The following is a 57671-nucleotide window of genomic DNA, read 5'->3' as shown; positions in this document are numbered from 1 at the left end:
ATATTTGCTCAAAAATATGCCACAAAACATATACATCCGCATATGCTTAGACATTCTTTTGCCAGCCATGTTTTAGATTCATCTAAGGACTTACTTGCTGTAAAAGATTTACTAGGCCACGCTGATATATCCAGCACACAAATATACACACACCTAAACTTCCAACAATTAGCAGATGTTTTTGATAATACTCACCCTCGAGCAAAGAAAAAATGATGATAATAAGCACCCTCGATGAACTAACAAAAAATCATATCAATAAACTCACCGATAACAAGTTTGAGTATACTAAATTGCAAGCTAATAAATTTCTTTGCTATGATAATAGCATACTAAAACTTTCAGATAAAAATCAAGAATTATTCATAGATTTTAATAGTAATGATATTCTCAATAGAATAAACCCAAAATCAAAAAAATGTAGTGTTGTTCAAGCTATAGAGGGTCGCTCTAAAGAGAAGCTAAAGATATTAGATACAACAACTGGATTAGGTAGAGATACTTTCACATTAGCATCTAGAGGACATCAAATTACATCTATAGAAAAAGATGTCTACATATATTTACTCCTTTGTGATGCACTATATAGAGCATCACAAATTGAGTCAATATCTCATATAGCCACAAATATTACATTAATCAACTTAGATAGTAATCAATATATACTAACTACTGAGCAATTATTTGACTGTATATATGTTGACCCGATGTTTCCTCCTCGCAGAAAAAGTGCAAAAGTCAAACAAGATATGCAGATACTGCACAAGATCGCATTTAATGACGAGAATCATAACACACTACTTCTAAAAAACATCCTAAAAACGCAAAAAGCTAAAAAGGTTATTGTCAAAAGACCTATTTATGCGGAATTTCTTTATAATAAAAAACCTTCTTCACAACTTAAAGGAAAAATTAATAGATTTGATATTTATAGTCTATAATCTCTCACTTCGCTTTACATCAGTATAAGAGGCAACAAGCAAAAGACCTGCAATGAATAAACAAATAGCTGAAGCCCAATAATAAGCAGAAAAAGCTTGAATATATTCTGGTGCTGATTTGATAATAACTGCTGAATTGCCATAGCTTACTGCATAGCTAATAAACACTACTGCGATAAACAACAAACCTATAGACATTCTAAGCGCTATCAAAATAGAACCTATAACGAATAACATATAACATAAATAACCAAAACCAAATAATATATCGTAATTAAGTATTGCTGGATTTATATACTTATACATAACTCCGACCCATACAATTAAAACAACTAAAGATGTTGTTATAGCTATTAATTTCTTTTGTTTTGTTGCTTGTACATATATAGGCTCTCTAAGCCAAACAACTCCTGCTAGCACAGTCACAAGTATCTGAGCAGATAAGTAAATAAAAGAGCTTGATAAACCATACTTACCATAAATAAAAACTTTTATTACTAAGCTAGCTAATACTAGAATCCATGCAAACTTAATATTCTTAAGAACCAAAAATGCAAATATAAGCAAGCAGACATTTGCTATACAATCATAAATCACATAATTTAGGGTAATCATAACTCTCCAATATTATTTAAAAATCTACCTAATAGATTTTAATATAAAAACATATATAATCATAAATATAAAGTTTTTTTAGAATAAAGAGATCTATGAATTATTTGAAAGCTATTCCCGCATTGATACTAGTTAATTTATTGATTATCAGCACCAGCTACGCAGATGGCACTATATATACTTGGAAAGCAAAAGATGGTAGTACTGTATTTTTACAGACGGCTCCTATTTTTGAGCAAGAATATGAGGAAGTTGGAGTACACTTTAAAAATGAAGTTCATGAGAAATATCCCGCAGAGAAGCAACTAGCCTCACTTAAGCAGAGTAACCTATATATTCAAGAACAAATAGATACTGCTTCTACTAACCATAACAAGTCAACAAATGGTGCTTTAAATGTAAAAATAATCTCTCCAGCAAATGGAGAGAATAGGTTTATAGCTTTCAATAGTACTAGAACCAACTCTTACAGCCGAAGATTTTAAATGGAATACCTTATCCTGCTCACTTTGAAAATGGTGTATGGAAAGTTAATAGACCTAACCCAGGCCCAGTTAGTATAGCGGTTAGAGGTAGTACAAAAGATCACCAAACTATAACCTCATCACAAGATACTAACTTTAATAGAAAACAAGTCTTCGGTAGATAAATTTCACTTACAAATACTTTTGATTATTAATAATTTTATATATACTTAAATATAGTTATTACAATGAGAATTTGATAAATATCAAAATTTAACAAAACCATCTTAAGTTTGATATTTGCGATGTACTGTACTTCAGTTTTTGCGGAAAATGGAATATCTCAAGTCTATTCTTGGCGCTCAGAAACTGGAAATGTAGTTTTCTCAGAAACAAAGCCAAGTGATGATGTAGATTATAAAGTTATAGAAGTTGGTAAGCCTACAATCATAAATCCTAGAGGTAAACAAGGTATCTCCAATGCTACTACAAAAACAGTAAATATTAACCAATCCGATGTGCAAAGACTTTCAAATTCAGCTCTAGCTGAAAAAAACATGCAGACCTTGGGTAATGACAATCAAAACAGTGATTTAGAAGTCAAAATAATATCTCCTAAACAAGATGCTAATATCTTTAACAAGGAAGAACATATTCCGGTAGTTACAGTCCCTGAAATTCCACAGGACGATAAGCCTATATTTGTAGTAAATGGCTCAACAATACCAGCAAAATACGAAAGTGGTCAATGGCAAATACCACGACCAACTCCTGGACAAGTTAAATTAAGTATAGCAGGACAAACTTCAAGTGGAATGAATATTCGTTCAGTAAATGAGACTACATTTTTTATTAAAAATGGTTGGTATGCGCAATCAGTAAACACTGGCATAATAAAATCAAAATCTAATTAATGCTTAATCTTTTTCCCACTCTACATGTATAAACTTCTCTGGACTTTTTTCTTTTAAGTGGCTTAGATTAGGGCAGTTAGAAGTATGTATCACAACGCCTTTCGAAACACTCATATACCCTTGTATTTGATCAGGGTATACAGGTTGGCAACATTTAGCCAACTCATACTTCATATCATCAAATCCTGAGACTAGGACTTTTAGTATTTTTGGCTTGCCAGCTATAATCCTAGGCTGTTTCTTAATAAATTTTTCTCCTGCTGAATAGGTATCAATAATATGATTAACTATACTATTTATTCTTACCGTACCATTCTCAACAGCAGCAAATAAACTATCACTACTTTTCATATTAAACTTAGATGCAACCTCTATAAAATCAATCTCTTTGAGATCATAGCCCCTAAGCTCTTTAGTAAGTCTATCTTTGCCAAGAGCTATATTATCCTCTTTATTTTGTTCATTAAACCATTTAATGACTCTAGATCTATTACGAGCTGAAGACAAGTAGCCTAGCCCTTCCGATGCCCAATCTTTACTTGGATTTGGCTCTTTTTGAGTTAAGATTTCGGCTTTATCTCCTGTGCTTAGCTTAGTTGTTAATGGTACTATCTTACCATTTAACTTAGCTCCTTTAGTACGATGACCAACCATTGTATGAACAGAGTAAGCAAAATCTAAAACTGTAGATCCTTCTGCCAGATCAATTAACTCATTAGCTGGAGTAAATATATAGAGTCTTTTATTAAGCTCTTTAGTGAGGTCACTATCATCATCGTTAATCTCTCTTTCCCACTCTAGTAGAGATCTTAACCATGCGACTCTTGCTTCATATGAGGCATCAAACTTAACACCTTCTTTATAACGCCAGTGGGCAGCAAATCCTAATTCTGACTCTTCATGCATTTTATGGGTTCTAATTTGCACTTCAATATTTTGATTCTGATAGTGTACAACGGTATGTATCGACTTATAACCATTTGGCTTTGGATTTACAATATAATCACTAAACTCTTCTGGGATTGGAGAGTAAAGATTATTAACCTCTGCTAAAACCTTATAGCACTCATCAATACTATCTGTTACAACCCTTACCGCTGTAATATCATATAAATCATCAAGATTTTTATAGTTTTTATTTTTTAACTTTTTATATATGCTGTATATATGCTTAACTCTTCCTTGTATTGCATCATCTAAACCATATTTTCTTAATGCTAACTTTAATTGTCCTATTACATCATTTAAAAAACTTTCTCTTTGCTTACGAGTCACCCCTAATTCTTTAGCAATTTCTTTATATTGATTTTGTTGTAAAAAGAAAAAAGCTCTATCTTCAAGCTCCCACTTTATAGCGCCCAGTCCGAGCCTGTTTGCTAAAGGTGCATAGATATCTAAGGTCTCACGAGCAATAACACATTGAGTTTTATTATTTAAAGATCCTAGATGACGAATTGTACATAACTTATCAACAATTTTAACTAGCACAATCCTAACATCTTCTATTATCGTTAATAACATTTTTCTAAATGTATCAATTTGTTCAAAAGAAATGTTATCTGAACGGTACATTCTAATAGCCGACATCTTACGAGCACCTTGTAAAATTTTAACGACGGTAACGTTAGTTGCCTGCTCTACCTCTTCGTCTGTGATATCTCCAAAATTATACAATTCATAGAGTATACCTGCCGAAACAGATTCCTCATCAGCTTTAATTTTAAATAATACATATGCCATTTCAATAGCATATAAAAAAGAATTAATTCCAGTAGGGTGTCGTATTGATTCAGCACTCTTAATTTTCAAAAGTTCTAGTGCCGCAGCTATAATTTCAAACTTATCATCAATGTAAAAGCTTTTAAGCTCAGAGACCAAGAGGCCATCTTTTATTTGACCATCGCTGTCTAAAAGTTTAGAGTCAATAACTTGCATAAATACCCACTTTTTTATAAAAAATACAAAGTCAATCTATAAGCCGGGTTCTGTAATAAACAGTCATTTATCTAGATCTACTGTCACCAGTAAACTCAAGCGACCTACCCTGTCACTGCGCGAGCAACGCATTAGTAACGCTATTTGGTCTTGCTTTAGATGGGGTTTACAATGCCACTGAATGTTACCACCAGTGCGGTGTGCTCTTACCACACCTTTTCACCCTTACCTTAAAAACTAAGGCGGTATATTTTCTGTTGCACTTTCCGTAGACTCACGCCTCCCAGATGTTATCTGGCATCTTGCTCTATAAAGCCCGGACTTTCCTCACTTAAAAAGCGCGACTGTCCGATTAACTTTGTATTTATTAGTTTTCTCTAACTTTTGTTAGTTCAATAACACTATTAGATTTTACCGAATTATACTCCTCCTGCAAAGACGATATTTTAGAATTATAATGTTTTTTTATTTTTATAACCTCAGACTCTAAATTCATTCTATCATTATTTAATTTTAGACGATATTGGTTATATTCTTCTTGTAGGTTTACTCTATCATGTTTAACAGCTTGAATAAGCTTAAATAACTCAATTAACTCATCAGAAAACTGATTAATTTTTTCAACACTAAAGCTCTCTATACTAGGAGTTTTATTATATCTATAGTTTGTAGACTTATTCGCTATTTTAGATTTCTTTTTAATATCAAAGTTAGGTTTCTTCATAAGAAAATAATTAAAAGATTTAAAAGTTAATGAAATTATATATGTGGTAATCTATCAAAGGCTACTAATAATTGCAATCCTATAATACTTACTCCACTAAATAATATTACCATAAGGTATATTTTGCTTATAAAATTATTTCTTAATTGCTTTGTTCTGACGACCCAAACCATGATAGCTGGTTGCACTATTAGTAAAACTGCAACAAATATACTTGCATAGCCTAATGCTGCTATAAAACTATTCACAAAATATATTGCAAATATTAAAGGTGGTACCAACGTTATAACAAGAACCAGAAGCTTTTTTATTTTTTTCTCAGTATCAATACTATAAAGATCCCTATTGAAGGAAAATAATGCTAGAGCAACACCTAAGAATGATGTAATAATCGCAAAGTTTTCAAATAGTTTTATAAAAATTAGTGAGCTATTTTGACCTAGTTTATCATAAGCTGCAGCTAATGTTTTTCCTGTTTCACTAAGCTCAACAAACCCTCCTTGACCATACAAGCTTATAGTACCCAAAGTAGCTACAACCCATACCAAATAAATAAGTAATGGCGTAAATGCACCTATTGCAATAGTTCTTTTAAAAACTTTGTCATTTTCAAAATAATTTCTAATTGCAGGAATAACAATATGAAAACCAAATGAAGTAACAAGAATCGGTATTGCAAACAAAACATATCCGCCACCTAATGAACCTCCCTCTAAAAGAGAAGCCTGTATACTAGGAGCAACAAAGGATATAAATAATAAAAATGCTAGAATCTTCAAACTTAAGAATATTTCATTAACTCTAAAAACAACTCGAATACCTTTATATATAAAAAAACCAAACACTAGGCAAAATAAAACTTTTGCTATATTAATATTTTCTAATTCAACCCAACTAAATACATATGTTTTAAAAAGTTGACCACCCATAAAAATATAAGCAGTAAGCAAAGAATATAGTAGTAATAAATAAAAAACTAAATTTAATACTCTACCTGGTTTACCCAATATATTACTAACAATAGAATCCATATCTGTACCTAAAGGCTGAGATATATTTGCCTCAATAATTAGTAAAGCTGTTGCATACATAATTATCCAAACTAGAAACAAAGCCATCACTGCATAATTAAAGCCTACTGCCGCTACAGCAAAAGGGATACCTAACATCCCTGCTCCTACTGCAGTACCAGCTATTATAGCTACTGCTCCTATCTGTTTTACAATTGAAACTTTCTTCACGACAGTTCTCTTTAAAGATAAAATTTATAAAATACTAAAATTATAACAATAACAAATATTTAAAGTCATTAAATTTATAATCTAAATTTAACCTTATATTTTATAATAGTTTAATTTGTTTCTCATTGCACTTAAAACAAATCTAACTAATCCTAATCATAAAATCAATAATAAACTAGATATCTTATTAACAATAAACAAGTCATGTTAAATTTTAAACATATGAAAAGCTTAATAAGAGTTTATTATATATAGTTCTAAAGAAATATTTTTAATTTTTTAGATTTGTAGAAAATAAACCAAATTAGGATATAAATAATGAGAAATAAATTAAACTAACACCCCTTTTAATGTGCTCACTAATAGGTCTAGGATCTTTTTCTGTAGCAAATGCAGCTGATGCGTGTATACTACCCCAATAAATTAAACAATATTTTCAATTATTTAGTTCCCATCTAAGCCGCCCGTTTTTCCAATAAGTTATCGTAATAAAATTCCATAGGTTTTTTATAATTGATAGACTCATGAAATCTTCTATTATTATAAAAATCGATATAATCATCCACATCGTTTCTTAGTTCAACAATGCCAGGATATTGATTTAAATAAAATCTCTCACATTTAGCACTTCTCCAAAATCTTTAGATGCAAATGTTATCAGTTGCTCTACCTTTACCATCCATAGATATAGTAATTTTTTTATCTAATAATGTTTGGATATGAATGTTAGATGTGTACTGGCTACCTTGATCAGTGTTAAAGATATCAGGTTTACCATATTTAAATAACGCTTCTTTTAACACACTAGTTGTTAGATGTGTATCCATAGTATTAGAAATCTTCCAAGCTAGTATTTTCTTGCTATGCCAATCTATTATGGCTGCTAAATATGCATACCCACATTCTAGTCTAATATACGTGATATCAGCACTCCATACCTTATTAGCTTTATCTATAACAACCTGATTCGTCTCATTTTTAAATACATTAAGTAAGTATGGATATTTATTGTGTTGCTTATTAATGACAGTTGTCTTTTTTTTAGGATACAATGCCTTAATACCCATTAATTCCATAGCACTTTTGATTAGCTTCCTTCCAACTAGAAATCCTAATCTATTTAGCAACTTTACTAGACTTCTCGTACCATAATATGGATGTTTAGTATGTATCAAATCTATTGCATTTAATAGTTTAATATCATCATTACTACTAAATTTTGATATTGGTGTATAATAGTACACACTCTTAGATACAGATAATAGTTTAAGCTGATTATTTAAAGGTAATTCTAGCTTAGTATCTACAGAGTTTACTCTATCATTTGATGATACCAAGCTTTTTAGCTTTCCCATTAAAAAATCCCTCTCTACTATTACCTCGACTAGTTCTTTACTTGTTGCATCTTTATCTTTTCTAAGCTCATCTATTTCCTGCTTATACTCCTTAACAACAGAGCTTTTATCAAATGCTAAGCAAGCATTAGATAAAAATTGCTGCTTCCAATTGTGCACGTTTTTAGGAAGTAAATCATACTTACTTGCTATCTCATTAACTGTCATATCGCCTTCTAGCAATTCTATAATTACTTTAGCTTTAAAATCAGCTGTATACGTTACTCTTTTTTTACTCATTTATCTATTTCCTAATTTATCTAGTTAACTTTAACATCTAGGAATAAAAATCTTTCTAAAATCAGTAGCTTTTTATGGGGACATTATAACTTTCTTGGAACTACAATTATGGACTATTTGGAGACTACTATAATAGCCATATTGCTAATGGTAATACAGTTGATCTGGTTGCTAATCCAGAGCTAGTTCTTAAAGATCATAAAATTGGTTGGACATCTGCATTATGGTTTTGGATGACACACCAGGCACCTAAACCATCAGCACATGATGCTATAACTGGCATATGGCAACCTAGTAGCGATGATAAAGCTAAAGGACGTTATGTAGGTTTTGGTATCTATGAATATTATTAACGGTGGCTTAGAGTGTTCTAAACCAACCCCTGCTAAAGTTGACGGCAGAGTTGCATTTTTCAAACGTTATGCTCAAATGCTAAATACAACTACAGGAGATAATCTATACTGCAATAATATGCAACATTACTAAAAATAATTTTAGTTTATAAATTTCTTTCTTGATCTTAGCAGATAATCTCTGCAAACTTATCTGCATATTTCTCAAACTCTTCTATTTATGAGCATTCAAAGAAAAGCTATCTTAGCTCTTTTTGTAGTTACTATATTGTGGGGAGCTACTTTCCCTCTGATAAAAATTTCTCTAGCTTATATCTCACCAGGATTATTTGTGGCATTTAGACTGGGTCTTTCATGCCTACTCTTTATACCAGTCATTATAAAATCGAACTTTAAGCATAAAAAATATCTGCTAAAAGTTGGTGCTATTTTCGGATCATTAGAGGGTTTAAGCTTTTACTTTCAGACTCATGGCCTATATACAATATCATCAAGCGAATCTGCTTTTCTTACTGCGCTAAGTGTTATTATGATTCCTTTTATTGCTAGCATTTTCAAACTTGATCGTTTAACTATCTATAGCGTAATTGCATCACTTGTATCATTGTTAGGAATATATGCGCTTTCTGGAGCAAGTTTCAGTAACTTCACCATAGGGTATCTCTGGTCAGTATTATGTGCACTAGCTTATGCTTTATCTGTAGTCTATCTAAGCTATGAAACAAGAAAAAATCACAATACAGAAGTTTTCAAAGATTTACGCCTACTCATAATACTTCAAATTATTTTTGGTATACCTATTCCTCTTATTTCAGATATTCCATCAATGTATTTACAATTAAACTATATCCTATTAATTTCTCTGGCTTTTTGTTCAGTTACAACCATTATTTGCTACTACCTACAGAATACATACCAAAAATATTTAAGTATGGCTGAAGTAGCTGTAATATTCTCATTTGAACCTATCTTTGCCACTATTTTTGGTAGAATAATAAATAACGAAAAAATATATTTATCAACTATTGCTGGTGGAGTGCTTATACTTGCAAGTTATTTTATAATTGAGATAGGAAATAAAAAAAGCAAAAGGCAAAGTAATTAAGCCCTTGGATCAAAACTCATTTTCTCTTGCATCTGTTTATAAAATTCTTTTTTATCATCTGTATCTGCAAGAGGTAATTTAACATCATAAACTATATAGAAGTCACCTCCTCCAAGACCTTTACTTTTTATGCGCATTTTACGACCTGACTGACTCCCTTCTGGAACTTTCATTTTTTTCTTACCATAAGGAGTCTCTATTTCTAAGGTTGTTCCTAAAGCTGCCTCCCATGGCGCGATATTTATATGCTCATAAACATCATTTTTATCAACTTTATAATTTTTGTGATCCACCACTTCTATCTTTATATATAGATCACCTGCTGGAGCATTTGCCCCAACACCTACACCACCTTTACCTTTGACACGTAATTTTTTACCATTTCCAATAGCAGCTGGTATATTAACATCAACATTTTTGTGTTGCATCGTAGGCACACCATTAGCTCCATCTTCTTGGTAACTGTAAGAGACTGAACGCTTACCACCTTTTATGGCATCTTCTGCATTCAACCGCAACGATATATCAATATCTTCACCTTTTCTAGCTCTTGGTTGGGCACCACTAAAGCCTCTAGCTCCACCTCCAAAAAGATCGCCAAAAACATCACCTAGATCTTCAAAGTTAAAGCTTTGAGATCCACCTCCCTGAGAGAAACCACCAAAGCCTCCGTCAGGACTGCCACCAAAACCACCTTGCTGAACTTTGTCCCAATTCTCACCATATGTATCATAGAGCTTTCTTTTTTCTTTGTCTCCTAAAACATCATATGCTGTTTGGATTTCCTTAAATTTATCTTCCGCCCCTTTTTCTTTATTAACATCAGGATGATATTTCTTCGCTAACCTTCTATATGCTTTTTTCAAATCAGCATCTGAAGCATCTTTACCCACTCCAAGTAAAGAATAATAATCTGCCATATTTTAAACTCCTAAAACTTTACAAAATACATCTATAAAACCATACAGACATACTAAATTAATCTTTCTAAAATTCACCTATTAATAGATATAGGGTTTATTTAAAGAAAAACAAGGAATATTAGAAAAAACTATTAGTCTATGGTCTTTGAATCTTTATAGTACATTCCGATACTTTGAGGTGCTGTTGATTTAAAACCAAACTTTTCATATAAGTATTTGGCTTCACCATCTGCTATTAAATTTAAATAAGATGTCTTAGGCGCATTTGTAGTATAGTATTCTATTAAATCTGCCATAATTACTTTACCTAGCCCCTTACCTTGATATTCAGATAACACAGCTATATCGACTACCTGAAAGTGACAGCCTCCATCACCAATAATTTTTCCCATCCCTATGGTTTTTTTATTTTTATCTTTGAGATGCATCCCATACCATGAATTCTGTCTTGCAATTTCTGCAGCATTAACTGATTTAGGGCTAAGACCGGTCTTTAAACGCAGCATGCAATAGTCTTCAACAGATGGACTAAGCTTAACAACTTCATATTCAAACATTACTACCTTTTACCTATGTAGATAATAGCTATAAACTACTTACTAATAGCAACCGTCTTATATATTAAACCTGCTAATATTGCCCATAAATAGTTAAACACTATGTTCATAATAAAAACTTCCACACCAGCGTTTGATGCAAAAATACCCTTACCAGATAATGGCATAAGAACTAAAAAATTAAAGAAAATAACCGCTAAACCTATAATTGAACTTTTAATAAAAATATTCTTTGATAAAGGTAAAGCAAATAGTATCGCCCATACTCCTCCCCATATCATTAGTCTATAAAGCGTATACTTAAACTGATCATTAAGTTCAACACCTTGTTGTCGGATAAAAGTAAAAATAAAATACAATACCATCGCACTAATTAAACCCGCCATGAACCCCACAAATGAGTTATTTAGAAAATTTTTCAATTTATTTCTACTTTACATTTATAAACCAACTTATAAAAATATAAATGTTCCTAACGATTCAATCAAGCTAAATCATCTTAATAAACTAGATAATCTTCATAAAATTAATTACTATCTTCATATAAAGCTTTTTTAAAATTATAAAATGTTAGAAAATACACAGCGAGATTACTTAACTGAAATAAATAAAAATAATTATAAAAAAATCCTTTTTTTACAGGAGATAAATACTCCAATAGGAATTATAATAGCAATAGCAGATAATGAATATCTGTATACTTGCTGCCATCTAAAAGACTCAAAACTCCAATCAATTGAAAAAATTCTCAAAATATATTCTGCAAAAGTAACTTTTAAAAAAATAAAACTCTAGAAAAAACTGAGCTTGAGTTAGATAAGTACTTTAATAAGAACTTGAAAAATTTTTCTATTCCACTTAAGTTAACAGGTACAGAGTTTCAAAAACAAGTTTGGCAAGAATTGTTAAATATCCCATACGGAGAAACTATTAGTTATCAACAGGAAGCTATAAATATTGGCAAGCCTACTGCATTTAGAGCTGTTGCAAATGCTAATGGTAAAAATCTCCTACCCATAATTATACCTTGTCATAGGGTAATCAATGCTAATGGCAAACTCGGAGGCTATACTGGCGGATTAGAAAAGAAAAAACTTCTACTAAAACTTGAAGGGCGTAAGTAATTTAGTATCATCTAAATTCTAGCTAATTGATGTTTTTAAAATATCATCTACCCCATTAGAAAAATTTTTAAATAATTCATCAAACACCTCTTTGTTAATACAGTAATAATTTTTCTTTCCTTCTACTTTCATACATAAAATATCTATTTTATTTAACTCTTTTAGATGTTGAGATATAGTTGCTTGTGCAAGAGGTAAGCGTTTGACTAAATCGCCTACACATTCTTCTTCTTGCAAAAGTGTTTCTAAAATCATGACCCTCGCAGGATGAGATAAAGCCTTACTCAATAGAGTAATATCATTATATTTTTTATCAAATAGTTCTTCTTTCATTTTGCATTTATTCTTATTTATTTCCGATCAAAATCAGATATGAACACGCTAAGCCTATACATGTTAATACCAATCCAGTACATAGTAAATATATTAAGGAAAAAGATATAATATGAAACATAATTAAAATAGGAATAATAACTCTGGATAAATTTAATACTAAAGAATAAAAACCATTATAAAATGAGAAATTATGCTCAAATATATCAGAAATAAGCAAAGGCTTACTAATAGTTGAAATACCTAAACCCATGCCAAATACAATAGAAAAAATAGGAAGGATATAGATATTTAAATAAATAGATATGAAATATAAGAGACTACCAATAAAGATAAGTACATTAGCAATAAGATTGATATAATGACTACTCAAATAATTATATCTACTGATAACAACCCTTCCTATAACTTGAGATGCTCCTATTATTGCGTAGCTAGTAAGCACAAAAGAAGTATTATAGCTTTTTGACTGAAGAAAAATAAAAGCTTCAAAAAATATAATAGTCTGCGTAGCACCTTGAGATAACATTATTGTTGTAATAGCTAAGGATTTTTTTGTGATCTACCCCGTCAATTTGGGACAGTTTACTACTTCATTTTCCATTATATATTCAAATTGATATGGAGTCATATAATTTATTGTAGAATGTCTCCTTTTTGTATTATAGTAAGCTTCAATATATTCAAATATTGATAGTTTAGCTTCTTCTCTAGTTTTATATCTTTCATCATGTACTAACTCTACTTTTAAAGTTCCAAAGAAACTTTCACAAGCAGCATTATCGTAACAGCATCCTTTAGAGCTCATACTTGATAGTAGCCAGGTTCTTTAATAATGTCTTGATATTGTTTGCTACAGTACTGTGACCATTTATCAGAGTGTATAATCACACCACTAGGAAAATTTCTTCTAAAGAATGCCATATTTAAAGCATTACAAACTAAATCCGCTTTCATCCTAGAATCCATTGCCCAACCAATAACTGATCTTGAGAATAAATCTATAATCACACAAAGATACAGCCACCCCTCTTGTGTAGGTACATAAGTTATATCTGTAACCCACCTATGATTTACAGATAAAGCAGTGAAGTTTTGTTCTAATAAATTATCAGAAACATGTTTGTTGTGGTTAGAATCTGTAGTTTTCTTATGCTTACGAGCCGCTTTAGCATGTAAACCAAGTAATTTCATACGTTTAGATACTCTAGGTTGAGTAACTTTCCAACCCATATCTTTAAGCTCTTTGTATATCCTAACACTTCCATATCTAGATTTATGTTCATTAAAATAGCATCATCTAGTTCAGCATCATTATATTGCCTTTTACCTATAGGTTTATGAATCCATCTGTAATATGAAGATGTGCTCACATTCAAAGATTTACATAGTGTTGTTACTGGCATAACTTTATAATGCTCCTTAATAAAGGCGTACCTTACAGATTTTGCTTTGCAAAGTACGCTGTGCCTTTTTTAGTATTTTACGCTCTGTTTCTGCCTGTTTGAGTTTTTTCTTCAAATCAGTATTTTCAAAAGATAGTTGCTGGTACTGCGTTTTATAATCTATCTTTATTTCTTTCTGAGGGTTTGACATGGCTTTGGATATCCAACTGCAAATGGTTTTATATTTAACCCCTAAATTATCTGCTATTTCTCGTCTATTTGCATCTGGTTGTAAACATAATTTAACAGCTTCATCTTTAAACTCTTTTGTATATCTCATCTTGTCTCCTTTTCTTAACACCTAAGTGTCCCAAATAGGAGGGTATGATCAGCTATCTTAAAGTCTACATAAATAAATATAGGAGAAACAAAAAAATAAGTAAAAGTACTAGCGAATCCACTAAAAAAAGTTAGCTGGATTACATACCTCCTAAAGACACTATATTATCTGTATTTTGTTCAAAATAAGTTATAACACCATCTAACATTAAGAATGATAAGCTTAACCCCATTAAGAAAGCACTTATGACAAATATAAAATAATTAACCTCTAGTGATAATAGTATAAATGCAAAAATAGCACTCTTGGAGATTTTTTCTTTAAGTTATTTTCATTAAATTTCTTTTCTACCTTTTTTACTGAATAATTAAGGTACATACATAAACCTTGAATTTCATCTAATCGTAATATTACGATAATACATGGCAATAAAATTAATATCAATATAAATCGTATTTTTACGATAATTATTGATTTTTACAACATATATTAAAGCTTTTACAAAATCCTCTTCCTATGCAACCAAATCCATATAAGTGGAATCGCAATAATTATTATATCCACAACAACTAAAATTGTAGTATAACGAAGTATATCTTTAACATGGGAAAATCCTGGTGGTAAAAATCCAAGTATAAAGCCTAATGCACACATAAATATGGCTATCAACGACATAGTTACTAATAGCCAATTAGAATTTCTCTTACCAACATGGAAAACCCTATGAGTATCTGGTTGAGTAAATCTAAGGCGAATAGCAGCTACAAAAACCATAATCCAAGTTACTACTGTAAATTGGGAAGTTATAGCAATTAATAAAGCAAATGCTGCATAAACTGATGGCATTATCAAAAATACTGTTGATAAAACAATAACTATACAAACTTGTATCATAAGCATATTAACTGGCATATTGAACCTATTTTTACCAGCCATCACTTTTGGAAAAAGCTGTTGTTCTGCAGCTGTTTGCATCCCCCTAGCTGGACCTAAAACCCATGTACTAAGAGCAGCTAACATTCCAATGCTTATCATAACAACTATTAAAGGCTTAATATCTCCTAAGCCTATGATATTTAAAACTTGTGAAATGCCTTGTATTAGACCGTTTAAGACATTTACATCTTTTACAGGAATAATAATATTTAAACCTACTGTTGTCAAAACAGTCAGAGAAACAATTATCAAAGTAGCTACTAATATTGACTTAGGAATATTTTTCTCTGGTTTTTCAATATTTGTCATATGAAAAGCCACTGACTGAATACCCGAATATGAAGACAGAGTTTTAACTAAAAGAGCATAAGTTCCTAAAGAAAATGCTGGTAAAACATCACTGACCCCATGATATTCTAGATTACTTTGCCCTGTTACTAGAAAATAAATTGCCCCTAATATTAATAATATCCCTGGTATTATCATTCCAAATACAGCACCTATTATATTAAGAATCACAACTTTCTTTAAAGGTAAACAGTTAAATAAGCTTATAGCAATAAATACACATACCATTACCAACCAAAAAGAAACGCTTGTATGGGTGTTTTCTGCAAAACCTCTAAACCCAATATAAGAAAATGTTGCGATCAAAGCTGTTACAGAGCTAGGAAAGCCTACAACATTATTGAACCACTCCAACTACATTGCAAGCATACCTGCTTTTTCACCTAGCTCCGCCTTAACCCAGCTAAATACTCCGCCATTATTTTGCGTAATCATACTGCTAAGCTCAGCACATACAAGTGATGTTGGCAATAAAAATGTAACTGCAGCAATTAGATAAAAGAAAATACTTTGTAGTCCAATTGTTGCCATATAAGCTATAGAGCTTAGACTAATTATCGCTGAGATGTTTAGCATTGTTAATGATAACGTTGAAATTTTTTTATTAGATAAACTCATAGTTAATTATTAGCCTTATATAAAATATTCTTTAACTTCTGGTCTTAGATTAAACTGTCCCAGCAAACACAATACGGTTAGGATTAATGCCTTGCTCTAAAGCTCTTTTTATTTCACCCCCACTTACACAATCTATACCCATATTATGCTTTTTAACAAAACTAATAATTTCAGGGTTATGGTTTGCTTTTATTGCATAATGAATTTCAGCATTTTTAAATTTTTTTGCCAATTCTTCTTTTGCTCTAGTAAAAGTATTATCTAACAACGTAGTATCATAAATATAGCAAGGTGTTATTAAAGAATTACTCCTTATATAATCAACCAACCTTTCATTATCAAAAATAATGTAATCTTTCATTTTATTTTATTTCCTTGAGACAAATCTGGTAAACACCATGACTCTTGTAATTTATTATAAATATCTTGAGGTAATTGAACTAATGTTGGAAACTTATCGGTAATTAACCATTCTGTAATATCTTTAATATTTTCTACAGACATAGCTGTACAACCCTCTGTACCTATTTCTTTAGATCTCCATTGATGCATAAAAATACAAGATCCTAGTTTAGGTTTAGTAGGATTTTATTATAAAAAATCTCAACACCATATTTATACAGTGGTATTTCTGTCATCTTCTCAGAAGAACTCCAATCACAATCAACCTCTTTAACATTTACTATTTGATTATAGTATTTTGAATTACTATCATCGACACATTCTATTCCTGTAACAATAGTTGTATATTCCGTATTACTAAGACTTTTATTGTCAAATCCAAAAGATTTACCAAGTCCCATAACTCCTGCAGGAGCTTTATTATCTGCTTCTTGCTTTAAAGTAGATTTTATTATTCTTTGAAATGAGCTATCCACCCACGCTAAACCTTTTTTACCAACTACAATTGGTATAGCTAATTTAATTGGTAGCCAATCATTCTGCTTATCTTTATTAAAAAGCCATAACTTATCCTGAACACTTTGCCAATCTTCAGTTATAACTACGATAAGTTGCTGAGCTTTTTTTATAAGTTCTAATGATTCTTCATACCCCATTATTAAACCTTTCTCCTATAGATTCCAAGACAATATTTATAAAATTGATATTGAACAAAATACTCATTTTTTATCGATAAAAAATACACTGGCTAGTAAAGCCTAAATAATAATTTATAATTTGTAAATTTTTTACATAAAAAATTTAATTATTTGATTTTTATTAATAAGAAAATATTATAAAATCATATTAATCAAACTTAGTTAATAGTAAGCTAGGAAGTTGGATATTAACTTATATAAAATAGAATGTTTATAAATTATAATTATTTTATAGTAGATGAGAGAATTTTGTTTTACAATAAGTATTCTCATAAATTTCAAATCACAAAGGAGATGCATAAATGAATGCTCAAAAATACATTGATAGCGTAATTGCTCAAGTAGAAAAAAGAGACGGTCACGAAAAAGAATTTATTCAAGCTGTGAAAGAAGTATTCTCTACTCTTAAGCCAGCTTTAGAACAAAATCCTAAATATATCGAAGAAAATATTTTAGCTCGTATCGTTGAGCCTGAAAGAGGCATTTCTTTCAGAGTTCCATGGGTTGATAGAAATGGTGATGTTCAAGTAAACAGAGGCTTTAGATATCAATTCAACGGTGCTATAGGTCCTTTTAAAGGTGGTATTAGATTCCACCCTAGCGTATATTCTGGAATTATTAAGTTCCTAGGTTTTGAGCAAGTTTTCAAAAACAGTTTAACTACACTTCCTATGGGTGGTGGTAAAGGTGGTGCTGACTTTGATCCTAAAAACAAAACTGAGCAAGAAATCATGAACTTTTGTCAGAGCTTTATGATGGAGCTACAACGCCATATTGGCCCAAGTAAAGACGTTCCTGCTGGTGATATTGGTGTAGGTGGTAGAGAAATTGGCTATATGTATGGTCAATACAGAAGAATTCGCAACAGTTTTGAAAATGGTGTATTAACTGGTAAATCTCTAGAATCTGGTGGTAGCTTGATCCGCCCAGAAGCTACTGGTTATGGAGCTGTTTTTTTCTTAGATGAGATGCTTAAGCATAATGGCGAAACTATGGAAGACAAAACTATAGTAACTTCTGGTTATGGTAACGTTGCTTGGGGTGTATGTAAGAAAGTTGCTCAACTAGGTGGTAAAGTTGTTACTATCTCTGGTTCAAAAGGTTTTGTCCATGATCCTGAAGGTATCACAACAGAAGAAAAAATTGAGTTCTTGCTAAAAATCCGTAATGGTGAAAAAACTATGCAAGATTATGCTAAAGAATTTAATGCTAGTTGGCACCCAGGTGAGAAGCCTTGGGGTATAAAATCTGATATAGCTATCCCTGCAGCTACTCAAAATGAAATTGATGTTGAAGAAGCTAAGAAGCTTATTGAAGCTGGTGTTAAATACGTTGTTGAAGCTTCTAACATGCCTACTACTAACGAAGCCATCAAATTCTTAATGAAAAAAGGAATAAACTTAGCCCCTGGTAAGGCTGCTAACGCTGGAGGTGTAGCTGTTTCAGGTTTAGAAATGTCTCAAAATTCCGCTCGTCTATCTTGGACATCTGAAAAGGTAGAAGCTAAGTTACAGCAAATTATGGCTAATATTTTCCATGCTTGTAAGTTTGCCAGTAGTAAATATGACCTTGGCTATAATTTAGTCGCTGGTGCTAACCTTGCTGGTTTTGAAAAAGTAGCTGATGCTATGATTCAACAAGGCAGATATTAATCTCTTTCTTCTATTTCTTTTTCCTAAAAAATTCAAACAGCTGATATACTTTCTTTCATAATATATAAATAACATATGTTTTTTCTATCATGGTGATACAAAATAAATTTGATGTGATAATTATTGGTGCAGGTGCCGCTGGGCTTATGTGTGCTATCGAAGCTGCAAAAAGAAATCGCTCCGTACTTATACTAGATCATGCCAATAAAGTTGGTAAAAAAATACTAATGTCTGGCGGTGGACGTTGTAACTTTACTAACTATAATATTTCACCTGATAAATATATAGCTGATAATCAGCATTTTATGAAATCAGCATTCTCTCGCTATACTCAGTGGGATTTTATATCCTTAGTAAGTGATTACCAAATACCCTTTCATGAAAAAACTTTAGGACAGCTTTTTTGTGATAATAAAGCTAAAGACATAGTTAATATGTTATTAGATGAGTGTAAAAAATATAATGCTCAGATAAAATTACATACATCAATAGAAAATATAACAAAAAAAGAAGATCTGTTTAATATAACAACATCAAATTATACCTATACATGTGATTCTATTGTTATTGCTACAGGCGGATTATCTATACCAACAATGGGAGCTACCGGATTTGGCTATAAAATTGCAAAAAAATTTGGTTTAAAAGTAAATTCTCAGAGAGCTGGGCTAGTACCATTCATATTTCATCAAAAAGATCAAAAAAAGTTCAGCCAACTCAAAGGAATTTCAGTTTTTTGTAGAGTATCTAATGGTGAAACACATTTTGATGAAAATATTCTTTTCACACATAAAGGTTTAAGTGGGCCAGCTATTTTACAAATATCCTCACACTGGAATACTGGAGACCCTATCAAAATAAATCTATCGCCAAATATTAAAATTAATGACTTTCTAATTCAAAAAAAAGAGTTTGGCTCAAAATCTATTATAAAAACTATATTATCAGAACTACTTCCTAAAAATTTTATCTCTATTTTTTTTGCAGAAGAACTACTAAAAAAAAGAATCTGTGACTTATCTATTGATGATATAAGGGCTGCCCACAATAGCTTGCATGAATGGACTATATACCCTCAGACCACTGAAGGCTACCGTACTGCTGAAGTAACATTAGGAGGTGTTAGCTGTAACGAACTATCATCAAAGACGCTAGAATCAAAGAAAATTAAAGGACTTTATTTTATTGGTGAAGTTGTTGATATCACAGGATGGCTTGGTGGTTATAATTTTCAATGGGCTTGGGCTTCGGGTTGGGCAGCTGGACAAGTTGTATAAGAGCAAAAGCTGCGCTATAATGATCACTTAGACATAGATGAGTTGCTAACATAATATGAAAATCCCCGCTTCAAAAGAACTAGATATTAAGAAAGCTATATTAAAAGCTATAGAGAGTAATACAAGTCCTGCTAAATTAGCAGATAGCTACGGTGTATCCAAAAGTACAATTTACAAGTATCGTAGAATGCTAGCAGATCAAGGATTCATCAAGAAAAATGAAAATGGCGCTTATATAATTCAGCCAAATAAATTTTCAACAAAACCATCAGATGTTCCTAAAACAGCGGATCTTGAATTATCATATCAAAATGAAAGCTTAGAAGTTAAAAATAGTGACTCTACACATACTAAAGAAGATCATCACTTACAAAGTACTGATCAAACAGAGTCTAAAGAATGTGAAGAAGTAGAAGTAAAAATATTAAAGAAAAAACAAAACTTCACACCAACTAAAGAGTCAAATATTGAAAACAAGGGACTTTTTAAAAAGTTTTTAGGTAAATTTAAAAAGAAAAAAAGCTAATTTCTTCTTAAAAACTTGATTAAATATACTAGCAAAAAAGCCACTGATCCTAATATTAAGCCTCCTACAATACTGCCTAGATATAATGGTCGCCAAAATTGTTCTATGTTTTGCATAACATAGTTTGCATAAGCTTGCCAATTCACTATATTAATATTTAATCCTAGTAAAAAACTACCAAAAATATAATTAGCAAAATATATTGGTAGCCATGTGATTGGATTACTAATCCATACGCATATTATAGCTATAGGAATATTTGCTCTTAATAAACACACATAATAACTGTTGGAAGCATTTGAAAAGGCATAGAAATCATCATCCAAAATAAGCCTATCATTAAAGCTCTTGCTGCGGAGCCATAACTTAAATGCCTCAAAGGTTTTTTAAGCAATTTCTCTTCTATAAACCTAAGGCCTTTTGTTTGGCCAAGAGATTTTTTTAATTTTACAAGCTTACGGGCTCTAGAATAGTTCATAATAAACTATTTAATCTTAACTGTAGAGTTTTACATAACTATTATTTTAAACTAAACTACCAAGTAGTTATAAAATAAATAGATTAAATATGAAAAAACAATCAGTATTAGTAACAGGATGTTCTCATGGAGGTATAGGCTATGCCACGGCTGTTCATCTTAAAGAGCTAGGTCATCAAGTTTTTACATCAGCAAGGAAGCAAAAAGATGTCGATGCTCTAAATGCAGAAGGCTTTGAAACGTATTTAATTGATGTCACTGAGTATCAAAGTATTGATAATGCCCTAGAGAATATCTTAAACAAAACAAATGGAACTCTTGATGTAGTATTTAACAATGCTGGATACGGCCAAGCAGGAGCCTTGGAAGATATTAAAACCAAATATCTAAAAGAACAATTTGAGACTAATTTTTTTGGACTTCATTATCTAACAACAAAAGCTCTAAAAATAATGCGTAAACAAGGTTATGGTAAAATAATACAGCATAGTTCTGTATTGGGGCTTGTTTCAATGAAATATCGTGGTGCCTATAATGCTAGTAAGTATGCTATTGAAGGACTAACTGATACAATGCGCTTAGAGCTTCAAGGCTCAAATATATTTATGACTAGCTTAAACACAGGTCCTATAACCAGTAAATTTAGAGAGAATTCTATTAAAACTATAAAAAATATTAATTATGAAAACTCTGCTCATAAAAATGACTATGCTAGAATACTTGTTCGACAAAATAAGCCTATACCATTTAATGAGCCTGCATTATCTGTTGCTAAAGTAGTTGAAAAAATAATTAACTCCAATAAGCCTAAACCAAGATACTATATAACAAAAGCTACTTGGATTATGGCAATACTAAAGAGAATATTATCAACAAGTACCCTTGATAAAATTTTAAAGAAATATTAATTAAGCTTTTTGAAAATCTTCTTGCACTATAGTCATTATAGAACCATAATTTGGTGTCACATAGTCACTAGTTGAAGCGAACTTACCTTTAGATAACTGCTGACTTTGAAGCTTACCTGTTAATAAAATAATGCCTAAATTCTCTTTAGGATCGATAATAGTCACCATTCCAGTGAAACCTGTATGACCATAAGTTTTATTACTTGCATAATCACCCATCATCCATGCCATTTTTTTATCATTACCAGCTAATCTCCATCCTATGCCATAGGTATCATCAGTTCCTACAGGAGATGTAAATAAATCTAGAGTTTCTTTATCAAATAAAGTTACATTATTATAACTGCCTTCATTTAATAATAGCTTAACTAAAACTTCTAAGTCTTCTACATTTCCAAATAAACCTGCGTGTCCAGATACCCCTGCCATGCTATAAAAAACTTTTTCATCGTGAGCATTTCCCCTTATAGGATTTTCACACATATTGTTATATGGAAATTTTAGACCATATTGATCAACTGACCAATTACCTATAGCTGTTTGGGCTATCTGCTCAATACTAATACTTTTATTTAGAGGATTATAAGTTAAGTCTATTCCCAAAGGCTGATATATTTCTTGCTCAACGTATTTGTTCAAAGGCATATTTGTAATATTTTCAATAATTACTCCTAACAACATAAAATCTGTATCACTGTATATATTCTCTGTGCCAGGATTATATTCTCTTGGTACAACAAGATGGTTTGGATTATTACCACTATCATTCCTACCAGTGATAAAATCTACGGTTGTTGCTCTATCTTGTGAATAAAAGCCATTTTGCCCTACAGTTTTACCATTATGCATAATAAACTGTCCCTATTATTCAATACCACTTTATAAAATATATTTATTCCTTGCTTTTATGCAGCATCTAAAATACCAGAATATACTTCATCAGGAGTCATATATCCAATACTAGAATGTAGTCTTTCATTGTTGTAAATATTAATATATTCTTTGATACCTACTTTAGCCTCTTTCATAGTTATATATGATGCCGGATAAACATTTTCATATTTCAGTGTTTTCCAAAATCTCTCAATTGCAATATTATCTATAGATCTTCCTTTAGCATCCATAGATATATTTATTTTATTATCAGATAATATTTTAATATGCTCTTTTGCTGTATATTGAGTTCCTTGATCAGAGTTAAAGATATCAGGTTTACCATATTTAAATAACGCTTCTTTTAACACACTAGTTGTTAGATGTGTATCCATAGTATTAGAAATCTTCCAAGCTAGTGTTTTCTTGCTATGCCAATCTATTATGGCTACTAAATATGCATACCCACATTCTAGTCTAATATACGTGATATCAGCACTCCATACCTTATTAGCTTTATCTATAACAACCTGATTCGTCTCATTTTTAAATACATTAAGTAAGTATGGATATTTCTTGTGTTGCTTATTAATGACAGTTGTCTTTTTTTTAGGATACAATGCCTTAATACCCATTAATTCCATAGCACTTTTGATTAGCTTCCTTCCAACTAGAAATCCTAATCTATTTAGCAACTTTACTAGCCTTCTCGTACCATAATATGGATGTTTAGTATGTATCAAATCTATTGCATTTAATAGTCTAATATCATCATTACTACTAAATTTTGATATTGGTGTATAATAGTACACACTCTTAGATACAGATAATAGTTTAAGCTGATTATTTAAAGATAATTCTAGCTTAGTATCTACAGAGTTTACTCTATCATTTGATGATACCAAGCTTTTTAGCTTTCCCATTAAAAAATCCCTCTCTACTATTACCTCGACTAGTTTTTTACTTGTTGCATCTTTATCTTTTCTAAGCTCATCTATTTCCTGCTTATACTCCTTAACAACAGAGCTTTTATCAAATGCTAAGCAAGCATTAGATAAAAATTGCTGCTTCCAATTGTGCACGTTTTTAGGAAGTAAATCATACTTACTTGCTATCTCATTAACTGTCATATCGCCTTCTAGCAATTCTATAATTACTTTAGCTTTAAAATCAGCTGTATACGTTACTCTTTTTTTACTCATTTATCCATTTCCTAATTTATCTAGTTAACTTTAACATCTAGGAATAAAAATCTTTCTAAAATCAGTAGCTTTTTCTGGGAACATTATATTATGTACCTACACAAGAGGGGTGGCTGTATCTTTGTGTGATTATAGATTTATTCTCAAGATCAGTTATTGGTTGGGCAATGGATTCTAGGATGAAAGCGGATTTAGTTTGTAATGCTTTAAATATGGCATTATTTAGAAGAAATTTTCCTAGTGGTGTGATTATACACTCTGATAAAGGGTCACAGTACTTGTAGCAAACAATATCAAGACATTATTAAAGAACACTGGCTACTATCAAGTATGAGCTCTAAAGGATGCTGTTACGATAATGCTGCTTGTGAAAGTTTCTTTGGAACTTTAAAAGTAGAGTTAGTACATGATGAAAGCTATAAAACTAGAGAAGAAGCTAAACTATCAATATTTGAATATATTGAAGCTTACTATAATACAAAAAGGAGACATTCTACAATAAATTATATGACTCCATATCAATTTGAATATATAATGGAAAATGAAGTAGTAAACTGTCCCAAATTGACGGGGTAGATCAGGTCGGTACATATATAATACGCTACCAGACCTATCTTCTTTCGCAGATAAATCCTTCAATATAGTTCTATGCTCTCACTTTTTATTTTTATATAGCAAGCACTTAGATTTAGACTTCCATATAAAATCAATTTTAGAAATGTGCAGATTATCAAAATTTGAAGTAAGAATATTTCCAATACGTGATTTAGAATCAAATAAATCTAAACACTTAGATAAAGTATTAGACAAAAATAACTATAAGTATAATATTGAGAAAAGCTCTTACGAGTTTCAGAGAAATGCTAATCAGATGTTAAGAATTAGCACATAATATTTTTCAACTACATCATGCCTGGCATACCGCCCATACCACCACCCATATGAGGCATAGCAGGAGCATCTTCTTTGATTTCACCAACCATAGCTTCTGTTGTGATCATAAGACCCGCAATTGAAGCCGCATGTTGTAAAGCTGAACGCGTAACTTTAGTAGGATCTAAGATACCCATCTCAACCATATCACCATAAGTATCATTAGCTGCATTATAACCATGACTACCTTCTTTAGCTTTTACTTCATTTACAACTACAGAAGACTCACCACCAGCATTAGATACTATTTGTCTTAATGGTGCTTCTATAGCTTTATTAAGAAGAGCAATACCATGGTTTTGATCATCATTATCTCCAGTTAAACCATTTAGTGCTTTTTGAGCCCTAATAAAAGCAACTCCACCACCAGCAACGATACCTTCTTCTACAGCAGCACGAGTTGCGTGTAAAGCATCATCAACACGGTCTTTCTTCTCTTTCATCTCAGCCTCTGTAATAGCACCAACTTTGATTACCGCAACACCACCAGATAATTTAGCTAATCTTTCTTGCAGTTTTTCTTTGTCATAATCAGAAGTAGCTTCTGCAACATTTGCTTTGATCTGAGTCACTCTGTTAGCAATAGCTTCTTTATCACCAGCACCATCAATAATGGTAGTATCATCTTTTGTTACCTGCACTCTATTTGCAGTACCTAATTGTTCCATGCTAGCTTCTTCTAATTTCATTCCTAATTCTTCAGAAATAACAGTAGCACCAGTTAAGATAGCTATATCTTCTAACATAGCTTTTCTTCTATCACCAAAACCAGGAGCTTTAACAGCACATACTTTAACTACACCACGCATATTATTTACAACTAGAGTAGCTAGAGCTTCACTTTCTACATCTTCGGCAATAATTAATAGTGCTTTACCAGACTTAGAAACACCTTCTAATACTGGAAGTAATTCACGGATATTAGCAATTTTCTTATCTACTAGTAGTATATACGGACTTTCTATATCAGTAGTTATATTTTCCTGATTTGTAGCAAAATATGGCGATAAATAACCTCTATCGAACTGCATACCTTCAACTACATCAAGTTCATCTTCGAAACCTTTGCCTTCTTCCACAGTAATTACACCTTCTTTGCCAACTTTTGCCATAGCTTCAGCAATGAGTTTACCTACAGTAGCATCAGAATTAGCAGAGATAGTACCAACTTGTTCGATAGATTTAGCATCAGAACAAGGCTTTGAAAGTACTTTTAGCTCTTCTACTAATTTAGCAGCTGCTTTGTCGATACCTCTTTTAAGGTCCATTGGGTTCATACCTGCTGCAACAGCCTTTAGTCCTTCTGTAAGTAAAGCTTGAGCAAGCACAGTTGCCGTAGTAGTACCGTCACCTGCTACATCAGCAGTTTTTGATGCTACTTCTTTAACTATTTGAGCACCCATATTCTCAAACTTATCTTCCAATTCAATTTCTTTTGCAACAGATACACCATCTTTAGTAATAGCTGGTGCACCAAATGACTTATCTAAAACAACGTTACGACCTTTAGGGCCTAAAGTAACTTTTACAGCGTTAGCTAAAGTGTTAACACCATCAAGCATTTTTGCACGAGCCTCATCTGAAAATAAAACTTCTTTTGCTGCCATTTTTCTCTCCTTAGAGTTTTTTTATATTTTATTTATTTAAAACTATTTAAAGACATCATTATAAAACCAGTAAATGCAGCGTTATTAATAGCAATACTTTTATCTACTGAATTTTTCATGTTATGAATAACATCCCTATATTTCTCATAAAACTCCCACGTCGGGGTAGTTTTGTAAACTAAATCTTCTATCTCAAAAAAGTTAATAACATCTTTGGTAACTGTCGGCTTTATAAACACTTCTTTTTGAGGGTCAAAATAAAACAAACATATTGTTATCAAACTCCATTTTGCAAGCTTAGCTTTACCAAGTATTGAAACAAGATCTTCAAAACCTTTTTTTTGTTGTCCATTGACTAGATTAATTAAGGCATCAGAAAACTTCTGCTTTTGAATATCATCTAAATGATGTATGAAATCCTTAAACTTAGGTTTTTCAAACATTGATACCATAGATGATCTTGATACGATTCTTATAATATCTTCAAGAAACGCATCAACAGATGAAGAGCTACTGTTTGCAAAAGCTTGCTGAGCCATCTCAGATAACTTATCTATATTATGTTTCTTAGCAATCTTTTGCATCTCAGGATTATTAAATCCTTGAGGATAAACCTCAAGAAAATCAAGCTTTAATTTTCTTAGCCTATCTAATCTCATTTCTTATCCAATGATACCCATGATGTCTTCTTCTCTCATCATAAGAAGAGTTTCATCATCTGCTTTTACTTCACTTCCTGAATACTTACCAAATAATACTTTATCTCCTACTTTTACATCCATAGGTTGGGTAGAACCACTGTCTAATTTCTTACCATTGCCAGCAGCTACAACTTCACCTTCACTTGGTTTTTCCTGAGCGCTACCAGTTAAAATAATCCCACCTGCAGATTTTGTTTCTTCTTCAGCACGGCGTACTAATACTCTATCTTGTAATGGACGAATGTTCATAACAATCTTACTCCTTTGTTAAATTGTAAATATTTAAATGATTTGCAGCTATAAAACTATCCAAGCTTTATGAACCTACAAACTATATATAGTACCTAAAGATAAATTTTCAAGAGAATTCTTATTATTTTATCTATGAGAATAAGTATAATTGTATAAAACAGTGAATTCTTTATTAAAAATATGCAAAAATTATTAAAGTTTCTTATTATATCTTTATTAACTGTACTATTATACCAAGATTCATATCATAACTGATTGCTTTAGGCGGTTCATTAGAAATAATGTTATCAAAAAATAAAACTGATGATAATAAAGTAGCTATAGACTTATTAACAAAGTATAAATCAAACAGCTGAATCCTATAGTTTTAATACTTAAGAGTATAATTAGAAAGACTTTTGATAAAAAAATCTTCTAGGTTTGACAAAATTATTTCTGCTTATTTGAGAATGATTAGACTAGCTTGTACTTCTATCTAATATAGATAATTCTTTATTTTGTAAATAAAACCTAGTATAATCCTCGCCAATTATTTTATAACATCTTATGGATTGTATTCAGTGATGATTATGTAATGCATCGATTATATTTTATTTTAAGGGGAAATAAATATGTTAAATTCAATAATTTACAAAATTAAATCAAGTTTTATTAAACTACCTATAACAATTGCTGGCATAGCAACATTAACTTTTTTAGGTACTTTAAATATAGATTCAGCTCCGCTTACGTTAGGATTAATGGGCATAGTCTTGATATCTGTATTAATTTTTCTACGTACTAAAAGTATGCGTCGTAGCCAAATGCATCGCCAAAAGATAAAATATAGCTTACTTTTCATCGGGATATCAGCATTATTTACAATATTAAACAACTATCTATTACTTGACTTATTTGAGAGTAGCATAATTTATAAAATTTTAATATTTGTAACAATGCCTCTTATTTTTCAAATGTACTATAAATTAGTATTATGTATTCAATACCTAACGTTTAAAGAGCCTACTCAAGAAATCGATAACTCATTTTCTGAAAATCAATTACCTGGCTGCTCAGTGTTAATTGCTACACGTAATGAACCTTTTGATGTATGTAAACTAACTTTTGATTCAGCCAACCAGCTTCATTATTCAGCTCACAAAAAGCAAATTATAGTAGTCGATAATAGCGACTTAAACCATCAAGATTTAGAACAATGGCGTAATTATGTTGAGAAGCAAAATACTTTAAATCCAGATACTGAATATAAATTCATTCACCGTAACTCAACTGTTGGCTTTAAACCTAAAAATTTAGATATTGGAATGGAGTATTTAAATCAACCATATGTAATCTTACTAGATGCTGATTCAACACTTAAAGCTGATACTTTAAAACGAGTAATGCCTGAATTTATCAAAGATAAAAAATTAGGATTTGCTTCTTTACTAATCAAAGGTACTAATGATAACTCCAGCCTATTTGCAAAAATTTGCTGCATGTCACAAAACATGTTACGTTACACAATGAGTTTAATAGGCCATAGAGGATTTTCGATTTTTCAAGGACACAACTCTATATGGTCTAAGGAAACACTAGATGAAATTGGTCCTTGGCTAGAAGAACATCGTGGTGAACCAATGATTGTCGAAGATGTTGCTGCTGCTGTTAGATGTTACTTTAAAGGTCATTATGGTAAGACGGTTTGGGTTGACTCTGGTGAATGGGTTCCAACATCTTTAAAAGAGTGCGAGTCAATGTGGATGCGTTGGACATATGGAAACATGCAAATTACACACAAGTATTTTTGGAAAATTATCTTTTCTAAAGAAATTACTTTTAAAGAGAAGATAGATATCATTAACCAAATGTTTTCATTTAGTGCCATTTTAATACCAGTATTTTCTTTTTTAGGAATATTTAATCCCCAAAGCTCTATACTATGGTTGTCATATATTCTATTACTAAACTTACCAGCGATATTAAATATGATTGGATATGGAATACGTAATAAACCTCACAACCTAAATAGAAAAGAAAAGCTTAAATGGCTATCTAAGCTATATCTAGCTTTCTTTGTAATGAGTAGTTTTATTAGTTGGGTATCGGCTAAGGCTGTTTTAAATTACTTATTAAGAAGACCTCAAGGCTGGAAACCAACAGGTAAAAAAGCAGAAAATAATGTAAATTGGCTTTTAGTTCTAAAAAATTATCAAGGAATGTTGGGATTTTCTTTACTAGGAATCTGTATTGCTGTAATTATCGGGGCTAGCCTTAAACCTAGTGTAATACTAGTTGTTACATTGCTATTGAGTAGTTTATTTTTTATTAACCTATTGCTTAACTTAGTTGTCTTTGGCTCTTCATCAATGAGAGAATTTGATGATGTTACCGTTATGTCAATTTAATTATGATTCTAAGTTAACAAAATACGTCTAACCAATACCAATTACAAACATATATAACGGAATGGTATTATGGATTAAAGCTAGTTACATCTCTTTAAAAAAATATGAAAAAAGTGTTTATAACTAAGGATGAAAAATCATTATTAGGTAATCGAGGTATGATCAAGTATTTGAAAAACAGTTTATTTAGGTTTATAGCAAAAAAGTGTGGATAAAATATGCTTGTAACACATGTATAATAAGGGTTTAAAAAGAATTAGTTTACAGATAGCTGTAAAAAAACTCTAATTGTTGCTATAAAACCATTCAAAAACACGGCACAAAAAATAGATTTCAAAGGTATATATTAAACTGTCCCTGTTATTCAATACCACTTTATAAAATATTTTTATTCCTTGCTTTTATGCAGCATCTAAAATACCAGAATATACTTCATCAGGAGTCATATATCCAATACTAGAATGTAGTCTTTCATCGTTGTAAATATCAATATATTCTTTGATACCTACTTTAGCCTCTTTCATAGTTATATATGATGCCGGATAAACATTTTCATATTTCAGTGTTCTCCAAAATCTCTCAATTGCAATATTATCTATAGATCTTCCTTTAGCATCCATAGATTTATTTATTTTATTATCAGATATTATTTTAATATGCTCTTTTGCTGTATATTGAGTTCCTTGATCAGAGTTAAAGATATCAGGTTTACCATATTTAAATAACGCTTCTTTTAACACACTAGTTGTTAGATGTGTATCCATAGTATTAGAAATCTTCCAAGCTAGTATTTTCTTGCTATGCCAATCTATTATGGCTGCTAAATATGCATACCCACATTCTAGTCTAATATACGTGATATCAGCACTCCATACCTTATTAGCTTTATCTATAACAACCTGATTCGTCTCATTTTTAAATACATTAAGTAAGTATGGATATTTCTTGTGTTGCTTATTAATGACAGTTGTCTTTTTTTTAGGATACAATGCCTTAATACCCATGAATTCCATAGCACTTTTGATTAGCTTCCTTCCAACTAGAAATCCTAATCTATTTAGCAACTTTACTAGCCTTCTCGTACCATAATATGGATGTTTAGTATGTATCAAATCTATTGCATTTAATAGTCTAATATCATCATTACTACTAAATTTTGATATTGGTGTATAATAGTACACACTCTTAGATACAGATAATAGTTTAAGCTGATTATTTAAAGATAATTCTAGCTTAGTATCTACAGAGTTTACTCTATCATTTGATGATACCAAGCTTTTTAGCTTTCCCATTAAAAAATCCCTCTCTACTATTACCTCGACTAGTTTTTTACTTGTTGCATCTTTATCTTTTCTAAGCTCATCTATTTCCTGCTTATACTCCTTAACAACAGAGCTTTTATCAAATGCTAAGCAAGCATTAGATAAAAATTGCTGCTTCCAATTGTGCACGTTTTTAGGAAGTAAATCATACTTACTTGCTATCTCATTAACTGTCATATCGCCTTCTAGCAATTCTATAATTACTTTAGCTTTAAAATCAGCTGTATACGTTACTCTTTTTTTACTCATTTATCTATTTCCTAATTTATCTAGTTAAGTTTAACATTTAGGAATAAAAATCTTTCTAAAATCAGTAGCTTTTTCTGAGGACATTATAAAGCTTGGGATTATCTGATAGAAAAGCGATGATTGATCCTAAGCATAAATTATCTGTTGTAAAACAAAGTTGCTTATTAGAAGTTTCTAGAGCTGGTTTATATTACAAGCCTGTGGTTAACGAACATAAAGAAGAAGTAAAAGCAAAGCTTATACAGATACATGAGGAGATTCCCTGCTACGGCTATATAAAAGCTCATAAGCAATTAATAGAAGATCGGTTTAGCATCTGTGAGAACACAGTACAAAAGTATCGTAAAGAGTTAGGCATCAAAGCTATATTAGCGGTGAAAAAACCAAACTTAAACTTATCTGAACCTAACAAAGAGCATGCTATTTATAGTTACAAACTAAAAGGTTTAAGCATATTGAGACCTAATCAAGTTTGGTCTACAGATATTACATATATTAAGACTGATGCTGGCACAGTTTATATGGCAGATATTATTGATTGGTACTCTAAGGCTGTACTAAGTTGGGAGATATCCAACACTATGGATAGTAGTTTAGTTATGAAAGTTTTAAATGAAGCTCTGTATAAATATGGAGTACCAGAAATATTTAACACTGATCAAGGTAGCCAGTACACATCTAACATTCATATCCAAACATTATTAGATAAAAAAATTACTATATCTATGGATGGTAAAGGTAGAGCAACTGATAACATTTGCATCGAAAGATTTTGGAGAAGTGCTAAATGTGAGAGATTTTATTTAAATCAATATCCTGGCATTGTTGAACTAAGAAACGATGTGGATGATTATATAGATCTTTATAATAATAGAAGATTTCATGAGTCTATCAATTATAAAAAACCTATGGAATTTTATTACGATAACTTATTGGAAAAACGGGCGGCTTAGATGGGAACTAAATAATTGAAAATATTGTTTAATTTATTGGGGTAGTATATGTTAGAATTTAATAATCTCTTTTACTTGCTGTATTTTTACTTTATCATTTATTTACTTTATAGCAAAATTAAACAAAAAAGTTGTGATTGTAGTACCTACACAGAACCTTATAAAAGTAAAAAAATTACTCAATATCACAAAACACCTTAAGATAAAGACATTGCACTCATAGCTTAACTGGATAGAGCGTCGCCCTCCGGAGGCGGATGCGGGGGTTCGAGTCCCTCTGGGTGTGCCATAGAAAATAAACAAAAATATATAACAGTATTTGTAAATAAAGGGCTATACAAAAAAAAGTATTATTGTTAATTCTTAAAAGTGCCAACAAGGTGGTTAATATGTGTGGAATCTTAATGGTTTTTAGAAAAAATGAGCAAATAGATAGAGAAAGGTTCAACGCTGCTCTTTCATTACTTAAGCACAGAGGTCCAGATGAGCAACATTATAGTATACTCAATGATCCAAATATTGCTTTTGGACATACTCGCTTAAGCATAATTGGTGTTGAAAATGGTGAACAGCCATTAAATCATAATGATGATCTTACTGCTATAGTAAATGGAGAATTCTACGACTACAAACAAATTCGACAAGACTATAAGTCGAAAAATTACAAATTTAATACAAATACTGATAGTGAAATAATATTACCTATGTATTTAGAAAGCGGCAATGATTGTTTTGCTCAATTAAATGGTGAGTTTGCAGGTGTTATCTATGATAAAAACAAACAGCGTATAATTGCTTTTAGAGATAGGCACGGGGTTAAACCACTACATTTCAGTATTGATAGCCAAGGTATTAGCTTCGCTTCAGAGATAAAAAGTATACTTAAATATCACAGACAAAAGGCCGAGTTTAATATAAGAGAGTTAAAAGATCGTCTCTATGGACAGCCCTTAAGCCAAGATGACACTATATTCAAAAACATCTATAACGTTAAACCTAGTCATTTCATGATTTATGACATACGTTCTGGAAATATTTCTGAGCATCGTTATTGGCAACCCAAATATGATAAGGCCAACTATACTAGCGAAACTTTACCCGAAATTCTTGATCAATATCGTAATAGGATTACTAAAGCAATAGAAAGAAGATTAGTCTCAGATGTTCCAGTTGCTACTTATCTCAGTGGAGGCATAGATTCTTCAGTATGTTATGCTATTGCAAGCCAACTAAGTGGTAAAGGGCTAGATGCGTTCACAATATCGTTTGATGATAAAAATTATGATGAAAGCATAATTGCAAAAAAATTAATAAACAAATATTCAGGCAAACAACATATTCTAGATATCAATGATCAGATTTTAGCAGATAAGCTTACTGATCATCTTTGGTGTTTAGAAAATACAACTTTTAATCCTCATGGAGTAGCAAAACATTTATTAAGTGATTTAGTTCGTAAAAATAATTATAAAGTAGTCTTAACAGGCGAAGGATCAGACGAATATAATTGCGGCTATATTACAAATGTAATTGATGCTATGCAAGTTAATCCAGAAATGTTTGATAAAAACTCTATTGCGAGCAAAATTGAAGTAAATAAAGGAGTTTTCCTTGCCGATGGAGCTAGAGAGATAGAATATTTAAAAAGAAAACTAGGCTTTAGCCCAAGTTTTTGCTCAAATCATGTACCACAAATAGAGCAAGTAAACGATCTCTTTAGCAAAAACTTCAAAGATGAAAATTGCTTAGATAAATTTCAAAGATTTTTAGACAAAAACTTTATTGACATAAGTAACTGGGACGCACTAAATATTTCCTTATACTACCAATCCTTAAATACATTTGCTTATGTCCTAACTGCATTAGGTGATCGTACTGAGATGGCCCATTCTGTTGAAGCTAGAGTGCCTTTTCTTGATAATGATGTGATTGACTATATAACTAAAGTACCTCCTAAGTATAAATACTACAATAATACAGATAAATTTATTCTAAGAGAAAGCTGTAAAGATTTTGTCACACCAGAGCACTATCAAAATATGAAACATCCATATATGGCGCCACCAAGCAAAGCGAAATCCCCTCTAAATATAATGATGGGAGATGTATTTCATAGTAATAATTTCATATCGATGCAACTATTTGACCATGCTAAACTACTAGAGTTGTTTAATCACCATATTAAAAATGGTGCTACAGATCCTTTTATTAGTAGGATTTTATTTAATATTTTCTCAGCTGCTATACTAAATAATATTTTTGATTTCGCTTAGGCTACTGTTGTATCTATATCTTGTTGAGTTTTTGATTTAATATAGCCACTACTTAGGAAAAAATAGTTCTATAAACTTCTTGACCTTTGGTTGAACAATATTGTTTTTTTCATAATAAATACATAAGTCAAAGGTTTCTATAATAGTAGGTTTAAGTATTTCAACGAGAGTTCCGTCTTCTAACTCTTTTTTAACAGCATAATCATGAAATTGTGCAATACCCATATGTTGCAAAACACAGGCCTTCATAGCTTCAACACCATTAATATATAAATAAGGCTGAATTTTCTCTGACGTATTTTTAAAACCTATTATCATCGGCATATTACTCTTTGTTCTTATAGTATGTATGATAATTTTATGTCTATGCATATCTTTTATAGTCTTTGGTTCACCATAACGTCGAATATACTCAGATGAGGCACAAGTAACATAAGAGGTCTGCTTATATTTACGTGAAATAATATGCTGTGGTGGTGGCCAATTAAAACCAAATGCAATATCTATCGTTGTTTAACCAAAGTTAACTGGCTCTTCTGCCAAATCCATATTAATAGTCACATCTGGATACATCTTGGTGTAAATATCTAATTTAGCTAGTAGATCAGGTGAGAATAGTATAATACCCCATGAAATTTTAACAACAATTTTGAGAATTTAGTTCCTAAAGTAGCTAAACTATAAATGAGCAATTTAGGATAAATGTAAATGAGTAATAAGAGAAAAATATATACCGTTGAATTTAAGACTAAAGTTGTCTTGGAAGTATTGGGGAAAGATCAAACAATCACACAGTTATCAGTAAAATATAATATTACGCCCAAAAACATAAATAATTGAAAAACAGCCTTTTTAGAAAATGCTGAGTTGGTAATGGATCCATCCAAATCAGTATCACAATATAAAAAAGACAATGCAAAGCTTCAAACCAAGATAGATCAGTATTCTAAGAAGGTTGGACAACTAACAATTGAGAAGGAATTTCTTGAGGGAAAGCTCGTAAGCTTGGGATTATCTGATAGAAAAGCGATGATTGATCCTAAGCATAAATTATCTGTTGTAAAACAAAGTTGCTTATTAGAAGTTTCTAGAGCTGGTTTATATTACAAGCCTGTGGTTAACGAACATAAAGAAGAAGTAAAAGCAAAGCTTATACAGATACATGAGGAGATTCCCTGCTACGGCTATATAAAAGCTCATAAGCAATTAATAGAAGATGAGTTTAGCATCTGTGAGAACACAGTACAAAAGTATCGTAAAGAGTTAGGCATCAAAGCTATATTAGCGGTGAAAAAACCAAACTTAAACTTATCTGAACCTAACAAAGAGCATGCTATTTATAGTTACAAACTAAAAGGTTTAAGCATATTGAGACCTAATCAAGTTTGGTCTACAGATATTACATATATTAAGACTGATGCTGGCACAGTTTATATGGCAGCTATTATTGATTGGTACTCTAAGGCTGTACTAAGTTGGGAGATATCCAACACTATGGATAGTAGTTTAGTTATGAAAGTTTTAAATGAAGCTCTGTATAAATATGGAGTACCAGAAATATTTAACACTGATCAAGGTAGCCAGTACACATCTAACATTCATATCCAAACATTATTGGATAAAAAAATTACTATATCTATGGATGGTAAAGGTAGAGCAACTGATAACATTTGCATCGAAAGATTTTGGAGAAGTGCTAAATGTGAGAGATTTTATTTAAATCAATATCCTGGCATTGTTGAACTAAGAAACGATGTGGATGATTATATAGATTTTTATAATAATAGAAGATTTCATGAGTCTATCAATTATAAAAAACCTATGGAATTTTATTACGATAACTTATTGGAAAAACGGGCGGCTTAGATGGGAACTAAATAATTGAAAATATTGTTTAATTTATTGGGGTAGTATAATTCTATACTTAGCAAAGCTTTTTCTATCTTTGCTACACAACTTGAGCATGACATTGATTCAATAATAAACCACATAACTATATAAACTTAATATTTAAAGTACTAACTACTGAATAATTATTGTAGATAAAACATAAAAATAAAACAATTAAGCTTGAAGTAATAGCTTAAGTAATTTCATACCTAACTTTTTTTTGTAAATCATGCCTGCAATCAATTATATAATTTTTTATTGTTATATCTGCAGTTCTATTTATCACATGAATCATATTTACTTCTTTAATTATATTTTGATTAGCAAATATAATCGGATTTTATTATTGATAAAATATGCCTTATTTGCTGAGTTTCAACTAAGATACTTTTATACATCATTAAGGCCCTAAAGATCTGTTTTTGGATTTGATATAGAACTTAAAATTGCAAATATAATTTTTAAAATACTAAAATATCAATCTTTAAATATAAGCATCTATCAATTTGTGACAGAACATTATAGATTATTAGTCATTTTAAATCTTAACACTGATTACTATATATCTAGGCTAGCTAAAAATCTTGCCATATCATAAACAGTATACTTCTTAGTAGGTTTATCTGACCTAGTTGTGATTCTAAAATGCTTTATACGCTTGCGATTGGAGCACCTTCTAAAGGTTTACTTAGTGGTGTTTGGTTATTACCTCTGAGTCTTCAATATTAAATTGGCGCATAAAGTTAATTGTTATTGAACTATATTTCTGTTATATTATTTCGCTAAAAACTTTATTGATCTATTTTTTTTAAAACAAGGCCTAAAATTCTACATTGTTTCAATGTCGATTACCATATCAAATATTTAAAATTTAAAAATTTAAAGAATATAATAATCATTATGTAATAGTTTATAGCACATCAATAATTTTAAAAATTTAATAGGATTAACTTATATGGAATGTGCGTCGCAGATAAGATTAAATAGATTAATTTTAATAGTATGCTCACTTGGATTATTCATAGATGGATACTTACTTTATATTAGTTCAATTGCTCTTCCCTTTATAAATCAAGTTTTTTTACCAACAGATATTCAACTTGGTGTTGTTCAGAGTGCTGCTCCCATAGGAGCAGCTTTGGGTGCTATCTGTATAGGTAGATTATCTGATCACATTGGTAGAAAATCAATGTTAATAATTAATTTAGTTTTTTTTGTTATTATCTCTATGGCATGTTCTTTAGCTTGGGATATGACGTCTTTGATTGTGCTAAGATTTTTAGTAGGATTCGGTGTGGGAATGGATTACCCAATATGTGCTGCATATATGGCTGAAATGACACCCAAGGAAAAATCTGGTAAATTCATGGCGATTGCAATGTTAGTTAACTGCTTAGCTTCACCGATAGGAGTATTAATTGCCTGGGGATTATATAGCGTGTATCCTGAGCTGGGTGTCTGGAGACTGATGTTTATGAGTTGTGTAATTCCAGCTATATTAGGTCTTATACTCAGAGCAAGACTTCCAGAAAGCACTTTATGGAAAACTCATAAAAATATAAATATAGAATCCAAAGAAAAAAATAAAAACTACAAAGAGTTATTTTCTAAAAAATATTTATTACTAACCTTTTGTTTTTGTTCTATATGGTTTTTAATGGATATAGCCTATTATGGTATAGGCTTATTTACTCCAATAATTCTAGAATCACTACATGTTAGTGCATCGGCAAGCTTCCTAGATTCGGCAGGTGATTTGATTAGAAGTACACTTTATGTCAATATTTTTGTTGTGCTTGGGGCATGGGCATCTATATGGGCTATTCAAAAAATGAATAATATTTTATTACAAAAGATCGGTTTTTTTGTATCTTTTGCAGGTTTATTTATTCTAGCATTTAGTTTTACAAGTAGTCATTTTGTTAATATGTCGCTAATTTTTACAGGATTTATAATATTTAACTTTTTTGTCAACTTGGGTCCAGGCATTACCACATATTCATTGCCAGCACAGTATTATCCAACACATTTGCGTGCAACAGGTCATGGTCTAGCAGCAGGAATTGCTAAAGTTGGTGCGTTTATTGGTACTATGTTTTTACCTTTGATGGTATCTCATCTTGGAGTTTATATTTCAGTTGCATTAATATCACTATCATTATTGTTCGGTTTTATACTATCATTCTTTATAAAAAATCAAGAAGTTAATTTAGAAATATAGGTGAAGGTTTATGAGTTATCAACTATTTAAAAAAGATAAATTATTTTGGGATGAGAATAAGTTCTTAAAAGTTACTAACTTATTATCTAATGAACAAAAACGAAATCTTAGTAAATGGTGTGCTCATTTAGAAGCACTGCCAGAAACTCCAAGAAAATGGATGAAATATTTTGAATCAGGAAGCCAAAAAAAGCTTTGTAGAATAGAAAATTTTCTTGATTATGAACAAAATTTTTTTGAAATAGCAGCCGGAGAAAACACTATTTCTTTAGTATCTCAATTAATGGAAGAAAAAGCTTTACTTTTTAAAGAAAAAATAAATGTTAAATATCCACAAAGTAGTGGCTTTAGTGCGCATCAAGATGCTCCTGCATTTATTGGTTTTAATCAAAAGTATCATGTTACTATGATGGTAGCTATAGATGACAGCATTATTGAAAATGGTTGCTTAAGAGTCATTAAATCAAATCCATATAAAGACATAACTCTTGATCAAGAAAAAGATGGCTCTATAAAAGTAGAAATTGCTAAGAAATTAGATTGGATACCAATCGAGTGCAAAGCTGGAGACGTTTTACTCTTTGATTCATATTTACCTCACTATTCAAAGACAAATAATAGCAATAGATCAAGAAGAGCTGCTTTTATAACTTATAGTAGAGCATCTGAGGGTAAATCAATGCGTAAGGAATATTTTGCAGATAAAAGAGATAAATTTCCTCAAGATTGTGAAAAAATTCCAGGCAAGGATTATAGTAAAGGTGCCGAGATATATAATGTTGCGAACCCTATAGAATAGAGTAAAATTTATGAATAAACATATAAAATCACAAATAGAGATAGCAAAACAAGTTTTATGTAAAAATGCTGAGGCAGACTATATAGGTGAAGATATCACACAACTTGCCCATGCTTTAGAGGGAGGGTATTTCGCAGCAAAAGCAAAACATAGTCCAGATGTTGTAGTTGCATCTTTATTCCATGACATTGGACACTATGCAGAGAACATAAAAAGACCTGAAATGGATGGTCTCGGAGTCCTCCATCATGAATGGGTTGGAGCTAGAATTATGCGTGAGCTTGGATTTAACACAAGTGTTTGTTCTCTTATAAAAAATCATGTTGATGCTAAAAGATATTTAGCAAAGAAAAAACTAAGTTATTATGAAAAATTATCTGCTGCAAGTAGAGAAACTCTTGAATTTCAAGGTGGTCCTATGAATACTAGTGAGCTTTTAGAGTTTGAAAACAATAATCTTTTTAAAGAAATCATTCAAGTAAGAGCCAATGATGAAAAAGCTAAAGAAATTGATCTACGACTTCCGCAATCTAAAGATTTTAATAATTATATGTTGGCTTCTTTAGATAATGTTTTATTTAAGAAATATAGTCCTAATAAAGAGATTTTATTAATAGATACTAACTCAGTAGAAAAACTATCTATTTACTTGCATTCTATGAAGATTAATCTAGAAGAAATTATTATTTTAGCAGCTAATAATCAGTTGAAGAGTTTTCAAAAGTTTGAAAAAAGATTTGAAAAACTTTTGGGCAGCTTATATATAGAGCCTTTACTAAATAATCCTAATGAAAACTCAGTACATTTTATCTTAGAAAAGATTAACTCATCAATGATTAATAAATATATATTTGTCATAGATAAAGCTAACATTGATACCTTTACTAGAATGATATTAGATTTTCCAAATATAAAATTATAATAAGGTCTAAATATGAAAAAGCTAATAGTTTTCGATTTGGATAAAACTTTAGTCTCAATTGATACCGCAGATGAGTGGTTTAGATATGCCATTGCCATTGGCATTGGCATAGTTAAGCCTAAGGATGAAATGATCAAGCAGCAACTTAGTTATGAAAAGCTTTATTCACAAGCTAAAATTGATATGAAAGAATATGTTAAATTTTCATTAAAACCTTTTATTGGTATGGAGATTACGAGTTTTAATAGTTATATTTTAGAGTTTGTTAATGAAGTTGTCATAGATAAAGTTTATTCTCGAGGTAAAGCTTTGATTAGCGAGTATAAACGCAAAATTTCTGAAGTAGTATTAATTTCTGCCACAATTAAAAACTTAGTTGAGCCTGTAGGGTTATATTTAGGTTTCCCTAGAGAAAATATTCTCGCAATAAATATATTAGAAGAAAATAACAGAATAAAGGGAGAGACAAAAGATACTTTAACTTTCAAGGAAGGTAAAGTTGAACGACTTTTAGAGTGGGCTAATAATAGAAATATTACAACAAATAATATAACTTTCTATTCTGACTCTGTAAATGATCTACCTCTGTTAGAATATGCTAAAACTGCTATAGCTACTAACCCATCTAAAGATTTATATCAAATAGCGAAGTTAAGAGGATGGCAAATAATAGAGTTTGAGCATTATATTACTTAACAATTTCAGCTAACTTAGGAGGCTTTATTAGAGAGCATGGCCTAAATCATTTTAGATTTTAACACTGATTACTATATATCTAAGATATCTAAAAATTTTGCCATATCGTAAACAGTATATTTTTTAGATGGTTTGTCGGATCTAGCTGTGATCCTCAAATAATTATATATACTTGCAATTGGAGCTCCTCCTAAAGGTCTACCTGACGGTATTTGATTGTAAAATACAAAATCCACCCTTTTAGGTTTAAATTCTCGAATATTCTCCAAAATATATTTAAATCCTGCTCTCGGCAAAAATACTTTTTTACTATTTAGAATATAGTACCAACTATTGTTAAAGTATGAGTAATTACTGCTATCATATTTTTTGGGTGTACGGTAAAAAGTTTGTAATCCTAAAAAGCTTAAAGAACTAGGATTATCTATAAACTGAGATCTATATAATGCATATAAAGCAGTATTAACACAATCATAGAAGATACCTCCAGTATCTTGTGAAATACGCATATAGTTAAGATCTCTATTTATAACATTTGCCATTTTTTTAATTTTGTCTTTATCAACACCATATATAATAAGTGTATAGGTTGACCTATAGTTTTGTTGGCCTTGTGATAAGTTACCAAAATAATCTACATATGATATCTCTGCAGGGATCATCATTTTTTTATTTTTAGTTGTATAAAAATTAAAAAGACTAAAGTTTTTGAGCATATTGTTATCTAAAGTAGCTTCACCTAAAACAAAATGCCCTCCTACTGTAGCAAAGTCATCACCTTGTCTTCCTGCTAATGAAATTAGTAAAGCTTTATCATTATTTTTGACCTTAGCATTATTAACTATAGTTACTTTAAATGGTTGTAAATTTTGACTAAACTCATTCTCCATCAAAGTTTCTGTTATGAACTTTTGATAATTTTTATCTAAAGATTTTTTATATTTACTATTAATTGGAAATTTAGCATCTATGTTTTCAAAAATATTACTAAGTAAAATTGCTGATATATGCAAATATCCTCCATAAAACTTACCAATAATATTAACTTGCTTATTAATGTAATAATTTATGGATTTTTGATCAAAATGATTACCTCTAAAATCAACCCCATATAAAAGCTTGATGGGAATTTTATCATCTGTAGTATCTAAATATAGACTCTTTTGATCTCTAATAAGTTTTCCACTAAATTGAATGCTTCCACTTATTGAAGATGGAACTTCTTTGAGATACAAAGTGTTTTCATCTACTTTAACATAATTATTAACAACAACTAAGCTATCTAGATGAATTAAACTTTCTGACTCTTTTATAATTTTTTTATCACCTTGTAAATTAAACTTCTTATTTTTACTTGTAAGAAAAAATTCTCCATTTTGGATACTCAACTCACCAACCAATGCCCAAGCTTGGTTTGCACCTAAAACAAATAAAAAACAAATAAATAGCTTAACCAAGGCACTTAGTTGTATATTTTTTAAACTTATAAATCATTCACAAATAAAGAAACTCTCCAATTTCTTAGCATATAATATCATAATTGGGCAAAATATATACTGCCAAAAACTAACTCTGACTAGCTAGCTATACATCTTTAGTTACAGATAGTGCACTTATCATTTCAGAAGTTAGATTATTAAAGCCTTTTGGTGAATTTGGTGTAAATATTACATTTGACTTACTCGATTTAGTCATATTTTCTAGAGTATCTAAGTATTGATACATCATAACAAGAGATGATATATACTCTGAAGATATATCATCTCCAGCACCTTCTTTAACATCTTCTAGAGAAACACGTAAACCTCTTGCTATTGCTTTTCGCTGTTCGGCAATACCCTCACCAAGAAGTTTCATTGATTCTTTTTGCCCTTCAGCTTCTTTTATTTTTATAAGTTTTTCAGCTTCAGCCTTAGCCTTTGTTGCTTCAAGCTGTCTTTGAGCAGCATTGATCTCATTCATAGAACGTTTTACATTCTCTTCTGGATTAATATCAACAACTAACGATTTAATAATTGTATAACCATAAGTACTCATCTCTTCAGAAAGTTCTTTTTTGATATCTAATGCTATTGCATCTTTATTCTCAAAAGATTCATCCAAGCTCATACGAGGTAGAGATGATCTAATCACATCAAACACATATGATTCCATCTGATCTCTAGCATTTGTAAGCTTATAAAATGCATCAACTGCCCTTGACTCCTCAACTAAAAACTGTACCGAGACCTTAATATGGACAAAAACATTATCTCTAGTTTTTGTTTCAGCTATTATATCTAGCTGTTGAACTCTTAAGCTAACTTTCCCAGCTACTCTTTCAATAAAAGGTATCCTAAAATTAAGACCTGCCTTTTGAATTCTAACAAATTTACCAAACCTTTCTATAATATTTACAGATTGAGTTTCTACAAGACTTATTGAGCAAGCCATCAAGACAATTACTATGACAGCTACTACTAATAATAATAATGTTAACCAAAATATATACACGTTTTATCCCCTTTTGAATTAAGACTGTGGAAAATCTACTATTATTTTATACTTATTATCTTTATTTTTCTGCCAAACAAGTAAATCATAACCTGTTGCTACTTTACCTGCAGGACTAGTCCATATAAATCTCAGTATAACTAACTGATGATTTTCATCAATATTTCTGCAATACTGATAATTAAGCTTTAGTTTACCAAAATCTCTTTTACCAGAACCACTAGTGGCAAAACCATCAACATAATGTTTTAATACTTTAGCTTTACTTGTATATGGCTTACCCCCACTCATATACACAAAATCATTATCATAAAATGAGACTAACTTATTACCATTTGCAGAATCCCAAGCTTTTTCCATTTGTATAGCTTGGTCTTTTATTGCATCAAAACTTTTATTACTACAATCCACCGTTGCATACGCACTTAGCACTGTAAATAAACTTATCATAAACAAACATACTTTTTTCATTAAATCTCACTCCTAATTTAATATTGATAAAACAACTACATCTTTTTTTAAAATCTGTGGATTGTTCTCAAATGCTCGAAAACACTCAAAATGTAAAACAAATTTATAAGGCACTTTTCTAAATTTCCTAGTAAGTTCCAGTTTAAAATTATCCATACCACCCCATTTTGAATTTTCGATATCAGCACTCTTATGTGTATAACCAACATCATCTACATAGTCATAATCTGGCGGCACAAGAAACCATCTATACCCATCTGTTGAGTCTACAGGTAACTCAACATTAAATGTATGGTGTTTCTCATCTAAAGCTATAAGCTTTATATGTAATTTATCAACTTCTGACTGAGTCATCTCTGCTAACGCCAAGGAGGGTACAAACACACATAAAATCCCTAAAACTCTAAATATCTGTAGCATATTACAAATACAAACTTACGACCTCTATGATTTCATTATACATAAAAGGGTTTGGTACATAAACAAAATAACAAATGCAATCTAAGTTAATTAATGCCTTATAATATGTGCCTTTGCAATCACCTGTTGTTAAACCAATAAATCAGTAGCTACAACTGTTTGAGCCATTTAACAAATGGTAAATTTTGTAGATGCCATTGCTGTGCAACTAAGCCATAGCAAGCCTAGCATTTTTGCATACTTTTTATGCAATGAAAAAAGTATAGCACCAAAACCTAAACACTTATAGAATGGTTCAGATGGCGAAACACTCTTCATCATTATAAATCAATAAAAGACTAAAGTTCAAAACTATATTTTAAAGTCTATTGTGTATATAATTACACCTGTTACAAATATACATATTAGTTTTAATAAAATGGCATTAGAAAAATTTGAACTGGAATTAGTTTCTTTTAAAGATATTACCGATAATATTAGGCTCTTTGTTTTCAAAAGAACAGATGGCAAACCTCTTAACTTTATTGCTGGGCAGTTTGTTACATTTATGTTTGATGGTAGTGATGGTAAAGTTAAGCGTCGTAGTTATAGCTTAGGTTCTCTACCTTCTGACAATATGTTTTTAGAAATTGGTATTACTTATGTAAAAGGTGGTATTGCTTCTGAAATATTTTTTAATATGGAAATTGGTGGCAAAGCAAATGCAATGGGGCCTGCTGGTAGACTTATTCTAAAAGATGAAGATGTTAGAAAAATAATATTAGTTGGCACAGGTACAGGAATAGTTCCATATAGATCTATGTTTCCCGAACTTTTAGAAAGAGCTGAAAATACTGAGATACATATACTTCTTGGCTGTCAGTATCGTAAAGATGCCCTTTATCAAGAAGATTTCATAGAGCTTTCTAAAAAACATAAAAACATTGACTTCAAACTTTGCCTAAGTAGAGAAACTCAAGCTCTTAAAGATTATGAAATCTCAGGTTATGTACAAAACCAATTTGAGAAGATAAAACTAAGTCCTGAAGCTGATATTGTTTATGTTTGTGGTAATCCAAATATGATTGATCAATCATACGAAATGCTTACAAATGCAGGCTTTGGTCCTAAAAATGTAAGAAGAGAAAAATATATTTCTTCTAATTAAACTTGATACTATGAATAACTTAGGCTAGAATATTCAGGCTATTCTATCTACAGGATATGGTGCTTAGATGAAATAGTCTAAGTGGCGATGTCAGATTATAAAAATAAGGAAACTAATAAAATGAGACAAGAAATTCATCCAAAATATACTGAAGTAACAGTAACTTGTAGTTGTGGTAACTCTTTTGTTACAAAATCAACTTCTGCTAAAGACACTATGGGCATTGATATTTGTTCTCAATGTCACCCATTTTATACTGGTAAGCAGAGAATTGTTGATACTGCAGGTCGTGTTGACAAATTCAAGAAGAGATTTGGCGGAATCAAAAAAGTATAATTTTACTTTTACTAGATTGAAAAATATTAAAACCAGCCTTGAGCTGGTTTTTTTATATCTTTTATAGAAATAGATACGATACATAAACAACATTAATAGCTTTAGAATGAGACTTACAAAAATTAAGTGACATTATGGCTATATTAGTCATAATTTCCCTAAAACCATCATTTCCTAGATACAATTATTCAGATACTTATTTTGTCTAATCTCTATGCCACGAGTTAACTATATTCTAAGTAAAAATAAAAAATATTAATAGTCAATAAAACTGCTTTATTAGCTCTAGATTTATCTACATTGACTTTCTATAGCAAGTCATGAGCTAATAGCTTTCTTAAAGAATTTATTTGAAGCTTTTTTCACTAACCATAAACTCTAAAGTATCTTCATATTTATCAATAGCTCTATATAAATAAAGATCTTTACCCTTGGGCTTAAGGTAAGTTTCATTCATCTTCCAACTTATAATAGCTACCATATTTTACGAAAGCTATTGCTTTCTAGTTCTTTAAGCCATATTTTAAGATATTTAAATGAAAAGTGATTTTAAAAAATTGATTACAGCAAAGATTCAAGAAGTAAATGATAAAGGTATAAAAACAAGGAATTACGAGCAAATTGAAGAATGTTATCAACAAACTTTGTCTGAAATTGCCAAAACAAATGATTTATATTTATTTGCATATGGTTCTTTAATTTGGAAATGTGATATTAAAGTTAAGTCTTCTATTTTATCTAAGATCAATGAATTTAGTCGTAGTTTTTGTATAAATTTAGATGGATTTAGAGGAAGTAAAAAACGCCCTGGATTAATGATGGCAGTAGAGGAAAAAGACTCAAATGCGGTATGTTATGGTAAAATTTATAGAATATCAATGATCTACCCCGTCAATTTGGGACAGTTTACTACTTCATTTTCCATTATATATTCAAATTGATATGGAGTCATATAATTTATTGTAGAATGTCTCCTTTTTGTATTATAGTAAGCTTCAATATATTCAAATATTGATAGTTTAGCTTCTTCTCTAGTTTTATAGCTTTCATCATGTACTAACTCTACTTTTAAAGTTCCAAAGAAACTTTCACAAGCAGCATTATCGTAACAGCATCCTTTAGAGCTCATACTTGATAGTAGCCAGTGTTCTTTAATAATGTCTTGATATTGTTTGCTACAGTACTGTGACCCTTTATCAGAGTGTATAATCACACCACTAGGAAAATTTCTTCTAAAGAATGCCATATTTAAAGCATTACAAACTAAATCCGCTTTCATCCTAGAATCCATTGCCCAACCAATAACTGATCTTGAGAATAAATCTATAATCACACAAAGATACAGCCACCCCTCTTGTGTAGGTACATAAGTTATATCTGTAACCCACCTATGATTTACAGATAAAGCAGTGAAGTTTTGTTCTAATAAATTATCATAAACATGTTTGTTGTGGTTAGAATCTGTAGTTTTCTTATGCTTACGAGCCGCTTTAGCATGTAAACCAAGTAATTTCATACGTTTAGATACTCTAGGTTGAGTAACTTTCCAACCCATATCTTTAAGCTCTTTGTATATCCTAACACTTCCATATCTAGATTTATGTTCATTAAAATAGCATCATCTAGTTCAGCATCATTATATTGCCTTTTACCTATAGGTTTATGAATCCATCTGTAATATGAAGATGTGCTCACATTCAAAGATTTACATAGTGTTGTTACTGGCATAACTTTATAATGCTCCTTAATAAAGGCGTACCTTACAGATTTTGCTTTGCAAAGTACGCTGCTGACTTTTTTAGTATTTCACGCTCTGTTTCTGCCTGTTTGAGTTTTTTCTTCAAATCAGTATTTTCAAAAGATAGTTGCTGGTACTGCGTTTTATAATCTATCTTTATTTCTTTCTGAGGGTTTGACATGGCTTTGGATATCCAACTGCAAATGGTTTTATATTTAACCCCTAAATTATCTGCTATTTATCGTCTATTTGCATCTGGTTGTAAACATAATTTAACAGCTTCATCTTTAAACTCTTTTGTATATCTCATCTTGTCTCCTTTTCTTAACACCTAAGTGTCCCAAATAGGAGGGTATGATCACAAATATAGATATAGAAGATCAACTTCCTATTATTTGGGCTCGTGAAATGGTCGGAAGATCTTATAATCCACAGTGGGTTGATGCAAATTATGAAGGACAAAAAATAAAAGTACTAACATTTGTAATAAATAAAGAAAGTCAAGCTTATATTACAAATTTATCGCTTGCTCAGAAAGCAAAAAGAATTGCTTTTGCAGAAGGGTCTATAGGAACAAATAGAGAATATTTATATCAAACTATGGACTATTTAAATAAAAATAAAATACGTGATGAAAACCTAGAATTACTTTATAAAGAGGTTCGTAAAATACGAAATAATATATAGTTAAAATAAGATTATGCTACACTAATAAATTAATGCGATTATAAATGATCCAAAATCTTCCACTGACTGAGGATTTTGAGCCGCAACTATCCTTGAGTCTTCAAGAACATGTGCTTTCCATTCATCTTTCGCGAAATATTGAACTCCTGAATTTATGAGTTCGTTTTCAAGAAAGAATGGAACAACTAAACTGTCCCTGTTATTCAATACCACTTTATAAAATATTTTTATTCCTTGCTTTTATGCAGCATCTAAAATACCAGAATATACTTCATCAGGAGTCATATATCCAATACTAGAATGTAGTCTTTCATTGTTGTAAATATCAATATATTCTTTGATACCTACTTTAGCCTCTTTCATAGTTATATATGATGCCGGATAAACATTTTCATATTTCAGTGTTCTCCAAAATCTCTCAATTGCAATATTATCTATAGATCTTCCTTTAGCATCCATAGATATATTTATTTTATTATCAGATAATATTTTAATATGCTCTTTTGCTGTATATTGAGTTCCTTGATCAGAGTTAAAGATATCAGGTTTACCATATTTAAATAACGCTTCTTTTAACACACTAGTTGTTAGATGTGTATCCATAGTATTAGAAATCTTCCAAGCTAGTATTTTCTTGCTATGCCAATCTATTATGGCTACTAAATATGCATACCCACATTCTAGTCTAATATACGTGATATCAGCACTCCATACCTTATTAGCTTTATCTATAACAACCTGATTCGTCTCATTTTTAAATACATTAAGTAAGTATGGATATTTCTTGTCTTGCTTATTAATGACAGTTGTCTTTTTTTTAGGATACAATGCCTTAATACCCATGAATTCCATAGCACTTTTGATTAGCTTCCTTCCAACTAGAAATCCTAATCTATTTAGCAACTTTACTAGCCTTCTCGTACCATAATATGGATGTTTAGTATGTATCAAATCTATTGCATTTAATAGTTTAATATCATCATTACTACTAAATTTTGATATTGGTGTATAATAGTACACACTCTTAGATACAGATAATAGTTTAAGCTGATTATTTAAAGATAATTCTAGCTTAGTATCTACAGAGTTTACTCTATCATTTGATGATACCAAGCTTTTTAGCTTTCCCATTAAAAAATCCCTCTCTACTATTACCTCGACTAGTTTTTTACTTGTTGCATCTTTATCTTTTCTAAGCTCATCTATTTCCTGCTTATACTCCTTAACAACAGAGCTTTTATCAAATGCTAAGCAAGCATTAGATAAAAATTGCTGCTTCCAATTGTGCACGTTTTTAGGAAGTAAATCATACTTACTTGCTATCTCATTAACTGTCATATCGCCTTCTAGCAATTCTATAATTACTTTAGCTTTAAAATCAGCTGTATACGTTACTCTTTTTTTACTCATTTATCTATTTCCTAATTTATCTAGTTAAGTTTAACATTTAGGAATAAAAATCTTTCTAAAATCAGTAGCTTTTTCTGAGGACATTATATTATTGATTGGTACTCTAAGGCTGTACTAAGTTGGGAGATATCCAACACTATGGATAGTAGTTTAGTTATGAAAGTTTTAAATGAAGCTCTGTATAAATATGGAGTACCAGAAATATTTAACACTGATCAAGGTAGCCAGTACACATCTAACATTCATATCCAAACATTATTAGATAAAAAAATTACTATATCTATGGATGGTAAAGGTAGAGCAACTGATAACATTTGCATCGAAAGATTTTGGAGAAGTGCTAAATGTGAGAGATTTTATTTAAATCAATATCCTGGCATTGTTGAACTAAGAAACGATGTGGATGATTATATAGATCTTTATAATAATAGAAGATTTCATGAGTCTATCAATTATAAAAAACCTATGGAATTTTATTACGATAACTTATTGGAAAAACGGGCGGCTTAGATGGGAACTAAATAATTGAAAATATTGTTTAATTTATTGGGGTAGTATACTAATATGATTAAAAAAGGTTAACACATTAATGCTGGAAAGCTAACTATTTGGGATCAATTTTATTCCATAGCAGGATAACTGTATCCAGGGATAACTATTTTTGGATATTTTATTACTATCCCGGGTAATTCTTGTGACACTACCGTATGATCCACATTTTTTCCTCTTTCTTTTAACATCTCTCCTAAATTTTTATAGCTTATACTACACCATTGAAATGCTTATATTTGAATTCACTTATAAAAAAAGAAAATTATATAGAAGATACAAAAAGTTTAAAAGACTTAATCAAAGTTTGCAGCAGTACCCTTGCTATTAATGGTGTAAAAATAGGATTAGATTTCTAAAGATCTTTAACTAACAGCAACCTTTTGATGACTTATAATATCTACTAATATATTCATCTAAAGAAATGCTATCATTTTTTGCAAGCTGTTTTTCTGTAACAATAGAGTTACCAGCTTGCTCTTTTAATTTCGACTCTATTTCTGCTGAAATTTTATAGTCTTTAAATTTTTCAGATACATTCTTAGAAATCTCTAAGGCAAAGTTTTTATATCCTTGTTGCTTTGCAATAGCAACTATCCTAGCTGATGGGGTTTCAGATATATCTAATACCTTTCGCTTTTCAGATCTGACTGCCTCTAAATACTCTGTTGGCATTTTTTTAGCTATGCTCTCTATTTTCTCAAATAGCTCTAATGCATAGTCTTTCAATAAGACTTCAGTATTATTACTAAGTTTATGAAGTTTAAGTTGTGGATTACGCCCATCTATGGCAACTGCTGTTAAATTTTGTTTGGCCTGTTTTATAGAGGCTTTATCATATTTTTTTGGACTTTCTTCCAAACAAGCCATGAGCATTGCTTCGACAAATAAAGCTGTAGTTTTACTTATCCCACTTGTTGCAAAAGGATCAACATCTAAGACTCTAACTTCTATATACTCAACGCCTCTATTATATAAAGCACATGCTGGCCTTTCACACCTTTTAGCAACCTGTTTTGGTCTAATTGCACTATAGTATTCATTCTCTATCTGTAAAACACTCTCATTTAACTGAATTATTTCTCCATCAGAATTACATAAACCTATAGTTTTATATTCATCAAATACTTCATCTGTAGCGTGTATTAAATCTCTTACATAAGAATTAACATCATTGTAAGATATCGTTAAATCTTTTTGTGCTGGACTTGTATAGCCAAGATCACTCAATCTAAGGCTTGTAGAATACTTACCAACATAAAACTCATCATCTAAATCTATCAGATAATCTGGCTTATTTTTAACAGAAGTTTTCGCACATATTGGACTAGCTCCAAATAAATAAGGTAATAGCCACATAAACCCAAAATAGTTATTTATCACGCTGAAATAAACATCTGAAAAAGACATATTTTCTTGATCTGCTTTAGCTTGAATCAATTTTTTATCAAATGAAAAGTTATAATGGATCCCAGCAATGATCTGCATAACTTTTCCATACCTAGCAGACAAGCCTTTACGATAAACCTGTTTCATTCTACCAGAATTAGATTTGCCGAAGTCAGCTTCTTGAATTTCATTCTCATCTACTGATAAAGGCATGCTTGTATTTAAAGTTATTTCATCACTCGACATATTTTGTAAAGTAAATGCTCCCAGAGATTCTAACTCAGCAAAAACACTATCAATATTTAAATGTGGAGATGTAATTAACTCAAGTAAATTTTCAGAAAAATCAACTGTTATGCTTTCATTAGTCAACTTATGCCCAAGCTTATATGGATGATGAGAGTTAGTTAACTCACCATTTAGCTTGATACGCAAAGTCTCTCTCTCTATTCCTCTAAGATTATTTGTTTTTTTGAAATCGTACATACTATTCCTACATAATTACCTCACTAATAGTATAAACTAATCAGCAATTAATTTTTAGGAATCTATACTACCCCAATAAATTAAACAATATTTTCAATTATTTAGTTCCCATCTAAGCCGCCCGTTTTTCCAATAAGTTATCGTAATAAAATTCCATAGGTTTTTTATAATTGATAGACTCATGAAATCTTCTATTATTATAAAAATCTATATAATCATCCACATCGTTTCTTAGTTCAACAATGCCAGGATATTGATTTAAATAAAATCTCTCACATTTAGCACTTCTCCAAAATCTTTCGATGCAAATGTTATCAGTTGCTCTACCTTTACCATCCATAGATATAGTAATTTTTTTATCCAATAATGTTTGGATATGAATGTTAGATGTGTACTGGCTACCTTGATCAGTGTTAAATATTTCTGGTACTCCATATTTATACAGAGCTTCATTTAAAACTTTCATAACTAAACTACTATCCATAGTGTTGGATATCTCCCAACTTAGTACAGCCTTAGAGTACCAATCAATAATAGCTGCCATATAAACTGTGCCAGCATCAGTCTTAATATATGTAATATCTGTAGACCAAACTTGATTAGGTCTCAATATGCTTAAACCTTTTAGTTTGTAACTATAAATAGCATGCTCTTTGTTAGGTTCAGATAAGTTTAAGTTTGGTTTTTTCACCGCCAATATAGCTTTGATGCCTAACTCTTTACGATACTTTTGTACTGTGTTCTCACAGATGCTAAACCCATCTTCTATTAATTGCTTATGAGCTTTTATATAGCCGTAGCAGGGAATCTCCTCATGTATCTGTATAAGCTTTGCTTTTACTTCTTCTTTATGTTCGTTAACCACAGGCTTGTAATATAAACCAGCTCTAGAAACTTCTAATAAGCAACTTTGTTTTACAACAGATAATTTATGCTTAGGATCAATCATCGCTTTTCTATCAGATAATCCCAAGCTTACGAGCTTTACCTCAAGAAATTCCTTCTCAATTGTTAGTTGTCCAACCTTCTTAGAATACTGATCTATCTTGGTTTGAAGCTTTGCATTGTCTTTTTTATATTGTGATACTGATTTGGATGGATCCATTACCAACTCAGCATTTTCTAAAAAGGCTGTTTTTCAATTATTTATGTTTTTGTGCGTAATATTATATTTTACTGATAACTGTGTGATTGTTTGATCTTTCCCCAATACTTCCAAGACAACTTTAGTCTTAAATTCAACGGTATATATTTTTCTCTTATTACTCATTTACATTTATCCTAAATTGCTCATTTATAGTTTAGCTACTTTAGGAACTAAATTCTCAAAATTGTTGTTAAAATTTCATGGGGTATTATAATCTATTACTTTTAATGACCTAAATATTCCTAAACTAGCTATCACACTTATATAAGCTACAAAACCAGAAAATACTATTAAGCATATACTTTTTAGCCTACCAAACATTGATAGTGCAATCCAATATCTATCACTTAAATTAAACAACTTTAGCACCATAATCATAAATAAAGATGCTATGAATATTCTTAACAAAATAGTAAAAGGTAAATAAACCTTACAAAAGTTTTTAAAACTAAACTCAGATAAAATCAAGAGTTGAATAAATAAATTAATTAAAGATACGGCAGAACTAGCAAAAGCTAAATACATAAAAGCATACTCATCATTAGCAAGAAAACATACAACCACACTATCTAAGACAATACTCAATATTAAGCATCCAAGACTTATATAAAAAACTATTGAAGTTCGATTTTGAACATATAAGGCAGATATAACAACTCTAACAATCACAAAACAAAATAATGAAAGTAGGTAACCTAGCATTGCTAAATATGTAAACTCCACATCTCCAAAGCTAAACTGCCCATAATAAAATAATGTAATCACAATAGGTTTAGCCAATATAAATAATCCAACAATAGCAGGAATTGTTATTAGCAATATAAGTTTTATAATCCATGCCAAAGTTTTGATAAATTTATCTTTATTAGCTTTACAATTCATTAAATATGGAATCATCACAATAGCTATTGCTGTACCAAAAACTCCATACAAAAACTGATTTACTCTATCTGCATAATATAACCAAGCCAAACTTCCCGATATCAAAAATGAAGCAAAAAATGTTTCTATTAGTGAATTTATCTGCAATATTGCTGTGCCAAAAAAAGCTACAGGAAGCTTTTTTAAAAAAATCCTTGATCTTATATCTTTCAATAAAATAACATCTTTATTGATTATTAGATTCCCAGTAAGCTTATACAATGCACAAAATCCTACTGATAATTGAATAACTCCAGCCACCAAAACACTATATGCAATACTATAGATGGGAATATTAAAATTTGGAGACACAATTATCCCTATTATCATTACAATATTCAAAATCATCGGCAAAAATGATGATATTAAATAACGACTGTAACTATTTAATATTGCGGCTATAAACCCCATTATACTATTAAAAAATATATAAGGTATCATAACTACAAACATATCTTTTATTAGCTTATAAGAATTACTTTTATCAATAAAACCATAGGCATATATATCTGTCCATAGATTGCTAAATAAGATTGCTATTAATGTCATCATTAACATCAATATGCCTATAAAATATAATATAGTTACAATAAACTTTTTATCACTGGATCTTATCCTTGTTTTCAAATAAGGATTTACTATCTGGGTTAATGCTCCAGATGAAGTAACCTTACGAATAAACTCAGGAAACCTAAAAGCTATCAGGAAAGCCTGTAACCCAAAACTACTACCAAAAAAGCTTGCCAGCAGCAAATCCCTGACAAAACCTAAGATTTTTGATAAAAGTAAAAAAAAAGAAACTATTAAATTATTAGAAAAGAATTTTTTCATCTTATAAATAAATTTTTATTTATAAGATGAATTATTTGTTGGTACTTTTTGCCAATGATTCTGGAAGTCTTTTACTTTTTTGTTTGCTTGTGTTAGCTCTTCTTGAGATAGTTTAAGTTTAGATAATTCAGCTTGTGCATATTTTAAGCCATTATCCGATAAATCAGGGCGACAATACGCGTTAAACTTATTCCAAAAATTAAGCGCGGGAGTTTTAAATAACTCTACAGCTTGACTTAAATAAGCATATTTATCTAAATTACTATCAGATAGTTCAGCTGCTACAACAAATGCAGAAGCATATGGCTGCTCTATAGCTTCATGAGCATATTTTTTTGCTAGTTTTATATTTCCTTTAGCTATATATGCTTTTGCCAAGCCTACTTCAACTGGAGATATATGATCTATTTTATAAGCGTTTTTATACCACTTAAGCGCTTCATTAATATTTTTAGGTAAATCTCCTTCTCCTATAAAGAAAGCATCTCCTATGAATGTTTTACCTTGAGATATACAGTAAGGGTATTTTTCAATAAAACTTTGTTCATTATTTATTAAAAACGCACTACGTGCTTCCAGACTACCATTAGCTATAGCAAGCTTATACCACTTATATGCTTTCGCAAAGTTTGGTGTTGGAACACCACCAGCTCTTACATAAAAATTACCTAGTTGATTTTGTGCAATTGCATAGCCTAATTTAGCTGCTCCAATTATGTATTTAAGACCTTTTTCTTGATTAACCCTGATATCGTTCGAACCAAAATAATATAGCTCACCAACTACATACAATAAATAAGCATATGACTTTTTATCATGTGCAGTTATGCCATTTTTTTTATAAAAATCAACCACCCATAATGCATCATTTAAGGCACTTTCATCATTCTCATCAAGCTGAATATAAGCTTTTGCCAGCAACCCAGTTGCCCCTGCATCAGTTTTATTGTATGGTTTACAAGATTCTAAAACTTTTTCATAGTCATTATTAGCTCCATTTTTATAGCATTGCTCCAAAGTTGCATATGATGAGCTAAAAAATAGTACAGATAAAAAAGCAACTATAAATTTGGCCTTCATTTTTTCTCCCGTAATTTTAAAATAGAATTTTCCTATAAACTCTAAAATAATATAATATCAATATATTATATTATTAACACATTTTTTATGCAGTTTATTTATCAAAATTCAACCAGTCTGCCATTCGATAAATATTTTATAAAAATTTTGGAAGCTTTTTTAGGTAGGAAACCTTTTGCTCTTTCAGGCCACTCAATAAAACATATACTATCTTCATTAAAATAATCTCTAGCACCTATCCACTCAAGCTCCTCTGGATCTGCTAATCTATATAAATCAAAATGATAAATATTAAAATTATTAAGCTGATAATCCTCAACTAAAGTATATGTAGGACTTTTAACATTTCCTTTATAACCTAAGGATTTGATAATACCTTTAACAAAAGTTGTCTTACCAGCGCCAAGATCTCCATATAAAAACACCACTGTCCCAGGTACTAAATTTTTAGCATAGTCTTTAGCAAATTCAAACATTTGCTCTTCATTGTTAACTATTATGCTTTTCATATTTTTTTATAAATTCTCCAGCTAAAACAAATGACCCAAAAACTATTGTTACAGTATTCTTCTTTGATAAATAAACACTACTTAAATCTTTATTATAATCAACTTTTAAAATATGTTGTTGCCTAAACTCTTGCTTAACCTTACATATACTTAAGGCTCTAGAGTCCAAATTCTTAAGGTCAATAATCTCCCATTTATAGATATATTTTTTAGCAATAGATAAAATCCTAGATATATCTTTGCTTGCTAAAATTCCAAATATAGCTTCATATTTAATTTTTGTGGAATCAAACTTACTTTCCAATAGTCTAAATAAATGGCTTACTGACGCGGGATTATGCGCAAC

62 protein-coding genes, 1 tRNA gene, 1 other RNA gene and 6 pseudogenes (2 of these 70 only partly in view) are annotated in these 57671 nt (G+C 30.6%); 27 read left to right on the top strand and 43 right to left on the bottom strand.

Annotated features, from left to right (window positions below):
• A protein-coding gene (gene xerA / locus CDV26_RS02865) for a site-specific tyrosine recombinase/integron integrase (protein ID WP_088772017.1) crosses the window boundary here: on the top strand, nucleotides 1-216 show its end. Its footprint begins 663 nt before the window's first position; the window shows 216 of its 879 coding nt (coding positions 664-879); its start codon lies off the left edge, out of view; the stop codon is at nucleotides 214-216.
• Nucleotides 217-221: 5 nt separating this feature from the next.
• Complete coding sequence (locus CDV26_RS02860; RefSeq protein WP_420809893.1) at nucleotides 222-941, top strand: class I SAM-dependent methyltransferase; 720 nt, start codon at nucleotides 222-224, stop codon at nucleotides 939-941.
• On the opposite strand, the gene CDV26_RS02855 is transcribed toward CDV26_RS02860, so the two are convergent.
• Nucleotides 936-1556, bottom strand: a complete 621-nt coding sequence (locus CDV26_RS02855; protein ID WP_088772015.1) for a hypothetical protein — start codon at nucleotides 1554-1556, stop codon at nucleotides 936-938. The two genes, CDV26_RS02860 and CDV26_RS02855, sit on opposite strands and share 6 nt — an antisense overlap.
• A gap of 95 nt (nucleotides 1557-1651) precedes the next feature.
• Here CDV26_RS02855 and CDV26_RS02850 point away from each other — a divergent pair, with 95 nt between their 5' ends.
• Nucleotides 1652-2041 (top strand): hypothetical protein, encoded by a 390-nt coding sequence (locus CDV26_RS02850; protein WP_245806488.1) that lies wholly within the window; start codon nucleotides 1652-1654, stop codon nucleotides 2039-2041.
• Between the two features lie 242 nt (nucleotides 2042-2283).
• Nucleotides 2284-2934: a DUF4124 domain-containing protein gene (locus tag CDV26_RS02845; protein ID WP_169709741.1), complete on the top strand. Its 651-nt coding sequence runs from the start codon at nucleotides 2284-2286 to the stop codon at nucleotides 2932-2934.
• Nucleotides 2935-2937: 3 nt separating this feature from the next.
• Here the strand turns inward: CDV26_RS02845 and CDV26_RS02840 are convergent, their stop codons facing one another.
• The 6 genes from CDV26_RS02840 to CDV26_RS02820 all read right to left on the bottom strand — a co-directional run bounded on the left by CDV26_RS02840 (nucleotide 2938) and on the right by CDV26_RS02820 (nucleotide 8468).
• Nucleotides 2938-4869, bottom strand: a complete 1932-nt coding sequence (locus CDV26_RS02840) for a RelA/SpoT family protein (RefSeq protein ID WP_088773433.1) — start codon at nucleotides 4867-4869, stop codon at nucleotides 2938-2940.
• 23 nt (nucleotides 4870-4892) lie between these two features.
• Nucleotides 4893-5229: RNase P RNA component class A (rnpB, locus tag CDV26_RS02835), an RNA gene on the bottom strand.
• 7 nt (nucleotides 5230-5236) lie between these two features.
• On the bottom strand, nucleotides 5237-5593 hold the full coding sequence (locus CDV26_RS02830) for a hypothetical protein (RefSeq protein ID WP_088772013.1): 357 nt from the start codon (nucleotides 5591-5593) through the stop codon (nucleotides 5237-5239).
• 35 nt (nucleotides 5594-5628) lie between these two features.
• Complete coding sequence (locus CDV26_RS02825) at nucleotides 5629-6834, bottom strand: amino acid permease (protein ID WP_088772012.1); 1206 nt, start codon at nucleotides 6832-6834, stop codon at nucleotides 5629-5631.
• 455 nt (nucleotides 6835-7289) lie between these two features.
• The gene (locus tag CDV26_RS12860; protein ID WP_212789763.1) at nucleotides 7290-7421 is read right to left on the bottom strand and encodes an IS3 family transposase; all 132 of its coding nucleotides are present in this window, start codon (nucleotides 7419-7421) and stop codon (nucleotides 7290-7292) included.
• Between the two features lie 54 nt (nucleotides 7422-7475).
• A complete protein-coding gene (locus CDV26_RS02820) occupies nucleotides 7476-8468 on the bottom strand; it encodes an IS3 family transposase (RefSeq protein WP_245806487.1) in 993 nt (330 codons plus the stop codon).
• Between the two features lie 140 nt (nucleotides 8469-8608).
• On the opposite strand from CDV26_RS02820, the pseudogene CDV26_RS13915 reads away from it, so the two are divergent.
• Both CDV26_RS13915 and CDV26_RS02805 read left to right on the top strand, forming a co-directional pair.
• Nucleotides 8609-8954 (top strand): annotated as a pseudogene (locus tag CDV26_RS13915) (glycoside hydrolase family 19 protein).
• Nucleotides 8955-9041: 87 nt separating this feature from the next.
• On the top strand, nucleotides 9042-9926 hold the full coding sequence (locus tag CDV26_RS02805; RefSeq protein ID WP_088772009.1) for a DMT family transporter: 885 nt from the start codon (nucleotides 9042-9044) through the stop codon (nucleotides 9924-9926).
• Here CDV26_RS02805 and CDV26_RS02800 read toward each other — a convergent pair.
• From CDV26_RS02800 to CDV26_RS02790, 3 genes are all read right to left on the bottom strand, one after another.
• Nucleotides 9923-10846, bottom strand: coding sequence for a DnaJ C-terminal domain-containing protein (locus tag CDV26_RS02800; RefSeq protein ID WP_088772008.1), 924 nt, complete (start codon nucleotides 10844-10846; stop codon nucleotides 9923-9925). The genes CDV26_RS02805 and CDV26_RS02800 overlap by 4 nt on opposite strands.
• A gap of 134 nt (nucleotides 10847-10980) precedes the next feature.
• A complete protein-coding gene (locus tag CDV26_RS02795; protein WP_088772007.1) occupies nucleotides 10981-11406 on the bottom strand; it encodes a GNAT family N-acetyltransferase in 426 nt (141 codons plus the stop codon).
• 35 nt (nucleotides 11407-11441) lie between these two features.
• Nucleotides 11442-11792 carry a membrane lipoprotein gene (locus CDV26_RS02790; RefSeq protein ID WP_088772006.1) on the bottom strand — a complete coding sequence of 117 codons (351 nt, stop codon included), beginning with the start codon at nucleotides 11790-11792 and terminating at the stop codon, nucleotides 11442-11444.
• A gap of 181 nt (nucleotides 11793-11973) precedes the next feature.
• On the opposite strand from CDV26_RS02790, the pseudogene CDV26_RS13780 reads away from it, so the two are divergent.
• Nucleotides 11974-12530, top strand: a pseudogene (locus CDV26_RS13780) (methylated-DNA--[protein]-cysteine S-methyltransferase).
• A gap of 18 nt (nucleotides 12531-12548) precedes the next feature.
• Here CDV26_RS13780 and CDV26_RS02775 read toward each other — a convergent pair.
• The 8 genes and pseudogenes from CDV26_RS02775 to CDV26_RS02740 form a co-directional block, all read right to left on the bottom strand.
• Entirely contained in the window at nucleotides 12549-12863 is a 315-nt protein-coding gene (locus tag CDV26_RS02775; protein ID WP_088772003.1) for an ArsR/SmtB family transcription factor, read from the bottom strand.
• Nucleotides 12864-13425: 562 nt separating this feature from the next.
• Nucleotides 13426-13671: an IS3 family transposase gene (locus CDV26_RS02765; protein WP_088772001.1), complete on the bottom strand. Its 246-nt coding sequence runs from the start codon at nucleotides 13669-13671 to the stop codon at nucleotides 13426-13428.
• Entirely contained in the window at nucleotides 13668-14096 is a 429-nt protein-coding gene (locus tag CDV26_RS02760) for an IS3 family transposase (RefSeq protein WP_088773432.1), read from the bottom strand. Before CDV26_RS02760 ends, CDV26_RS02765 begins: the two co-directional genes overlap by 4 nt.
• On the bottom strand, nucleotides 14054-14269 hold the full coding sequence (locus tag CDV26_RS11895) for a hypothetical protein (RefSeq protein WP_088771820.1): 216 nt from the start codon (nucleotides 14267-14269) through the stop codon (nucleotides 14054-14056). Before CDV26_RS11895 ends, CDV26_RS02760 begins: the two co-directional genes overlap by 43 nt.
• A 16-nt stretch (nucleotides 14270-14285) precedes the next feature.
• A complete protein-coding gene (locus CDV26_RS02755; RefSeq protein WP_157671333.1) occupies nucleotides 14286-14609 on the bottom strand; it encodes a transposase in 324 nt (107 codons plus the stop codon).
• 477 nt (nucleotides 14610-15086) lie between these two features.
• A pseudogene (locus CDV26_RS02750) lies at nucleotides 15087-16490 on the bottom strand (APC family permease).
• Between the two features lie 58 nt (nucleotides 16491-16548).
• A pseudogene (locus CDV26_RS02745) lies at nucleotides 16549-16851 on the bottom strand (diaminopimelate decarboxylase); the annotation flags it as partial.
• Nucleotides 16848-17548: pseudogene (locus CDV26_RS02740) on the bottom strand (L,D-transpeptidase family protein). The pseudogenes CDV26_RS02740 and CDV26_RS02745, both read right to left, overlap by 4 nt.
• Nucleotides 17549-17892: 344 nt before the next feature.
• On the opposite strand from CDV26_RS02740, the gene gdhA reads away from it, so the two are divergent.
• The 3 genes from gdhA (at nucleotide 17893) to CDV26_RS13775 (ending at nucleotide 21045) form a co-directional block, all read left to right on the top strand.
• Nucleotides 17893-19242 (top strand): NADP-specific glutamate dehydrogenase, encoded by a 1350-nt coding sequence (gdhA, locus tag CDV26_RS02735; RefSeq protein WP_088771999.1) that lies wholly within the window; start codon nucleotides 17893-17895, stop codon nucleotides 19240-19242.
• A gap of 89 nt (nucleotides 19243-19331) precedes the next feature.
• Complete coding sequence (locus CDV26_RS02730) at nucleotides 19332-20519, top strand: BaiN/RdsA family NAD(P)/FAD-dependent oxidoreductase (RefSeq protein ID WP_088771998.1); 1188 nt, start codon at nucleotides 19332-19334, stop codon at nucleotides 20517-20519.
• Nucleotides 20520-20574: 55 nt separating this feature from the next.
• Nucleotides 20575-21045: a replication/maintenance protein RepL gene (locus tag CDV26_RS13775; protein ID WP_088771997.1), complete on the top strand. Its 471-nt coding sequence runs from the start codon at nucleotides 20575-20577 to the stop codon at nucleotides 21043-21045.
• Here CDV26_RS13775 and CDV26_RS02720 read toward each other — a convergent pair.
• On the bottom strand, nucleotides 21042-21323 hold the full coding sequence (locus CDV26_RS02720; RefSeq protein ID WP_157671399.1) for a DUF2062 domain-containing protein: 282 nt from the start codon (nucleotides 21321-21323) through the stop codon (nucleotides 21042-21044). The two genes, CDV26_RS13775 and CDV26_RS02720, sit on opposite strands and share 4 nt — an antisense overlap.
• Nucleotides 21311-21523 carry a DUF2062 domain-containing protein gene (locus CDV26_RS11890; protein ID WP_157671395.1) on the bottom strand — a complete coding sequence of 71 codons (213 nt, stop codon included), beginning with the start codon at nucleotides 21521-21523 and terminating at the stop codon, nucleotides 21311-21313. Before CDV26_RS11890 ends, CDV26_RS02720 begins: the two co-directional genes overlap by 13 nt.
• 89 nt (nucleotides 21524-21612) lie before the next feature.
• Between CDV26_RS11890 and CDV26_RS02715 the strand changes: the two genes are divergently transcribed.
• Entirely contained in the window at nucleotides 21613-22431 is an 819-nt protein-coding gene (locus CDV26_RS02715) for an SDR family NAD(P)-dependent oxidoreductase (RefSeq protein WP_088771995.1), read from the top strand.
• On the opposite strand, the gene CDV26_RS02710 is transcribed toward CDV26_RS02715, so the two are convergent.
• On the bottom strand, nucleotides 22432-23280 hold the full coding sequence (locus CDV26_RS02710) for a serine hydrolase (protein WP_088771994.1): 849 nt from the start codon (nucleotides 23278-23280) through the stop codon (nucleotides 22432-22434).
• A gap of 56 nt (nucleotides 23281-23336) precedes the next feature.
• Nucleotides 23337-24506, bottom strand: a complete 1170-nt coding sequence (locus CDV26_RS02705; protein ID WP_088771993.1) for an IS3 family transposase — start codon at nucleotides 24504-24506, stop codon at nucleotides 23337-23339.
• A gap of 71 nt (nucleotides 24507-24577) precedes the next feature.
• On the opposite strand from CDV26_RS02705, the pseudogene CDV26_RS12850 reads away from it, so the two are divergent.
• Nucleotides 24578-25082: pseudogene (locus tag CDV26_RS12850) on the top strand (IS3 family transposase); the annotation flags it as partial.
• A 326-nt stretch (nucleotides 25083-25408) separates the two neighbouring features.
• Here CDV26_RS12850 and groL read toward each other — a convergent pair.
• From groL to CDV26_RS02680, 3 genes are read right to left on the bottom strand one after another with little or no spacing between them, the layout of a single operon-like run.
• Nucleotides 25409-27046 carry a chaperonin GroEL gene (gene groL, locus CDV26_RS02690; RefSeq protein ID WP_088771991.1) on the bottom strand — a complete coding sequence of 546 codons (1638 nt, stop codon included), beginning with the start codon at nucleotides 27044-27046 and terminating at the stop codon, nucleotides 25409-25411.
• A 32-nt stretch (nucleotides 27047-27078) separates the two neighbouring features.
• Nucleotides 27079-27705: a hypothetical protein gene (locus CDV26_RS02685; RefSeq protein WP_088771990.1), complete on the bottom strand. Its 627-nt coding sequence runs from the start codon at nucleotides 27703-27705 to the stop codon at nucleotides 27079-27081.
• 3 nt (nucleotides 27706-27708) lie between these two features.
• Nucleotides 27709-27996, bottom strand: coding sequence for a co-chaperone GroES (locus CDV26_RS02680; RefSeq protein WP_088771989.1), 288 nt, complete (start codon nucleotides 27994-27996; stop codon nucleotides 27709-27711).
• A 614-nt stretch (nucleotides 27997-28610) separates the two neighbouring features.
• On the opposite strand from CDV26_RS02680, the gene CDV26_RS02675 reads away from it, so the two are divergent.
• The gene (locus tag CDV26_RS02675; RefSeq protein ID WP_088771988.1) at nucleotides 28611-30386 is read left to right on the top strand and encodes a glycosyltransferase family 2 protein; all 1776 of its coding nucleotides are present in this window, start codon (nucleotides 28611-28613) and stop codon (nucleotides 30384-30386) included.
• Between the two features lie 401 nt (nucleotides 30387-30787).
• Here the strand turns inward: CDV26_RS02675 and CDV26_RS02670 are convergent, their stop codons facing one another.
• Entirely contained in the window at nucleotides 30788-31957 is a 1170-nt protein-coding gene (locus CDV26_RS02670) for an IS3 family transposase (protein ID WP_088771987.1), read from the bottom strand.
• Between the two features lie 92 nt (nucleotides 31958-32049).
• On the opposite strand from CDV26_RS02670, the gene CDV26_RS02665 reads away from it, so the two are divergent.
• From CDV26_RS02665 to asnB, 3 genes are all read left to right on the top strand, one after another.
• Complete coding sequence (locus tag CDV26_RS02665) at nucleotides 32050-32910, top strand: IS3 family transposase (protein WP_088771986.1); 861 nt, start codon at nucleotides 32050-32052, stop codon at nucleotides 32908-32910.
• Nucleotides 32911-33123: 213 nt separating this feature from the next.
• Nucleotides 33124-33199 (top strand) — tRNA-Arg (locus CDV26_RS02660).
• Between the two features lie 100 nt (nucleotides 33200-33299).
• Nucleotides 33300-35183, top strand: a complete 1884-nt coding sequence (gene asnB / locus CDV26_RS02655) for an asparagine synthase (glutamine-hydrolyzing) (protein ID WP_088771985.1) — start codon at nucleotides 33300-33302, stop codon at nucleotides 35181-35183.
• A gap of 48 nt (nucleotides 35184-35231) precedes the next feature.
• On the opposite strand, the gene CDV26_RS02650 is transcribed toward asnB, so the two are convergent.
• Nucleotides 35232-35645, bottom strand: a complete 414-nt coding sequence (locus tag CDV26_RS02650; protein WP_245806542.1) for a LysR substrate-binding domain-containing protein — start codon at nucleotides 35643-35645, stop codon at nucleotides 35232-35234.
• Between the two features lie 246 nt (nucleotides 35646-35891).
• Between CDV26_RS02650 and CDV26_RS13495 the strand changes: the two genes are divergently transcribed.
• The 6 genes from CDV26_RS13495 (at nucleotide 35892) to CDV26_RS02625 (ending at nucleotide 41711) form a co-directional block, all read left to right on the top strand.
• Nucleotides 35892-36023 (top strand): transposase, encoded by a 132-nt coding sequence (locus CDV26_RS13495; protein ID WP_169709695.1) that lies wholly within the window; start codon nucleotides 35892-35894, stop codon nucleotides 36021-36023.
• 33 nt (nucleotides 36024-36056) lie between these two features.
• Complete coding sequence (locus CDV26_RS02645; protein ID WP_088771983.1) at nucleotides 36057-37049, top strand: IS3 family transposase; 993 nt, start codon at nucleotides 36057-36059, stop codon at nucleotides 37047-37049.
• A gap of 979 nt (nucleotides 37050-38028) precedes the next feature.
• Entirely contained in the window at nucleotides 38029-39294 is a 1266-nt protein-coding gene (locus CDV26_RS02640) for an MFS transporter (RefSeq protein WP_088771982.1), read from the top strand.
• 10 nt (nucleotides 39295-39304) lie between these two features.
• A complete protein-coding gene (locus CDV26_RS02635) occupies nucleotides 39305-40093 on the top strand; it encodes a phytanoyl-CoA dioxygenase family protein (protein ID WP_088771981.1) in 789 nt (262 codons plus the stop codon).
• Nucleotides 40094-40103: 10 nt separating this feature from the next.
• Nucleotides 40104-41015, top strand: a complete 912-nt coding sequence (locus CDV26_RS02630; RefSeq protein WP_088771980.1) for an HD domain-containing protein — start codon at nucleotides 40104-40106, stop codon at nucleotides 41013-41015.
• A gap of 12 nt (nucleotides 41016-41027) precedes the next feature.
• Nucleotides 41028-41711, top strand: a complete 684-nt coding sequence (locus CDV26_RS02625) for an HAD family hydrolase (RefSeq protein WP_088771979.1) — start codon at nucleotides 41028-41030, stop codon at nucleotides 41709-41711.
• A 71-nt stretch (nucleotides 41712-41782) separates the two neighbouring features.
• On the opposite strand, the gene CDV26_RS02620 is transcribed toward CDV26_RS02625, so the two are convergent.
• From CDV26_RS02620 to CDV26_RS02605, 4 genes are all read right to left on the bottom strand, one after another.
• Entirely contained in the window at nucleotides 41783-43168 is a 1386-nt protein-coding gene (locus CDV26_RS02620; RefSeq protein WP_088771978.1) for a hypothetical protein, read from the bottom strand.
• Nucleotides 43169-43295: 127 nt separating this feature from the next.
• Complete coding sequence (locus tag CDV26_RS02615; RefSeq protein ID WP_088773431.1) at nucleotides 43296-44144, bottom strand: SPFH domain-containing protein; 849 nt, start codon at nucleotides 44142-44144, stop codon at nucleotides 43296-43298.
• Between the two features lie 78 nt (nucleotides 44145-44222).
• Nucleotides 44223-44675 carry a YybH family protein gene (locus CDV26_RS02610; protein ID WP_088771977.1) on the bottom strand — a complete coding sequence of 151 codons (453 nt, stop codon included), beginning with the start codon at nucleotides 44673-44675 and terminating at the stop codon, nucleotides 44223-44225.
• Between the two features lie 12 nt (nucleotides 44676-44687).
• On the bottom strand, nucleotides 44688-45029 hold the full coding sequence (locus CDV26_RS02605) for a hypothetical protein (protein WP_211276388.1): 342 nt from the start codon (nucleotides 45027-45029) through the stop codon (nucleotides 44688-44690).
• A gap of 484 nt (nucleotides 45030-45513) precedes the next feature.
• Here CDV26_RS02605 and CDV26_RS02600 point away from each other — a divergent pair, with 484 nt between their 5' ends.
• Both CDV26_RS02600 and rpmE read left to right on the top strand, forming a co-directional pair.
• The gene (locus CDV26_RS02600) at nucleotides 45514-46242 is read left to right on the top strand and encodes a ferredoxin--NADP reductase (RefSeq protein WP_088771976.1); all 729 of its coding nucleotides are present in this window, start codon (nucleotides 45514-45516) and stop codon (nucleotides 46240-46242) included.
• A 120-nt stretch (nucleotides 46243-46362) separates the two neighbouring features.
• On the top strand, nucleotides 46363-46578 hold the full coding sequence (gene rpmE, locus CDV26_RS02595) for a 50S ribosomal protein L31 (protein ID WP_088773429.1): 216 nt from the start codon (nucleotides 46363-46365) through the stop codon (nucleotides 46576-46578).
• Nucleotides 46579-46924: 346 nt separating this feature from the next.
• On the opposite strand, the gene CDV26_RS02590 is transcribed toward rpmE, so the two are convergent.
• Complete coding sequence (locus CDV26_RS02590; RefSeq protein WP_088771975.1) at nucleotides 46925-47059, bottom strand: DDE-type integrase/transposase/recombinase; 135 nt, start codon at nucleotides 47057-47059, stop codon at nucleotides 46925-46927.
• Between the two features lie 55 nt (nucleotides 47060-47114).
• Between CDV26_RS02590 and CDV26_RS02585 the strand changes: the two genes are divergently transcribed.
• Nucleotides 47115-47519, top strand: a complete 405-nt coding sequence (locus CDV26_RS02585; RefSeq protein WP_088771974.1) for a gamma-glutamylcyclotransferase — start codon at nucleotides 47115-47117, stop codon at nucleotides 47517-47519.
• Here the strand turns inward: CDV26_RS02585 and CDV26_RS02580 are convergent.
• From CDV26_RS02580 to CDV26_RS11880, 3 genes are read right to left on the bottom strand one after another with little or no spacing between them, the layout of a single operon-like run.
• Nucleotides 47462-48133, bottom strand: coding sequence for an IS3 family transposase (locus tag CDV26_RS02580; protein ID WP_088772064.1), 672 nt, complete (start codon nucleotides 48131-48133; stop codon nucleotides 47462-47464). The genes CDV26_RS02585 and CDV26_RS02580 overlap by 58 nt on opposite strands.
• A complete protein-coding gene (locus tag CDV26_RS02575; protein ID WP_088771820.1) occupies nucleotides 48091-48306 on the bottom strand; it encodes a hypothetical protein in 216 nt (71 codons plus the stop codon). The genes CDV26_RS02580 and CDV26_RS02575 overlap by 43 nt, the downstream gene beginning before the upstream one ends.
• Nucleotides 48307-48338: 32 nt before the next feature.
• Nucleotides 48339-48497 (bottom strand): hypothetical protein, encoded by a 159-nt coding sequence (locus CDV26_RS11880; RefSeq protein ID WP_157671347.1) that lies wholly within the window; start codon nucleotides 48495-48497, stop codon nucleotides 48339-48341.
• Nucleotides 48498-48670: 173 nt separating this feature from the next.
• Here CDV26_RS11880 and CDV26_RS02570 point away from each other — a divergent pair, with 173 nt between their 5' ends.
• Nucleotides 48671-49003, top strand: a complete 333-nt coding sequence (locus CDV26_RS02570) for a gamma-glutamylcyclotransferase (protein WP_088771973.1) — start codon at nucleotides 48671-48673, stop codon at nucleotides 49001-49003.
• A 240-nt stretch (nucleotides 49004-49243) separates the two neighbouring features.
• On the opposite strand, the gene CDV26_RS02560 is transcribed toward CDV26_RS02570, so the two are convergent.
• A complete protein-coding gene (locus CDV26_RS02560) occupies nucleotides 49244-50413 on the bottom strand; it encodes an IS3 family transposase (protein WP_088771971.1) in 1170 nt (389 codons plus the stop codon).
• Nucleotides 50414-50551: 138 nt separating this feature from the next.
• Between CDV26_RS02560 and CDV26_RS02555 the strand changes: the two genes are divergently transcribed.
• Nucleotides 50552-50923: an integrase core domain-containing protein gene (locus CDV26_RS02555; RefSeq protein ID WP_245806484.1), complete on the top strand. Its 372-nt coding sequence runs from the start codon at nucleotides 50552-50554 to the stop codon at nucleotides 50921-50923.
• A gap of 408 nt (nucleotides 50924-51331) precedes the next feature.
• Here the strand turns inward: CDV26_RS02555 and gshA are convergent, their stop codons facing one another.
• From gshA to CDV26_RS02525, 7 genes are all read right to left on the bottom strand, one after another.
• Complete coding sequence (gene gshA, locus CDV26_RS02550; RefSeq protein ID WP_088771969.1) at nucleotides 51332-52837, bottom strand: glutamate--cysteine ligase; 1506 nt, start codon at nucleotides 52835-52837, stop codon at nucleotides 51332-51334.
• Nucleotides 52838-52949: 112 nt separating this feature from the next.
• Complete coding sequence (locus CDV26_RS02545; protein WP_088771968.1) at nucleotides 52950-53942, bottom strand: IS3 family transposase; 993 nt, start codon at nucleotides 53940-53942, stop codon at nucleotides 52950-52952.
• A gap of 33 nt (nucleotides 53943-53975) precedes the next feature.
• Nucleotides 53976-54107, bottom strand: a complete 132-nt coding sequence (locus CDV26_RS13490) for a transposase (RefSeq protein ID WP_169709702.1) — start codon at nucleotides 54105-54107, stop codon at nucleotides 53976-53978.
• Nucleotides 54108-54182: 75 nt separating this feature from the next.
• The gene (murJ, locus tag CDV26_RS02540; protein WP_088771967.1) at nucleotides 54183-55736 is read right to left on the bottom strand and encodes a murein biosynthesis integral membrane protein MurJ; all 1554 of its coding nucleotides are present in this window, start codon (nucleotides 55734-55736) and stop codon (nucleotides 54183-54185) included.
• A 15-nt stretch (nucleotides 55737-55751) separates the two neighbouring features.
• A complete protein-coding gene (locus CDV26_RS02535) occupies nucleotides 55752-56816 on the bottom strand; it encodes a tetratricopeptide repeat protein (protein ID WP_088771966.1) in 1065 nt (354 codons plus the stop codon).
• Between the two features lie 101 nt (nucleotides 56817-56917).
• Nucleotides 56918-57325 (bottom strand): tRNA (adenosine(37)-N6)-threonylcarbamoyltransferase complex ATPase subunit type 1 TsaE, encoded by a 408-nt coding sequence (tsaE, locus tag CDV26_RS02530; RefSeq protein WP_088771965.1) that lies wholly within the window; start codon nucleotides 57323-57325, stop codon nucleotides 56918-56920.
• Nucleotides 57306-57671, bottom strand: the 3' portion of a protein-coding gene (locus tag CDV26_RS02525; RefSeq protein ID WP_088771964.1) for a folylpolyglutamate synthase/dihydrofolate synthase family protein. Its footprint extends 813 nt past the window's final position; only the last 366 of its 1179 coding nucleotides appear in the window; its start codon lies beyond the right edge, outside the window; it ends in the stop codon at nucleotides 57306-57308. The genes tsaE and CDV26_RS02525 overlap by 20 nt, the downstream gene beginning before the upstream one ends.

Origin of the sequence: Francisella halioticida, from assembly GCF_002211785.1 — a bacterium.
GTDB lineage: Bacteria > Pseudomonadota > Gammaproteobacteria > Francisellales > Francisellaceae > Francisella > Francisella halioticida.
This window is presented reverse-complemented; position numbering and strand designations above follow the sequence as displayed.

Excerpts from the sequence above, each read along its gene's own strand:
- CDV26_RS02855 (WP_088772015.1), bottom strand. The coding sequence starts at position 1,556 with ATGATTACCCTAAATTATGTGATTTATGATTGTATAGCAAATGTCTGC.
- CDV26_RS02850 (WP_245806488.1), top strand. The coding sequence starts at position 1,652 with ATGAATTATTTGAAAGCTATTCCCGCATTGATACTAGTTAATTTATTG.
- CDV26_RS02840 (WP_088773433.1), bottom strand. The coding sequence starts at position 4,869 with ATGCAAGTTATTGACTCTAAACTTTTAGACAGCGATGGTCAAATAAAA.
- CDV26_RS02830 (WP_088772013.1), bottom strand. The coding sequence starts at position 5,593 with ATGAAGAAACCTAACTTTGATATTAAAAAGAAATCTAAAATAGCGAAT.
- CDV26_RS02820 (WP_245806487.1), bottom strand. The coding sequence starts at position 8,468 with ATGAGTAAAAAAAGAGTAACGTATACAGCTGATTTTAAAGCTAAAGTA.
- CDV26_RS02805 (WP_088772009.1), top strand. The coding sequence starts at position 9,042 with ATGAGCATTCAAAGAAAAGCTATCTTAGCTCTTTTTGTAGTTACTATA.
- CDV26_RS02800 (WP_088772008.1), bottom strand. The coding sequence starts at position 10,846 with ATGGCAGATTATTATTCTTTACTTGGAGTGGGTAAAGATGCTTCAGAT.
- CDV26_RS02795 (WP_088772007.1), bottom strand. The coding sequence starts at position 11,406 with ATGTTTGAATATGAAGTTGTTAAGCTTAGTCCATCTGTTGAAGACTAT.
- CDV26_RS02790 (WP_088772006.1), bottom strand. The coding sequence starts at position 11,792 with ATGGCGGGTTTAATTAGTGCGATGGTATTGTATTTTATTTTTACTTTT.
- CDV26_RS02775 (WP_088772003.1), bottom strand. The coding sequence starts at position 12,863 with ATGAAAGAAGAACTATTTGATAAAAAATATAATGATATTACTCTATTG.
- CDV26_RS02765 (WP_088772001.1), bottom strand. The coding sequence starts at position 13,671 with ATGAGCTCTAAAGGATGCTGTTACGATAATGCTGCTTGTGAAAGTTTC.
- CDV26_RS02760 (WP_088773432.1), bottom strand. The coding sequence starts at position 14,096 with ATGGGTTGGAAAGTTACTCAACCTAGAGTATCTAAACGTATGAAATTA.
- CDV26_RS11895 (WP_088771820.1), bottom strand. The coding sequence starts at position 14,269 with ATGCCAGTAACAACACTATGTAAATCTTTGAATGTGAGCACATCTTCA.
- gdhA (WP_088771999.1), top strand. The coding sequence starts at position 17,893 with ATGAATGCTCAAAAATACATTGATAGCGTAATTGCTCAAGTAGAAAAA.
- CDV26_RS02730 (WP_088771998.1), top strand. The coding sequence starts at position 19,332 with ATGGTGATACAAAATAAATTTGATGTGATAATTATTGGTGCAGGTGCC.
- CDV26_RS13775 (WP_088771997.1), top strand. The coding sequence starts at position 20,575 with ATGAAAATCCCCGCTTCAAAAGAACTAGATATTAAGAAAGCTATATTA.
- CDV26_RS11890 (WP_157671395.1), bottom strand. The coding sequence starts at position 21,523 with ATGAACTATTCTAGAGCCCGTAAGCTTGTAAAATTAAAAAAATCTCTT.
- CDV26_RS02715 (WP_088771995.1), top strand. The coding sequence starts at position 21,613 with ATGAAAAAACAATCAGTATTAGTAACAGGATGTTCTCATGGAGGTATA.
- CDV26_RS02710 (WP_088771994.1), bottom strand. The coding sequence starts at position 23,280 with ATGCATAATGGTAAAACTGTAGGGCAAAATGGCTTTTATTCACAAGAT.
- CDV26_RS02705 (WP_088771993.1), bottom strand. The coding sequence starts at position 24,506 with ATGAGTAAAAAAAGAGTAACGTATACAGCTGATTTTAAAGCTAAAGTA.
- groL (WP_088771991.1), bottom strand. The coding sequence starts at position 27,046 with ATGGCAGCAAAAGAAGTTTTATTTTCAGATGAGGCTCGTGCAAAAATG.
- CDV26_RS02685 (WP_088771990.1), bottom strand. The coding sequence starts at position 27,705 with ATGAGATTAGATAGGCTAAGAAAATTAAAGCTTGATTTTCTTGAGGTT.
- CDV26_RS02680 (WP_088771989.1), bottom strand. The coding sequence starts at position 27,996 with ATGAACATTCGTCCATTACAAGATAGAGTATTAGTACGCCGTGCTGAA.
- CDV26_RS02675 (WP_088771988.1), top strand. The coding sequence starts at position 28,611 with ATGTTAAATTCAATAATTTACAAAATTAAATCAAGTTTTATTAAACTA.
- CDV26_RS02670 (WP_088771987.1), bottom strand. The coding sequence starts at position 31,957 with ATGAGTAAAAAAAGAGTAACGTATACAGCTGATTTTAAAGCTAAAGTA.
- asnB (WP_088771985.1), top strand. The coding sequence starts at position 33,300 with ATGTGTGGAATCTTAATGGTTTTTAGAAAAAATGAGCAAATAGATAGA.
- CDV26_RS13495 (WP_169709695.1), top strand. The coding sequence starts at position 35,892 with ATGAGTAATAAGAGAAAAATATATACCGTTGAATTTAAGACTAAAGTT.
- CDV26_RS02645 (WP_088771983.1), top strand. The coding sequence starts at position 36,057 with ATGGATCCATCCAAATCAGTATCACAATATAAAAAAGACAATGCAAAG.
- CDV26_RS02640 (WP_088771982.1), top strand. The coding sequence starts at position 38,029 with ATGGAATGTGCGTCGCAGATAAGATTAAATAGATTAATTTTAATAGTA.
- CDV26_RS02635 (WP_088771981.1), top strand. The coding sequence starts at position 39,305 with ATGAGTTATCAACTATTTAAAAAAGATAAATTATTTTGGGATGAGAAT.
- CDV26_RS02630 (WP_088771980.1), top strand. The coding sequence starts at position 40,104 with ATGAATAAACATATAAAATCACAAATAGAGATAGCAAAACAAGTTTTA.
- CDV26_RS02625 (WP_088771979.1), top strand. The coding sequence starts at position 41,028 with ATGAAAAAGCTAATAGTTTTCGATTTGGATAAAACTTTAGTCTCAATT.
- CDV26_RS02615 (WP_088773431.1), bottom strand. The coding sequence starts at position 44,144 with ATGGCTTGCTCAATAAGTCTTGTAGAAACTCAATCTGTAAATATTATA.
- CDV26_RS02610 (WP_088771977.1), bottom strand. The coding sequence starts at position 44,675 with ATGAAAAAAGTATGTTTGTTTATGATAAGTTTATTTACAGTGCTAAGT.
- CDV26_RS02605 (WP_211276388.1), bottom strand. The coding sequence starts at position 45,029 with ATGACTCAGTCAGAAGTTGATAAATTACATATAAAGCTTATAGCTTTA.
- CDV26_RS02600 (WP_088771976.1), top strand. The coding sequence starts at position 45,514 with ATGGCATTAGAAAAATTTGAACTGGAATTAGTTTCTTTTAAAGATATT.
- rpmE (WP_088773429.1), top strand. The coding sequence starts at position 46,363 with ATGAGACAAGAAATTCATCCAAAATATACTGAAGTAACAGTAACTTGT.
- CDV26_RS02590 (WP_088771975.1), bottom strand. The coding sequence starts at position 47,059 with ATGGTAGCTATTATAAGTTGGAAGATGAATGAAACTTACCTTAAGCCC.
- CDV26_RS02585 (WP_088771974.1), top strand. The coding sequence starts at position 47,115 with ATGAAAAGTGATTTTAAAAAATTGATTACAGCAAAGATTCAAGAAGTA.
- CDV26_RS02580 (WP_088772064.1), bottom strand. The coding sequence starts at position 48,133 with ATGGGTTGGAAAGTTACTCAACCTAGAGTATCTAAACGTATGAAATTA.
- CDV26_RS02575 (WP_088771820.1), bottom strand. The coding sequence starts at position 48,306 with ATGCCAGTAACAACACTATGTAAATCTTTGAATGTGAGCACATCTTCA.
- CDV26_RS11880 (WP_157671347.1), bottom strand. The coding sequence starts at position 48,497 with ATGTCAAACCCTCAGAAAGAAATAAAGATAGATTATAAAACGCAGTAC.
- CDV26_RS02570 (WP_088771973.1), top strand. The coding sequence starts at position 48,671 with ATGATCACAAATATAGATATAGAAGATCAACTTCCTATTATTTGGGCT.
- CDV26_RS02560 (WP_088771971.1), bottom strand. The coding sequence starts at position 50,413 with ATGAGTAAAAAAAGAGTAACGTATACAGCTGATTTTAAAGCTAAAGTA.
- CDV26_RS02555 (WP_245806484.1), top strand. The coding sequence starts at position 50,552 with ATGGATAGTAGTTTAGTTATGAAAGTTTTAAATGAAGCTCTGTATAAA.
- gshA (WP_088771969.1), bottom strand. The coding sequence starts at position 52,837 with ATGTACGATTTCAAAAAAACAAATAATCTTAGAGGAATAGAGAGAGAG.
- CDV26_RS02545 (WP_088771968.1), bottom strand. The coding sequence starts at position 53,942 with ATGGATCCATCCAAATCAGTATCACAATATAAAAAAGACAATGCAAAG.
- CDV26_RS13490 (WP_169709702.1), bottom strand. The coding sequence starts at position 54,107 with ATGAGTAATAAGAGAAAAATATATACCGTTGAATTTAAGACTAAAGTT.
- murJ (WP_088771967.1), bottom strand. The coding sequence starts at position 55,736 with ATGAAAAAATTCTTTTCTAATAATTTAATAGTTTCTTTTTTTTTACTT.
- CDV26_RS02535 (WP_088771966.1), bottom strand. The coding sequence starts at position 56,816 with ATGAAGGCCAAATTTATAGTTGCTTTTTTATCTGTACTATTTTTTAGC.
- tsaE (WP_088771965.1), bottom strand. The coding sequence starts at position 57,325 with ATGAAAAGCATAATAGTTAACAATGAAGAGCAAATGTTTGAATTTGCT.